Raw genomic sequence first — 57215 nt, forward strand, 5'->3', positions numbered from 1 at the left:
CTGGTGACGATGACCCGTTTTCCCGGCGTGAGGTTTCTGGAAATCGCGCTGGTGCTGCCGCTGGCCTTTCCGGCCTATGTTCTGGCCTATGCCTATACGTTCATTCTGGACCACCCCGGTATCGTCCAAACCACCCTGCGCGACATAACCGGCTGGGGTCCGCGTGATTACTGGTTCCCCGAGATCCGCTCGACCGAGGGTGCAGCGGCAATGCTGATCCTCGTGCTTTATCCTTATGTCTATCTGCTGGCCCGCGCGGCATTTCTGCAGCAAAGCGCCAGCGCCTTTCTGGCTGCGCGCGCGCTGGGCAAAAGCCCGTGGCTGGCTTTCTGGCACGTTTCGTTGCCAATGGCGCGCCCGGCGATTGCCGGGGGTGTATTGCTGGCCATCATGGAGACCATCGCCGATTTCGGCACCGTCGCCTATTTCGGCGTGCAGACCTTTGCCACCGGCATCTACACCAGCTGGTTTTCCATCGGAGATCGTGCTGCCGCCGCGCAACTGGCGTTGTGCCTTCTGGGTTTTGCACTGCTGATGGCCGTGGCTGAACGGATGCAACGCGGCAAAGCGAAATATTACCAGGCGGGCAAAAGCCAAGCATCGCTGCCCTCGGCCCAACTGAAAGGATGGCAGGTGGCGGCGGCGTTTACGCTATGCGCCATTCCGGTACTGTTGGGCTTTTTGCTGCCGGTATTCATTCTGGTTCAGATGGGGATGGAATCAGAGCAGAACCTGCTGTCGCGGCGCTATATCGGCTTCATCCAGAACTCGCTGACTTTGGCGGGGACGGCCGCGGTGATTACAGTGTTTGCTGCGATCTGTGTCGGGTTCTTTCAGCGCCTGCGCCCTGGTCGGGTATCCTCGGGCGCTGGCTATATGGCGCGACTGGGCTATGCAGTGCCGGGCGGAGTTATCGCCGTCGGACTGATCGTGCCCTTTGCCAGTTTCGACAATGCTCTGGATGCGTGGATGCGGCAGACCTTCGATATCTCGACCGGGTTGCTTGTCACCGGCTCGATCTGGCTGCTGGTTGCGGCCTATATGGTCCGGTTCCTGGCCGCTGCGCTCAGCGCTTATGAGGGCGGTCAAAGCACGGTACACGCCAATATGGACGCGGCCTCTCGGTCCTTGGGACAAAGCCCGCTGGGCACGCTGCGCCGCGTGCACCTGCCGATTCTGACACCATCGCTGCTGACCGCGCTGCTGATCGTGTTTGTGGACGTGATGAAAGAGCTGCCAGCGACCCTGATCATGCGCCCGTTCAACTTTGACACACTGGCGGTGCAAGCCTATCGGCTGGCCTCGGACGAACGGCTTGAGGGGGCTGCGGTGCCGTCGCTGGTTATTCTGGCTGTGGGGCTGTTGCCGGTTATTCTGATCTGCCGGCAAGTGGGGCGCAGACGCTAGGTCGCTTCAAAATTACCACACCTTGCGTTGGGTGGGCTTGATTCAGACGCGTTTTCCGGCAAGGCTTAACGCATGAACATGCAGCCTCCTAGCCGGTTCTCTGGCAACTCGGCCCAGATGCCCGTCGCCTTCAACCGCCACGAGATGTCGCATATCCTGTCCGTCTATGGCCGGATGGTCGCCGCCGGAGAGTGGCGGGACTACGGCATTTCCAACCTGCGCGACATGGCAGTGTTTTCCATCTTTCGCCGCACGGCTGAACATCCGATCTATCGGGTCGAAAAGCACCCGCGCCTGCGGCAAAAACAGGGGATGTATTCGGTGGTGGGCATGGATGGCCGTATCCTGAAGCGCGGCCATGATCTGCGCACTGTGCTGCGGGTATTGGAACGCAAGCTGATCCGTTCGGTTGACCTTGATTAGAGCCTTTTATGGCTGGTCACTGGCCCGTCACCCTGATCCTTGATACGCGCGATCGCCTGCGTCATCGGCTCGAACGTCACATCCATGTGGAAGGCGTTGGCATGTAGAAGCATGTCCTCAGCGTAAACCCATGCAACATGGCCTTTCCAGAATAAAAGATCGCCACGTTGGGGCGGTGTACCGTCGGGCAGCGTTCTGCCAACTTCACGCTCTTGATCCCCGCTATCGCCAGGACAGGGCATTCCGCAGGCCAGCATTCCGGCCTGCACCAGGCCCGAGCAATCCAACCCAAACCGGCTGTTGCCACCCCATAAGTACGGTGTGCCCAAAAACAGTTCGGCAACGGCGACCGGATCGGTCAGGGTGACGCTGACAGGTTTGGCGTGAACAGCGGGAATAAACCCAAGACCAGTTTCCAGAAACCCATTTTTCTCGGAACTGGCGGTTATCTTGCTGCCGAAACTCAGCGACGCGGAATCCGGGCTTTTCATGTCCGGCTGCGCGTAGATATGCGTCGCCGGTGCAGTGATCCAATGGGTAGCAGGAACGTGCAGACCAAGCTGGTTCGAGCGGACCCAGCCACGGTATCCATCCTTGTCCGCTTTGATCTGCTTCCATCCATCTGCGGCATCGGTCACCGCGACAGTGTCCCCGTATAAAAGCTGTCGATCCCGAGGGCCATCGGGCGCGCGCATCAAATCGACGACCGGTTTGATGATGCTATGTCGCGTCATAGGTTCAGCATCTCGGGCAAGGCGGCCAGCAGGGCGCGTGGACCTTGTCCCAAACCGCCTTTGCTGCGCCCCGGTTCCTTGCTGCGCTGCCACGAGAAGATATCGAAGTGCATATAACGGTTGTCACCCACAAAGCGGCGCAGGAACAGAGCGGCGGTGATTGACCCGGCAAACCCACCAGCCGGCGCATTGTCCAGATCGGCGATGCCAGGTTCTATCATCCCTTCATACGGCTCGTGAAAAGGCATTCTCCAGACCGGATCGGCTGCTTGACGCGCGCCGCGGGCCAGGGCATCCGCCACGTCGTCATCATTGGTGTAAAACGGCGCAAGATCGGTTCCTACCGCCACGCGTGCTGCGCCGGTCAATGTCGCCATCGAAATCACAAGGTCTGGTTGCCCCTCATCCGCCAGCGCCAGCGCGTCTGCCAGAACAAGACGCCCTTCGGCATCGGTATTATTGATCTCGACCGAAAGGCCCTTGCGCGAAGCCAGGATATCGCCGGGTCGGAATGCATTCCCGGCCACCGAATTCTCAACCGCTGGGATCAGGACACGCAGTTGCAACGGCAGGTTCAGCGCCATGATCATCCGCGCCAGACCCAGCACATTGGCTGCCCCGCCCATGTCCTTTTTCATCAATCCCATTGATGCACCGGGTTTAAGGTTCAACCCGCCGGTATCGAAACAGACACCCTTACCGACCAGAGTCAGTTTCGGCCCCGCGTTACCCCAGTTCATCTCGATCAGACGAGGAGCCTGCGCGGCCGCACGACCCACCGTGTGGATCATGGGAAAATTCTGGTTCAACAGATCATCGCCCACAATTACTGAACAGGATGCGCCGAATTCCTGCGCCAGCGCTTCAGAAGCGGCCTGCAACTGATCCGGCCCCATATCTGATGCAGGTGTGTTGACGAGATCGCGGATCAATGCCTCAGCCTTGGCAACAATCTCCAACCGGGTGGTATCCACGCCGTCCGGGGCGATAAGGCGGGCCTTGGCAGCGGATTGGCTGGCATAGCGGTCAAAACTATACCCTGTCAGCAACCATCCCAGACATTCGGTCTCAACCACGTCGTCTGGCAGGCCCGAAGCGATGTGATACGTGCCCTTGGGCAAAGCTTCGGCAGCGGCGGCCAGCGGGAACCGTTTGCGTGCGCGACCCGCAGGCTTGCCATAGCCCGCCAGCGCCATGGACGGGGCACCGTCTGCATCGGGTATCAACAGCGTTTGACCCAAACCGGCCGTGAACCCGCTGTTTTCCACCCAAGCAGCCATAGATCCCGGCTGATCCGAAAGCCAGCTTTCCAGATCGGGCTGCGCGATCACGTGCAATGGCAGGGACGGGTCAGAGGCGGAGGCAAAGGACAGGGTCATGGGGATCTCAACTGGTTCGGTTTGCGCCCAGCCTATCCGTCCACGATCCGTCCGCAAGCCCCGTCAGACCGAAAGATCCTGCTGGTCCCAAATAACGGTCAGCGATTTCTCACCCACGCGGATCAGGCGCGACAGGGTTGCGCCGGTGGCGACGGCATCGCCGATATCCACGTTATGCGCCACATCGCCCGCCACGCGCGCCAGCGCAGTCATGCCGACCTGTTCGGAAATCGCCACCAGGGAACGCGCACATTTGCGCAAGCTGGTCCAATCACGCCGCCGCCAGTAGCGTTCGCAATTCGACAAGCGCACGGCCAATTCCTCGACTGTGCGGCATAGCACGTCCAGTGCATTCTGATCACCCAGTTGCCCGCAAAGACCATTCAACTGGTCCGGATCCAGACGGACGGATTCCTTGTGTTCAAGTGTGACTATCTTTTCCACCACATTTACCCCAATTCTAAACGCCCCCACGGCGTGGGTTGACTGTTGCGCGGAATTCCTTTGCAAAACCTTGCAGCGCACTGGGATAATGGCTCGAATATTCGGCGAATTCAGGTTACAGCACTCGTCAGACACAAGACTAAGGACATAAAAATGGATCGCGCCAAACCTTTGCCGAACTATCTGGTCAAGCGATATCACGGCTGGAAAGCTACGACGTATTCGGAAAATCAGGTCTGGTACCGGCGTCTTGCCACCGAAGGACAGCGCCCGCGCGCCATGGTCATTTCCTGCTGTGACAGCCGGGTGCACGTGACTTCGATTTTCGGAGCCGATCAGGGTGAGTTTTTTATTCACCGAAACATTGCCAATCTGGTTCCACCCTATGCCCCGGACGGAGACCACCACGGCACCAGCGCAGCAATCGAATACGCTGTAACTGCGCTGAAAGTGGCGCATCTGATCGTTCTGGGCCATTCGCAATGTGGCGGTGTTCAGGGCTGTATCGACATGTGCAAAGGACAGGCCCCGCAGCTTGAAGCGAAAGACAGCTTTGTGGGGCGTTGGATGGATATCCTTAAGCCGAAATATGATCTGGTAGCGGATATCGAGGACAGCACGGACCAGGCGCGCCAATTCGAGCGCCACGCGGTTGTCGCCTCGCTGGAAAACCTGCTGACCTTCCCGTTCATTGCTTCGGCGGTCGAGGACGGATCACTGAGCCTGCACGGGCTGTGGACCGATATCGGAGAGGGCGGGCTGCAATGCTATGACCCACATGAAAAGAAGTTCGTGGTTGTTTGATTTTCGATGAGAACGATACGATTGCAAGGGGCCTTTTCCGGGCCTCTTTTTTGTGAACTTTTTTGATGCACCTTACAGTGTAGGGTGCCATTAGATCTTTTGGTTGCGGTTTTTGATCTGGTCTTAGGCGGTGAAAATGATTGATGAAAATGATCCTTCGGGTGGGATTTCCACGTCTGGATTTCTACGACTTGGAACGACTCAGTTGGCGTAACTCCGATGACGCGGAGGGAATATGAACGGCATTGGTTGGCCGCCCAACCCAAAGATGTTCAAGAAAAATATGACAAGTTGTTTGACGGGACTTACGAGTAAGTCCGTAAAGGAGAGCGGTTGACCGACGCCGAAGTCGGGGATGTCTGGTACTATGGCTCTCAGGATGGCAATCCAACCCCGAGTTTTATGAACGGGGGTGGTCTACCGGTGCTGTCGGATTCGGCCAAAGCGGTTCTGGAAAAGTTCGATCTGGGTGAAACCTATTTCCACTCGATCAGATTGCAGGCTCCGGCGGGTCATGCAACCACGGACGAGCCGTATTACATACTGAATGTGTGCAATAAACGGTCGATGGGGAACCAAGAGGCGTTGGGGCCGTTAGGAGACAGAACAGCTCCTCTAAGTAGCCGTTCTGGAGTAGTTTTCCGTCCTCGAATTGGACGGGAACATGAGCTTGTAGTTGCTCCAGAAGCTTTGGGTGGTCCCGACATCTGGATCGATCCGAAAGTTCCCGAACTCCTGTTCCTCTCCGAAAGTCTCGTATCAGCTTTGAAAGCTGTCGGAGTCGATGACGGTTGGGGTTTAGTCCGCTGCCCTGTTGGGGTTCTGTGACGCAAACGGTGCGTCGAAACAAAAAAACCCCGCTGCATCGACAGCGGGGTTTCTCTGTGGTTGTAGCCTGACCTCAGCCCTTTTTCAGAACCTCACGGCCCAACAGTTCGGCGATCTGCACCGCGTTAAGGGCGGCGCCTTTGCGCAGGTTGTCGGACACGCACCACAGGTTGATGCCGTTCTCGATGGTTGAATCCTGACGGATGCGGCTGATGAAAGTCGCGAAATCGCCCGCGCATTCGATAGGCGAGACGTAGCCACCGGCCTCGCGCTTGTCGATCACCATGATGCCCGGTGCCTCGCGCAGGATGTCGCGGGCTTCGTCTTCGTCCAGGAATTCCTCGAACTCGATATTCACGGCCTCGGAGTGGCCGACAAAGACCGGAACGCGAACGCAGGTTGCAGTGACCTTGATCGACGGATCGACGATCTTTTTGGTCTCGACCACCATCTTCCATTCTTCCTTGGTCGAGCCGTCTTCCATGAAGACGTCGATCTGCGGGATGACGTTGAAGGCGATCTGCTTCTGGAACTTCTTGGGTTCAACCTCGGTTGTGGGGTTATAGACCGCTTTGGTCTGATCCCACAGCTCATCCATGCCCTCTTTGCCCGCGCCCGAGACCGACTGATAGGTCGAGACGACAACGCGCTTGATCTTGGCGCGGTCATGCAGCGGCTTCAGAGCGACAACCATCTGCGCGGTCGAGCAGTTGGGGTTGGCGATGATGTTCTTGTTTTTATAGTCGTGGATCGCCTGCGGGTTACATTCCGGCACGATCAGCGGAATGTCGGGGTCGTAGCGATAGAGCGACGAGTTATCGATCACCACACAACCCGCCGCAGCCGCCTTGGGCGCGTAAACCTTAGTTGCGTCCGAGCCGATGGCAAACAGCGCCATGTCCCAGCCGGTGAAATCAAAGGTGTCGATGTCCTGGGTGGTCAGTGTCTTGTCGCCAAAGCTAACTTCTGTACCCAGCGAACGACGGCTTGCCAGCACGGCAAGTTCATCGACGGGGAACTGGCGTTCTGCCAGAATGTTCAGCATTTCGCGGCCCACGTTACCCGTGGCGCCGGCGACAACGACGCGATAGCCCATTTCATGTCTCCAAAGTTAAGGACGCGCGTTCATAGCTGCGTTGCGGCAAAGAAAAAAGGGTTTTCGGGTCAGATTCCGCCCGATGACACCGATTTGACGCGGCGCATCGCCTCAGGTGTCGGTCAATAGCCGTTCGTAGAGGGCGACAAGGGTCTTTGCTTCGCCGTTGATGTCGAAATTCTGCTCGACATGGGTACGGGCGGCGCGGCCGGATTGCGCTAGGGAATCGCGGTTTTCCAGCATCCGGGCTGCGGCATCGGCCAAGGCCGGGATATTGCCTGGCTCCACCACATGGCCCAATGACGGGTCAGTAACGATCTCAGAGAACGCACCGACATCGGTGGCCACGACGGGTACGCCGCAGGCCATCGCCTCCAACGGGGTCAGGCCGAAGCCTTCCCACCGCTGGGGTGCGATGAAGAGGTCCAGAACCTGATACCATTCGGCGATCTGGTCGACTGTAACCTCGGGCATGAAGAGGATGCGGTTGGACAGGCCCGCCACCGCGACCTTGTCTTTCAATTCGGACAGAAAGGTGGTGTGTTGTTCCGTGGCGCGGCCCATGACGATGCCATGCACATCGTCAAAGCGGCCACACAGGTCGATCATTGCATCCACAAAGGCGTCAGTACCCTTCTGGTGGCGGATGCGGCCATAGCAGCCCAGCAGGAGGCCATCAGGCAGGCCCAACCGGGCGCGAACGGCCGTTTTATCCTCGGGCGGGGTAAAATCCTGCAGGTTGATACCATGCATGATCACCTGTGCATCCCGATCCAGATACCCGGCGGTTTTGCGCGAGGTGGCGACTACAGCGTCCATCTTGTCGATCAGCCATTTGGTATAGCCCGTATGCGCCCGCTGCGACGCGCTGGTGAACAGCAGTTTCAGCCGCAACCGCAGGATGTTGCGCAGGAACAGACCCAACAGCATCTCGGTATTGCGACGCGCGTGCCAGACGCGCAGGGTTTTGCGCGACAGAAAGGGCAGGCGGCCAAGCGGGATATGCGGGATATCGGCAGGCAGGCCCGGACCGGTGGCTGCAATGTCGATCCATTGCACCTGCAACGGCACCAGCCGCGCAATCGTTGCCGTCACGCCCGAAAGCCTGCGTTTGAGATTGGGGGCAATGACGCGCGGGTCAGACATGGGCTCTCCTGACGGGGTTAGCGTCAGTCGACGCTGTCCCGGCTGAATAGATAGATCACGCAGCCAATGGCAAGCGAGATGGCAAAAAAGCCGAATATCGCTGTGTAGGGTGCAGAGGGGCTGATGTCTACCGTGGCCGCGTGGACGCGGCCGGTGACGAATTGGGCAAGGCCGACGCCTCCGATCCCGAACAGGTTCAACAGGGTCACGCCTCGGCCCACTAGGTGTGGAGGAACAAAGGCGCGGCCATGGGCCATGATGACAGGAAAGCTGGCCCCGGTGAACCCGATGACCGAGATTAGAACTACCGACAACCAGACCGCATTGTCGATCCACAGGCACAACAGGGTCAGGGCGACCACGCCCAGCGCGTTACCGCCAAAGATCACCCATTTCCGCGTTCCCAATATCCGGTCAAGCGGGCCATAGGCGAAGGTGCCCGCAATCATCGACGCGCCCATGATCAGAGTGGCGGTTCCGATCTGTGTTGTGCTGAGTGCGAAGATATCGCTTAGATAAGGTCCGGCCCAAAGGCCGCGGGTTGCAGCCGATGGCGCATAGGCCACCAACATCAGCGGCAGGATGGCCCAGAGTGCGGGTTGCTTCAGCAGATCCAGAACCGATCCCTTGTGGTCGGTTTCAACGCGTTTGGGATCATGAACTGTGAACAGGATGCCGATGGCGATCACGCCCGAAAACAGGGCCAAAGTGACCATTGTGGCGCGCCAACCCATCAGCTCAACGGCCAGCGCAGTGGGGTAGGAGGCGACCAAATTTCCGACCGACCCAACACCCAGCATCAGGGCGGCCAGCGTGGCGAAACGGGCCGGGGGGTATTCGCGGGCGAAGATAAAGTAAGACGCCATCAGGATCGGCGAGCATCCCACTCCGATCAGCCCCATGGCCAGGGCGACATGAAAAGGCGTGCTGGCCACGGCAAAGATCAGTGCGCCGCCTGCGCCACCGACCAGCAACAAAACAGTCGAGGTCAGCCGCGGCCCGACCCGATCCAGCGCCCAGCCCACCGGCAGTTGCATGGCGGCAAAGACCAAAAACCAAAGACCCGATGCAAAGGCGAGGTCCTCTGGCGTGGCGCCGATATCCCGGCCTAGATCGACGCTGAGTACGGCTAAAAACGCGCGAAAAAACTGGCTGAGCACATAGCCCAGGCACAACACGACCAAACCTGCTTTCATGAAATGACACTCTCCCCCGCGGCTAACCGGCTATGCTTGGCACGGCAGGACTCCGCACACAAGCATGTGTGTAATGACGATTTCGCGGGACAGGTGCCACAATCGGTCTATGTTCAGGGATAATTTCGACAAGAGGTTATTATGAAGGACGCTCAGGTCGCGTTTTACGACAGCCTGCCCTTGCTGCGGGACTTTACCCGTTTGGCCGACCCTCAGCGGTTTTCGGCCATTCCCAGTGACTGGGTTGTTGGTGTTGCGGACATTGTCGACTCGACCGGGCAGATCGCGCAGGGACGCTACAAAACGGTCAATACCGTCGGGGCAGCGGTTATTTCAGCGATGATCAACGCCATGAGCGGGCGCGAGTTTCCGTATGTCTTCGGTGGTGACGGCGCAGGCTTTGCCGTGCCCGCCAGTGCAGCTGAAGCGGCCCGCGAGGTTCTGGCCGCCATGAGGCGCTGGGCTGAGGAAGAGTTTTCCATTCCGCTGCGCGCAGCATTGGTGACGGTGGCCGAAATCCGCAAGGCGGGCAAAGACCTGCGCGTCGCCCGTTTCGCACCATCGGACGGGGTCGACTATGCGATGTTCTCGGGCGGGGGGCTTGCTTGGGCGGAAACACAGATGAAGGCCGGTCACTTTATGGTGCCCGAGGCCGACCCCGGTGCGCGCCCTGATCTAACCGGTCTTTCATGTCGGTGGTCCAACGTTAGGGCGCAGCATGGGCAGATCGTTTCGCTGGTCGTGGAACCCACGCCGCACGCCACCGAGGCGGATTTTGCCGACCTCGCCCAATCGGTTCTGTCTGCAGCCGAAGGGTTGGAGCGCGCGGGTCACCCGGTACCGGAAAACGGCCCACCGATCGGATGGCCACCACCTGGTCTGAGCATTGATGCCCATGTCTCGCGCGCCGGCGGCAGCCTTGTTGGTCAAACGCTCAAACTGTTGGTACAGAATTTGCTGATCGCATTGCTGTTTCGGTCCGGCAAACGGCTGGGTAACTTTGAGCCGGATCACTATAAACGCATGGTTAGTCGGAATGCGGATTATCGAAAGTTCGACGACGGGCTTAAAATGACGCTGGATTGCGATCCTGCGACGTTGGCGCAAATTCAGATGATGCTGGAACAAGCGCGCGGGCGCGGCAAGGTGCGTTACGGCTTGCACGCACAGGACGAGGCGATGATGACCTGTTTTGTGCCTTCAGCTACCCGCGATGACCACGTGCATTTCGTTGATGGCGCGTCAGGTGGATATGCGCAGGCCGCTGCGGCGATGCAGAGCTGATCGTTACCGGGTCTTCCACTTCGTCGCCAATGCGCGCGCCGCCTGCGTCAGGATCATGACGTCGATTCCAACAGCCAGAAATTGTGCGCCCATCTCAAGGTAGCTTTGTGTCGCCTCTTCATGAGTGCCCAGAATTCCGGGAGCCTTGCCGGCTTTTTTGATTCGGCTGATTGCGTCGGCAATCGTTTCGCGAACCTCCGGCGCCGCGCTGTTGCCCTGGTATCCCATATCCGTCGACAAGTCCGCTGGACCGATAAAAACGCCTTCGACGCCATCGACTTTCAAAATATCATCAAGCGCGGCGATACCGGCACGGTTTTCGACCTGAACCAATAGGCAGACTTGCGCATCTGCTGTCTGGATGTAATCGGAGAAAGATCCATACCCGGTCGCCCGCGCGGCGCCGGCACCGACGCCGCGGACCCCTTTTGGTGGATAGCGACACGCGCGCACCAACTCGCGCGCTTGATCGGCGCTGTTGACCATGGGAACCAAAATTGTTTGGGCACCGGCGTCCAATACCATTTTGATCAGCGCGGTGTCTCCGACGGGCACCCGAACAACCGGATGTGTGGCACTGGCCGACAAGGCCATTAGCTGGTCACGAACTGAGCGGATATCGTTGGGCGCATGCTCTCCGTCGATTACCAGCCAGTCGAAGCCAGCGGTTCCCATGATTTCGGCGGTGACGCTTTCGGCGAAGCTGGTCCAACAACCGATCAAGCGATCCCCATTGGCCAGAGCTTCTTTGAATGTGTTTACAGGGGCTGGCATCACGGAGCCTCCAAGGCGGTGGTGGAAACGCCTGACAGTGATGGCCATTCGGGGGAAAAGGTCAATCAGATTTGGCATTGGGTTCGAAGGTGCTGCGAGCAAATCTGGGCAACAAGGCTCTGAATAAGGGGTTTTCCGCGCTGTTGCAGTCTTATTGGATTTCGGTCAAGATTCCGTATGACCAAAGACCTGCCATCGACATCCCGCTCGTTGCCGATTGCGTTGCTTCGGGCCCGCGAACGGGTCATGGGCCCTATTCGGAAGATGTTGGCAGACGCCGGCGTAACCGAGCAGCAATGGCGTGTGTTGCGTGTTCTGAACGAGGAAGGTCCACAAGAGCCCACGGTGATTGCTGACCGGGCGTGTCTGTTGTTGCCCAGCCTGACACGGATTTTGCAAAAGCTCGAGGTTAAGGGACTGATCCGGCGCAGTGCCCATCCAATCGACAAGCGCCGACAGATTGTCGAGATCATGCCAACGGGTGAGCAGATCATCCGGGACAATATCGACGTCACAGTCCGGCTGGCGGATGAGATAAAGTCGCAATTGGGCCCCAAAAGGCATGAAACGCTGCTGGACCTTCTGAACGATCTTTATGATCTCAAAACCTGAGAGGTTACTCTGCGCCCCGCCAGAGGCGGTGATTGGTGTCCCCTGGCGGGAGAGTCGGACTTAGACTTGTGTTTTGTGTCCGACCGACGCTTCAGAGGACCAGCCAACCTGAAATGAGGCGACATTGCGAAAGTTGCGACCCTTGGGGGGGCGGGCCACGACCGCGGTTCTCTGAAACAGGTGCACCCGGTCTTTTGTGCAATCCGCCCTATCTTGGGGCTTTGGGCGGGCAAGAATGGTCTGGGTGCAATTCAACGTCTGTTTGTTGTCTGCAACCTTTGATTTAGTGCTTCGATCTGTCATTCCAAGATGTAGAGCTACAAAATAACCCGGGTCAGGACGTCGCTTTGGCTTGTTCAGACCGGGTGTATCATTAGGATGCGCCCAGTGCGTTGCAAGAAGGGGCCAAAGATGTCTGATACGTTGTTTTCCTTGCCAGACCCGATCGAGGTACCGATCCACGGGGAGTCGTCCTTTTACCCCGTCGGTCGCATTTTCTGTGTCGGACGCAATTATGCAGCCCATGCCGCGGAAATGGGCCACGAGGTTGACCGCGAAGCGCCGTTCTATTTCACCAAATCGGCAGCCAATGCCGTTCTGTCCGGTGCGACCGTGCCGTTTCCGTCCGGAACCGAGAATTTTCATCATGAGATGGAATTGGCAGTCGCGCTAGGAAAGCCCGTTTTCAAAGCCAAACCTGCCAAGGCCGCAGATGCAGTCTACGCCTATGGCTGTGCTCTGGACATGACCCGTCGGGATTTGCAGATCCGCGAGCGTAACAAGCAACGCCCTTGGGATCTGGGCAAAGACCTTGAAAATGGCACCGTTCTTGCCCCGCTGACGCGCGCCTCGGGCTGGATGCCCGAGGATGACAAACGTATTTTTCTCAGCGTGAATGGCGACGTTCGGCAAGATGCGACCTTGCACGAACTGATCTGGAAGATTGATGAGATCATCAGTCACCTTTCCGGATATTACCATCTGCGACCCGGAGACATAATCCTGACCGGTACACCGGCCGGAGTGGGGGCGCTTGCGCCCGGAGACGTTCTTGAGGGTGGAATAGATGGGCTGCAGCCAATCTCTCTGACGCTGTCAGATCCTGAATAGCCTCTATTTAGGCTCTTTCAGCCAGTCCGTAGAAAACTCCACGCGATCCAGTCCTGCGAACCTGCGGACCCGGTCCAACTCCGAGGTCAAACGACTTGTCCGTGCCGCGGACCATTTGACCGAGCGTTCTGGCCACACCGCACTGACTTGCAGAACGCCCCGATCGCGATGAGCCTTCATGTCGATCCGGCCTATAAGCCGGTCGCCTTCAAGCAGCGGGAAGACATAGTACCCATAGGTACGCTTCGCTTCGGGGACGAAGACTTCGATACGATAGTGAAATCCGAACAATCGCTCGGCCCGGTTTCGATCACGCAGCATAGGGTCAAAGGGGCTGAGCACGCGAATGCGACCCGGCGGGGCAGCCTGGGGCTTGGTGTCCGCCAAGACCGGTTTTGAAACCAATTTGCGGGTCTGCCCATCCGCACATGTGATTTCGACTTCCTCAATTTCTCCCCGTCTTAGAGCCTGCTTTACCCATTCTCGCGCCTCTGTTGCGCTGACGGTGTCCCAGAATGCTGCCAGCTCACCGGACGTGGCGAACCCCAACCTGTCCAGGGCTGCGTTGCAAAGCCAATTCACTGTTTCCGGCGCATCAATATCTGCATCGCCGGGGCAAAGATGCGTGTCGATCACCCGTTCCGTCAGGTCGTATCGTTTTTGGAACCCGCGCCGTCCGACAACCGTCAACGCGCCAGATCGCCAGAGAAATTCAAGCGCGGTTTTTGAAGGGTGCCAGTCCCACCACCCGACCGAGCCCTTCTTTTCGTCCTTCCCGACATCGGACGACGATACAGGGCCATGATCACGAATATGGTTCAGAACGCTTTGGAACTGCTGTTCGAAGCCATCGCGTCGCCAATTCTTCCACCGGGATTTCAGCAGTTCAGCATCGCGTTGAAAGCGCAGATGCCAGTGTCGGTAGAATTCCATCGGAATAACGGCGGCATCATGGGTCCAGTGTTCGAACAGCGCGCGGTCGCGTTCATAAAGGCGCTTTAGGTTTTGCGCGCGATAGCTGGGCCTGCGTGAGAACAGGATCATATCATGGGCGCGCGCAACCGTGTTGATACTGTCCAGTTGAACAAAACCCAGCCGATGGATCAGATCCAGCAGCTCTGCCCCTTTGGCCCCCCCTGAAGGCTGTTCTGCCAATGCATGACGGTCCATGAACAGCAATCGGGCTGTGCGATTGTCCAGCTTTTGAATAGCCACGGCGTCAGCGCCGTTTCAGCGTGTCACCATAGCTGATTTTCGGCGTCAGGGTAACGCGAGACTCTAATTCAGCCTCGGGATCGGCCAGTTGGGCGGCTATGATCTCGGCGGCTTTGCGCCCGATCTCAAGACGACAGGCATCCATCGTGGCCAGCTTGCGCGGTAGGCCCTGCAACAGTTCAACGTTGTTGAACCCGGCAAGACCAATCTGTCCGGGCACGTCTATACCTTGCTCCAGCAGGTACAGCAGCCCTCCGGCACCAATCATATCATTGGAATAATACAGAAAATCCAGATCCGGAGAGCGTTCCAGCATGGCCTGCGTCATCTCACGCCCCTTGGCCAGGGCTGACCCGCCGGAATAGAACTCGCGGTCTTCAATTTCGACCCCGTGTTTGCCCAGCACTTCGGTGAAGCCTTCGAACCGTTTGCGGGCGCGGTGATCCAGCGGCATCTTGGTGCCCATAAACCCGATATGCTCGTACCCCGCCTTCAGGATTGCCTGCGCCATCTCGCGTCCGGCGCGGCGGTGCGAAATGCCAACCATTGCATCCACGGGTTTGCCATCGGTATCCATGATCTCGACCACTGGAATCCCCGAGGAGTCCAGCATGGCACGCGCGGCCTCGGTATGTTCCAGCCCCGCGATGATCACACCTGATGGCCGCCACGAGAGCATCTCGTACAGTACCTTTTCCTCTTTCTCGGGAAGGTAGTCGGTAACGCCGACCACGGGCTGCAATTCGGTATCTTCCAATACTTGGTTGATGCCGGTCAGCACCTCGGGGAAAACCATGTTCGAAAGTGAAGGGATGATCACCGCGACCAGATTCACCCGGCTTGAGGCCAGCGCGCCAGCGATCTTGTTGGGCACATATCCCAGTTCTTTTGCTGCGGCCAAAACGCGGGTGCGGGTGGCGTCCGACACGTCACCCCGGTTGCGCAGGACGCGGCTGACCGTCATCTCGGACACCCCCGAGGCCTCAGAGACATCCCGAAGAGTGAGCGGGCGTTTGGTTTCTGTTGTCACGATGGCACCTGCGTCGTTGTTTTAAGGGATGGTAGCGTGAACAGGACGCATTTTACAACTGCCCATCAAAGGTCATGACAACCTGAAAAATCCAGGGTACAGAGAGCCTTGCGCGGCCCCGTGGCTCAACTGGATAGAGCAGCCCCCTCCTAAGGGGCAGGTTGCAGGTTCGAATCCTGCCGGGGTCGCCAAAAACACCTGAAAAATATGGCTTATTTGCAAGGGGTTCTGCAGAAGCTTGCAGAAACGCCCGTTTCGTTTTCTGCCGAATTCTCCGAAAACGACCGAAATCTCGTACAAAACCTGTACAAAATTCGCGCGTTTGTGCGTATTTCGGTGGCCAATCATGAGCCGCCATAGCTTTGATCCCGAAATCGCCGGGCGTGTGGGTCTCAATGCAGCGGTGATTTTCCAAAACATCACCTTCTGGATCGAGAAGAACCAAGCCAATCGCCGCAACCTTCGAGACGGGCGGTATTGGACTTACAATTCGATCTCGGCCTTTGGTGAGTTGTTCCCCTATCTGAGCGAAAAGCAGATCCGAACAGCGCTCGAAAAGCTGGTCAGCGCAGAGCTGCTAATCAAGGGCAATTTCAGCGATGATCGTTATGATCGGACCTGCTGGTATGCCCTAGGCAACTCCATTTTCCCAAATGGGCAAATGGATCCGACCGAAAGGGAAATTGATGCATTTGCCCCTGAGGGCAAGCCATCTGCCCCAGAGGGCAAATCCTATGAGAACAGATATAAACCATATCAAAAACCAAATCCTTCGCACGCGAAGGCGGCGGTTGAGGATGAGGTTTCTGAAAGGATTTTGTCGGCCTATCCGGAGGATCGCATTCGCGGCAAAGCGGTTTGCCTTTCGCAGATCCGCCAAGCCCTGGCCGACGGTGTGGACGCGAAAGACCTCGAGGACGCCGTGCGGGCATATGCGAGCGAGAGCGAAGGATTCACTCGATCCAAGGTGTGCTTCTCCGACAATTGGTTCAGCACTGGCCGTTGGTTGAAATACCTTCACGACGTTGAGGAGGCGCGGGAAGCGGGCAAGGCAAAAGAGGTGGAATTGCTGAAAGGCTTGGCCGACTGGGTCACGGACCGCCATCCACTGTGCCGCCACATCACACCCGGCCAAGTGACAGCCTTGCTGGCTGCAAAGCTTGTCAGCCCTGCTGAAATCGAAGCGGCGGGGCTCAGAGCATGAGTGCGACCGATCCCCACAAAGAGCAGAGAGCAAGGTTACCCACCGATTACATCGGCGGGACTTGTGAGGGGCGGCAAGCCTCCCCTTCAAACCCCAACCAGACGCGCGCAAGCAACGTCAAAGAGGGCCTTTCCGAGAGCGTGATCTTTCGATGCACCCCGTCGGAAAAGGCAGCGCTTGTGGCCAAAGCGCGCGCCGCTGGCCTGCCCAATGCCACGCTGATGCGAGAGGCCTTGGGGCTGGTCGAGGCACGTCGTCGCAAGCTCGTCCCTCGCGTTGATCCGAAGTTGACCTTTGCGATTGCCCGTGTCGGCGGCAACCTCAATCAACTGTCACGCTGGATCAACGGCGCGGTCAAATCTGGTCGCGCGAGCCAGATCGACACGCTTAAGGTCGCGACGCAGCTGGTGGCCATCGAACGGCAGTTGGCGCAGATCGTGGCGGCACACACAGGCGGTAACTGCGTATGATCATCTCATTCTTCTCTACCGGCACAGGCGGCGGTGCGGCCCCCGTAGACTACCTGACAGCGCGTGAAGTTCTGGCCTATGACGAGAACCGCAATCTGATCCGCGACGACAACGGCCAGCCGCAAACCAAGCTCCGCGACCAGCTGCCCGAGGTGCTGCACGGCAACCCCGACCAAACCCGCGACCTGATCGACGCGAGCCCCAACAGGTGGAGCTACACGGCAGGCGTGATCAGCTTTGCCGATAGCGATGATCCCAGTCCCGACGCCCAGCAAGAGGCCATTGAGCTATTTGAGGCTCTGGCCTTTGCTGGACTGGACAGGGATCAATATGATTGCCTTTGGGTGCGCCACTCGCATGAAGGCAACATCGAGCTGCACTTCTGCACGCCACGCCTTGAGCTCAGCACCGGCAAGGCACTGAACATCGCGCCGCCAGGGCATGAGAACGCATTTTCCAGCCTGCGCGATCTTTTGAACAAGAGGCTCGGTTGGGCAGACCCTTTGGACCCAGAACGCGCCCGCGAAGTGAGGGCAACGAGTGAAGCACCGACGCGCGCGCAGGGTCGCGAAGCGCTGCACGATTGGATCCTCGATCAGATCAGCGTCGGCATTATCACGGATCGCGCCAGCATGATCGATGCTTTGGCCGATGCGGGCTTCGAGATCCCCCGCACCAGCAAAAACTACATCACCGCCAAAGACCCCGACACCGGTGAGCGCTGGCGTTTGAAAGGAGAGATTTTCCATGACGACTGGCAAGCCGAATCGCCTCGCCGAGAAATTGAACGCGGACCTGGAGACGATCCGGCGCGACCACGCCGCCTTGATGGAGTCTCAGCTGGAGAGCTTCAGGAGCGATTTCAGCAGCATTGCGACCAGCGCGCTGCATACAATCGAGACCGATATCAGGTTCTTTCTCAGCGACAGCAAGAGCGAGTTGGAGAGGCGGAGCGAGACGATCCGCCGCTGGTTGACGATCTCCCCCTGGGTGATCGTGGCGATGGCCTCAGTCTGGATCGTGACGGTACTGATCACGAGTTGGTTTTGGACGGGTTTGATCTCGCATTCGGAGATGACGGAACTTGGCCTGACACGGATCGAGCAGGCCGGGCAGACATGGGTGGCGCTGGACCAGAGCCGGACCGATTTAAAAACCTGCACGATCGCGGGGACGCCGATCATCTGCATCAAGATCAAGGAACCTTAGATGACAAAGACCCTGACAGCATTGGAACGCGAATTGCTCACATCCGTCGAACGGTTGGTGACGGCCTGCGAGAGCTCAGCCAAGGAATTGCACGCCTTGGAGAAACGCTCGACCAGCAGGATCGAAAGCAAGGTGAATGGATTGGCGCATTGCGTGGCGCTATTGATGAAATCACATCTCACGTCCGTCACCACATTGGCCGACTTGCTGCGCGAGGAGCAGAATTACGACACGCTTCAGGTGGGATTACAGACCAGCTGGAAACTAGCGAAAGACGCCGAGAAGCGGCTGAACGAGAGCTAGATGCCCGCATTAATCACCGTAGCGGTCACTCGCTTTAATCTTACTGCAAGTGTTAGCGCGTTTAGGAGATCTGTAGCGGCATTCCTAAACGCGTTCTGCAGCATTCAGCGACATGCCTGCAATGTACTCCATGGATGCACATGCGGGAAAACCAGCCATTCAGGCCCTCGGGGTTGTACGACCGTGTTGCGGACAAAGCTGCCGATAAGTCATTTTGTCGGGATGTGTGACAACGGCCCATTGCGGACATTTAGGACGGAATTCAAATGCTGCGGTGGCATACCGGTCTGCGGACATCCGCAACAGTGGCGCAAGCTCTTCATTGTTCACTGATTCCGCCAAGCCACGTTCGTGTCGCTTCAAGCCCCTTGCGCAAGATAGAAAACATCTGCTCAATTTCACTTTCGCTGATGATAAGGGGCGGTGAAAGAACACACATGTTTATAATAGGTCGAACTAATAATCCACGTTTTTGGCATTCTATATCGATCTGGCCGCCAATCTCGTAGTCGCATCCCAGATCACTCCGGGGATCACCATCGACTGAGCATTGTACGCATCCCATCAACCCCATCCCGCGCACATCGGCAACGATATCAATCTGTCGCAAATGCTGCAGCTGATCCTGAAAAACCGGAGCGACCTTTTGAACGTGTTCGAGAAGTTTTTCCCGCTCTATGATCTCAATGCTCTTCAAACCCGCAGCCGCGCTAACCGGATGACCAGAATAGGTGTAGCCATTTGAGAAGGTCGCATCTTTTCCTCCAACGTCTGCGATCAATCGGTCAGAGATAACCGCGGCACCCATCGGCGCATACCCAGATGTCATTCCTTTGGCACAAGTGATTATGTCAGGCTGAATGCCGAAAACAGCATCTGACGAAAACCAATGGCCCAATCGCCCAAATGCCGTCACCACTTCGTCGGAGATATATAGAACATCATACTTCTTGCAGATGTTTAGGCAGCCTTTGTGGTATCCATTCGGCGGCACGATCACGCCGCCAGATGCCAGAACCGGTTCGGCGATAAAAGCGGCAACGTTTTCGGGGCCAAGAGCTACAATGGCGTTTTCAAGATCGGAAATTTTCTCCTTTAGAAAACTCTCGTCGCTTTGACCAGGTGAACGGTAGAGCGGATTCACGTCGGGCAGGAAATGTGCGAGGTCATCCGCCTTGTCTAGCCAAAGCCTGTCACGCTCTTTTCCACTGACGCTGGCCGCCAGATAAGTGCTTCCGTGATAGGCTTTTTGCCTTGAAATGATCTTCTTTTTCTCGGGCCGACCCAAAAGGTTGTTTCGAAAGTGGACAAAGCGGATGGCCGTATCCACCGCAGTCGAACCGCCGGTGGTAAAAAAGACATTGTTCAAGTCGCCCGGCGCACGTTTGGCGATTTCGCGTGCGAACAGCGCGGCAGTTGAGTTGGCGTTGTTGAAGGGAGAGAAATAGGCGAGGTTTCGAGCCTGCTCAGCCATGGCCTCGGCCATCTCCTCTCGCCCATAACCGATCTGAGTGCACCACATCCCGCCTGGTCCGTCGATCAAGCGTTCGCCTATTTCGTTAACCACATGGATGCCGCTGGCACCTTCGATAAAAGTGCGGTCGCTTTTGCCCAAAGTTGCCATTCCTTCCCACGGGTGCAGGAAATGGTCGTTGTCCCAGTGCTTGGCGTTAGAGTTATCCACGGCGGGCCATGCTTTCTGCGCTCATCACAATTGGGAACTCTTCGCGCACCTGAGCGTCTGAGGCGCCGAAGTAGTTGGGGAAATGGCTGTCGAGAATGGAATTGGCCTTGTCACGGGCGCGGTCCAATAGATCAGTTTTGCCTTCGTTTTCCCATGTATCTGTACGCTCACGATCCATGAGCCGCGGGTAGACAAATTCGGTGTTCATATAGTTCAGCGTGTGAGGGTTACCGAGGAAATGACCTGGGTCGATGGCACACTGGTGGATCACATCTACCGCCATGGTTTCATCCGTGACCTCTATCCCGCGCAACGATCGCAGGATCATACCACCCGCTTCGTCATCGATGACCATACTTTCAAAGCTGCATCCCATCAGGCTACCCATCATACCGCCGAACTCGCACAAACGATTGGCACCGGCATGGGCGGCAAGCGTGAAGGTCAGTGCTTTTTCCAACCCGTATTGCGCGTCGGGTATTTTTGCATCGGTCATGCCTGCGCCAACGGATGTGGGAAGGCCGTAGAAATTGCCCATCTGAATGGCTGCCGCCCCGATGAGAGCCTGTTCACCGCTGCCGCCGGTGAACGATCCGCTACGCAGGTCTGTGATGAAGGGCCAGGCGGCAAAGCAGACCGGACAGCCCGGTGTGATGAGGTTTACAATGGCAACACAGGCCAGCGTTTCGGCCACGGTTTGCACCAGTGTTCCCGCAAGCGTCGCGGGGGCTGTGGCCCCGGCCTGAGGAGGCACGGCCAGATCGACAGTTAGACCAAGTTTGGCAGTATCAATCAGGATTTCCATGTTCTCCTTGCCGATCCGCAAGGGGGAAACCATTGGGCAGCCGCCAAATATGACGCTTGGCTTCTTCATGAAAGCCCCTTCACCACCGTGAGCCCAATCAAACATGCGGATGGCATGCGGGATATGGCTGCGGTCGCGAAAGGTCAGACAGGCAGGCTTTTGGCTGCCTGCGAGCATCGCATATATGGTGTTCATGTCGTGAGCGAAATCATCGGTCACGTCGGTGGCCAAAACTGTGTCGCCCAGCATATGGATGTTGTCCAAGCGGTCCACTAGTCGGGTGAAATCATAAACGTCGCGCAGAACCGATGGACGATAGGACTTGGTCTCGGAATCGAAGGTTGTGACGGCGGTGCCAGAGTTGGCGAAATAGACACTCTCGGCCGAGCAATGCATGTCGTCTTTGCCTGCACGCTCACCGCGGGCATAGACATAAAACTCTCTGGCGGCAGCCGCCAGGATGTCTTCCATAAGGGCGCGGGGGAAGCACAGCCTATCGAGGTCATTCAAAACTGCGCCTTTGGGAAGCACCAGATCAAGCAATTCCGGGAAATGGTCGGTAACGCCCGTGTTTTCCACAACGGTTAAGGCCGCTTGATGGATGTTCTCCATATCTGCTTGGGTCAGCGGTTTATAGCGGCCGCCACTTAGGCCTCCACGTACGGCCTCATTGCCCGTGGTAGCCTGTTGAACCTTGATGCGCGCGGCGCGTCCGCCGCCGCCGCGACGGCGTGATTTTGCCTCAGCCATGACCGGACATCCTTTGTTCTGGGTCCGGGCTGATCATGTTGAAATAGAAATCGTAGAAGTCCTGGATCGAGGTTTCCATCTCGCCCAAGGGGCCCGGTTGGAAGTATTGAGAATTTACGCCGGACTGGTTGTGGCGAATGATGCGTTCGTCATCCAAAGATGTGACATGCCAAAGCCAGGTCAGGTCTTCTTTGTCGTAGTCTTCGCCTTCTTCGGCGTCAGCGCGAACCAGCCAGACCACCTGAATGTCGGTTTCCTGTAAGCCTCGTGGAATGAAGCGGTAGCCGACCATGTGATCCGAATAAATCAGGAACCAATTCAACGGACCAATATCAAAGTCAGTTGCGCCACCGTCGAAGCCTTTGAGCGTTCCAAGCAATGGTGCAAGTGCCTCGCCCGATTGGCTGCCGGTTTTGTAGCCTTGGTAAAGCGGATAGCGACGATAGTACCCGCTGGTAAATGGGGTCAGCGCAGCGTCGCCGACAAGAGTCAATTCATTGGGTGACAGCCCGGCTTCTACAGCCCTAGCCTTTAGCGGTTCGACCAAACCAGCCATGTCTTGCGGTGATTTCAAGCTATGGGAGCGAGAATACTCTTTGTGAGCTGGCCCGCAGTGGTAGCATTCAAGGTAGTTCTCAACCGCTAGTTTCCAATTCGCGGGAACAGGAAATGACGCGGTATGCGCTACTTTCAAATCGTTCAGGCCATAGGGTTCGACGAGTGGCTCAAGTTTGCTGAGGACAGGATCAAGTGATGGGGTGTTTGCATCGGCACAGACAAAGATCAGGCCCTTGAAGACACTCACCTGAACGGGAAGAAGCCCAAACTTTGACGGGTCGAATTGTTCCCCCATATTGTGACTTGCACGAAGTTTTCCTGATAGCTCATATGTCCATGCGTGGTAGGGGCAAACAAGAACGCGGGCGTTGCCGGATTGTTCAGTGCAGACGCGAGATCCGCGATGGCGGCAGACATTCAAATGAGCACGAATGTCGCCACCGCGGTCGCGAACAACGATAATGCTCTCCGGGCCATAGTCTAACAGGAAGTAGTCACCGGGGCTTGGGATTTGACTGACGTGACCTGCCCAAAGCCAGTTGCGGTTCCAGACCCGGGCGATGTCATAGTTATAGATGTCTTGGGAGGTATAGAATTCGCGCGGCAGGGCGTGGCCGTACTGGTGCGAGGCTATCAGCGCATCCAACTCAAACGGTCGGCTGTTCATCTCGTTTCCTCCAAATCGATTATCTCGCGGCGAAACCAATCCTGGTCTGCTTCTGCCTTGGGGCGTTCAAAATCACGGGCCGCGCGGTGGCCCGCGAAGACTGCGTCGACGATCAGCCCTGGAGAAGCGGCATCGCCAATAAGTTCGACGGTTTTCAACCTGAGCCCGCGCAAGCTGTCATATAGCGTCGTCTCACGCTGACGTTCAGTGACCAGAATTGTCGAGGCACATGGAATATCCATTTCGCGACCAGTAAAGGCACAACCGATGCGGGCCATGTCACCTTGAACCGCCGTCAGCACCTGATTGCAACGAATGTCGATACCAAGCTCCATCAGACGGGCCTGAATGCGAGGCTGCTCCAAAGTATTGATGGAGTAAGCTGAAACCAAATTCTCCGGCGTGACAAAGACCACCTGGTATCCTGCCGTCGCCAGTTTTTCGGCGATCACTCCTGCCAGATAGATATGATCGTCATCATAGATCATGACCGGGCCATCAGGCGGTAGAACACCATTCATTATGTCATCAGGCGTCAGCACATTGGCGCTTTGCTCGATCTGTGGCACATGGCGCTGGGTGTTACGGCCCATGCCGTCGGTTCGCCAAAGGCTGCCGGTGGCCACAAAGACGTGTTCGACGCCCAGCTCTGCCACTTGATCGCCATCAAGCCTGCTGTCAGTGAAAAGCTGAACGTTGCCGCGTTGCTTTAAATCATGCAGACGATAGTCGACGACGCGGGACCAAGCTGCGAGGCCGGGAAGTTTGCTTTCCTTCGTAACCCGCCCGCCCAATTCGGCTGACGCTTCGGCCAAGGTCACCTGATATCCTCGCCTTGCCAACTGCATGGCGCATTCAAGACCGGCAGGGCCACCGCCAACAACCAAAGTATCCGCGTTGCTCTTTTTCGGCGCGATGATCTCGGGGTGCCAACCGCGTCGCCATTCCTCACCCATCGTAGGGTTTTGAGTGCATCGGATCGGGATACCCAGATTGTCCGACGACACGCAGATATTGCAGCCGATGCATTCGCGGATTTCGTCGATCCTGCCTTCCCCGATCTTTTTTGGTATGAAAGGGTCCGCAATGGATGGCCGCGCGGCACCGATAAGGTCGACAATTCCTTTTTTGACCATCGACAGCATCACGTCGGGGGATGTCAGGCGACCGACACCAACCACAGGTTTTTGGGTGATCTGTTTAACGTGGGACAGAAACGCGTTCTGATATCCGTCCTCTGGCTGAAAACGAGTCGTGGCACTGTCATTGGACCAGTCAGCCACATTCACATCCCATAGGTCAGGAAGATCGGCCAAAAGCTCGACAACGGCGCGGCCTTCTTCTGCTACCTGCATGCCCCCGGCACCCATCATCTCATCAATAGCAAAACGGAACGCCACAGCGCAGCTGTCGCCCACGGTTTCGTGAGTGTCTTCCAGCAGTTCACGTGTCAGACGCACGCGATTTTCGAGCGACCCACCATATTCATCGCTACGCTGGTTCATATGCGGCAGCATGAAATGTTGCGCCAATGTCATGTTGTGCCCGGCATACACATAAATGATGTCAAATCCGGCATCTTTCGCGCGCAAGGCGGCCTCGCGGTGCCAACGGCGAAATTCCCGAATGTCGGCTTTATCCATAGCCCGCGCCTGCTTGGGGTGTGTAGTGTCGACAGACATTTCGGAAGGTGCAAGAACCGGGGCGCGGGTAAGCAGGTTTTGCGCATGATTGCCGTTATGAACCAGCTGGATAGCCGCCAGCGCACCATGTGCATGCACTGCGTCTGTCATCAGCCGCAACGCGGGCACATCGCGCGCGTCCCATAGCCGCCCTTCGGCGTAAGGAGAAAGGTCAGAAGTCGGGTGAATCTCGGTCTCCTGATTGGAAACCACCGCCCACCCGCCTTCGGCCTTCATTCCACGAACGGCAGCATCCGCCCTTGGTCGGAGGTGCCCCAGCCCGGTGCAATGAGGCACCTGATAGAAGCGGTTCCTGGCAGTGACTGGCCCGATCTGAACCGGTTCCAAGAGCATAGCATATGGGTTCGCGTCTGACATGTTCACGCGTTTTCCTGTGTTTGTGTTCCAGGGCTGGTTGGCCCCGGAGATACTGTTGAATCAGAAGCCGGCTTTGATCCGTTCAAACTCCGCCAGCATTTTTGCCTCAAGCTCGGGGTTCACCGCATCAAAGAACAAACTGCCCTCGAAGAAGCTTTTTGGATCGGAGAAACCATAGGCTTCGATGTTGGCCTGATCGGCAACTTCGAACGCTTTTGCGTTCGAATGCGGGTAGCCCCAGTTGTCGATGATGTACTGACCGCTGGCCGGGTCGGTAAGCGCGTTCAACAGATCATAGACCTGATCGACCGGTGTCGTGGATGATTTCAGATGCACGTAGCCGCACGCCCAGGTCGCGATACCCTTGTCGACGTCTCGCATCATCGCGGCAGGCACCTCATTCCAGATCAGGTTTAGTTCTGACTGGTTCCAGGCCCAACCGAATTCGATCTCGCCGCTGGTCATGGCCTGGTCAAACTGACCTGCGTCGGACCAGTAAAAGCGCATGTTCGGGTGGATCGAGCGCAAGAAGTCAGACGCTTCCTTGAACTGCTCATCGCTCAAGTTGGTGTAGTCGTCAGCATTTCCAGTAGCCAGCGCCGCTAACGCATAAGCAGATGATGCGGCATCCGGGATAGCGATCTTACCGGCATAGGCCGGGTCGGCCAGCAATTGCAGTGAGATATCGTCCCCCGAGATCTTGTCGGTGCGATAGATAAGGCCCGTGTTCCCCCATTCGAACGGCAACATGTAAAGCTGGCCGTCCAGAACGATGGCGTCGACCTCCTTGATCTCGGGCAGCACATCCGCCCAATTGGTCAGCTTGCTTTCGTCCAGCGGCTGAATCAGATCGGCTGCGACCCATTTTCTGACCGCGTCGGAACAAGGATGCGCTAAATCAGCTGTAAATCCGGAGCTTAGCTTGGTAAAGGCTTCTTCCTGGCTACCGAAATAGGAATAGCTCGGTGCTTCATTCCCGTATTTTTCCATGTAGCTGGCAAAGAATCCCGGGTCTTCATATCCCGACCAGTCAAATACCGTCAGATCAGCTCCACCGGCGCTGGCGCTTCCTGTACTTATTGCCGTCGCACATGCGAAGGCCGCAATTCCCTGAAGTTTCAATTTTTTTCCTCCCATTGTCTTATTCTGTGTCAGTGCCAAGATCGATCACGCTGGCGCTTTGGACTCCCAGCCAAACTGCGTCGCCGCGATTGAAATCAACCGTGTGAAAGTAGTTCGGAACCGAGACCGAGATCGGCTTGTCGGTTTCCGCAACCTGAATGTGGTAGTGAATGTTCTCGCCATAGAAGGCGACGTTGCTGACTTTGCCCTGAACAGTTGATGGATAGTCTTCGGGTTTTTCAGAGGTGATTTCCAATTGTTCGGGTCGAATACCGATGTTCATATCTCGGGCGCTGGTTGCGACGTTGGGGTTTTTTTCAATCTCCATTTGGCCAAAGGCCTTCGCGTCGATTGAAAGCGTATCGCCATTTTCCTCAAGCAACTGGGCAGGCAAAATGTTCATCTCACCGATGAAACTGGCAACCTGCTGATCGCAGGGCCGGGCGTAAAGCGTTGTTGGCGTATCCACCTGCTTTAGCCGCCCATTGAACATCACGCCAATACGGTCAGACATTGTCATCGCCTCGTATTGGTCGTGTGTGACCATCACAAAGGTGATACCCAGCGATTGCTGCAGATTACGCATTTCAAATTGCATCTGCTCGCGCAGCTTCTTGTCCAAGGCCGACAAGGGCTCATCCAGCAACAATACTTTGGGTCGCATGATCAGCGCACGGGCGAGCGCCACCCTTTGCCGCTGCCCGCCTGACAGCTCACTTGCGCCGCGATCCTCAAGACCGCCCAGCTCGACCATTTCCAAGGCTTCGGCCACACGCTGGTCGATTTCGGCCTTGGGGGCCTTGCCACGTAATCCATAAGCCACGTTGTTTCCAACATTCAGGTGCGGGAAGATGGCGTAGCTCTGAAAAACCATGTTCGTCGGGCGGTTGTTGGCAGGCACACCATCCATATCCTGACCGTCGATCAGTACGGTGCCTTTGGTCGGCTCTTGGAAACCAGCGATCATCCGCAATACCGTGGTTTTGCCGCATCCCGATGGGCCGAGGAGTGAGAAAAACTCGCCTTCCTTGAGATCGAGGTCGATCCCGCTAGCCGCAAGAAAAGTGCCATAGCGTTTCTCGACGCCCCTGAGTTCGATGATGTTTTTTTCTGTCATTGGACCCCTGATGCGGATGAGCGGCGCCGGAAATACTCGGCCAGCACCAAAAGTAGAACCGATGAAAGCAGCAGGATAGAGCCTAAGGCCAAAACGTTTGGAAGCTTGGCGGGGAAACGAATCTGGCTCCAGATGTAGACTGGCAAGGTTGGTTGGTTGCCGGACAGGAAAAAGGCGAGCACGAACTCGTCGAAGCTGACTGTGAAAGTGACCAGCAAACTTGCGACGATACCCGGGGAAACGACCGGAAGCGTCACGCGGCGGAAGGTGTCGAACACGCCGACACCTAGATCGTATGATGCTTCCTCCAGCGACGCATCGAAGTCATCAAACGCAGACTTCAGGATCGAGACGGAAAACGGCAGCGCAAGAAATGTATGACCCAGAACGACGGTCAGCAAAGACGGCTTAAGACCGATAAACAAAAACAGAACCAGCATTGAAGAAGCGACGATAATGCCCGGTATAACCAAAGGCAGCATCACCAGGCCTTCGGCAGCACGCTGACCCCGAAAACGGTACCGAACAAAGGCGCGGGCGGCGAACAATCCCATAGCGGTAGAAAGAAGTGCCACGACGGTGCCGACGCCAAGCGAATTCCAAAGGGCCTGGATCAAGGTATCCTGTTCGCCCAGCTTCCGATACCAGTCCAGCGTCCAGCCCTTGATGGGAAAGGCAACGATTGTGCCGCTGTTGAATGAAAACAAGGGCAGAAAAAGGACCGGCAGGTAAAGAAAAACCAAATACAGAAAGGCGTAGGCTGTCAGGGTCGAAGGGCGTCTCATCTTATCCGCCTCCCTAGCCGGGTGGCGGTAATTACAAACACTATAGCGACAAAGCCAACCGATAGCATCGCGATCAGTGAAAGGGTGGCGCCGAGTGGCCAGTTGTTGGCGGCCCCGAACTGCACCTGAATAAGGTTGGCGATCATCTTTCCATCCGACCCGCCAACCAGTGCCGGGGTCACATAGTCACCTACCGTGGGAATAAATATGATCAGACAAGCAGCAATGATCCCCGGGATGGTTAGTGGCAGCGTCACCCGCATGAAGCGTTGAAAAGGGCTGTTACCGAGGTCGGTGGCGGCTTCTAGTAAGCTCGGATCGATCTTCTGCAATGAGACATAGATCGGCAGGATCGCAAATGGCGCCCAAGCATGGGCAAGCGTCAGCACGACTGCAAATTCATTGTAGAGAAGGAAGTCGAGCGGTTCGTCGATCAGACCAAGCATCAGCAGTGCAGAATTCATTACGCCGTTGAACCCCAGGATGAGTTTCCACGCAAATACACGCAGGAGGTAGCTAGACCAGAATGGAATGGTGATGAGCAGAAGCCAGATGGTCTTTTTTCGGGCCTTCATCGCGATGAAATAAGCGATGGGATATGCCAGTGCGACAGTAACTGCTGTAACTGCTCCGGCAATCCAGATCGACCTTAGCATTAAGTGTCTAACCAGAGGATCAGCAAACGCGTCGCTATAGTTTTTTAGTGTCGGCGTCTTGTCGAGCGTTACGTAGGTTTGCGTCCAGAACGAATAGGCGATCAGGATCAACAACGGAGCCGCCACCAGAAAGCCCACATAAGCCGTGGCTGGTGCGCTGAGGGTATAGCCCCGGGATGCTTCGCTACGAAAGATTACCCAAACTCCCATCCGGATTTTCACGAGTCACTAATGGACGATCGTCCATTAAATGTTGCGCCAGAACGGTCTTTCGTGTCAATCTTCCTGTGAGAAAGACTTGAGTGATGCTATCAAGGAAATGGAATTATTGAATAAAGTAGAAAACGTTAGAGGAAGAAAACGTGGCTCGAAACGTGATCCAGATGCCAGTAAGCAACTTCTGATCAAGGCGACTCTGGACTCTATCGCGGATATTGGAGTCACCGAGACGACGGTCAGCTGCATCTGCGAGCGTTCTGGTTTGTCACGCGGAATGATCCATTTGCATTTCGGCGGGAAGGACAATTTGCTGACGGCAGCAGCCCAGCATTTCAGTGCCCAATATTATTCCGAGATGGACAAAATGACCGATCTGGGCTCGGATGCATCGCCCGAAGACCGAGTGATGGCTGTGATCGAGGCGGATCTGTCCGAAGCACTGCTCAATCCAAGAAGTACAAAAATCTGGCATGCATTTCGCGGCATCGCGAGCTCACACCCAGGCATTGCCCGCTACAGCAGCACTCAGGATCAAAAACTTGTCGAGACATTGCGGCTTGCGTTTAAGGAGATAGCTCAAAAAAACGAGCGTGACCCAAACTTGGTGGACGATGCCACTGCCGGAACGCTGGCTTTGCTGGAAGGTATGTGGGTCAATTACCTAACAGATATGCAGGGTTTTTCACGACGACGCTCTGTTGATCTTATCAGACGTTTCTTGTGCGGACTTTTCCCCGAAAAATTTTAATTGTGAGATTTCGGGACGCTCAGATTTGAGACAGAAAAACAGCATGTTCTTGGAAAGCCGACTGCTGGTATTGGCGAATTCCCTGGCGTCTAAATGCAACACCCCCGTGCATTGGACGAAATCCAACGCCCGCTTTCCCCCGAAGAAAGGTTTCCATTGCACGTGCAGCGAAAGACCGCTTTCCGCCCAAAACGACAAATGCTGCGCCCGTAGCCTAAGTCGCCTTTGGGCTCTTTCCCGGCATTCTCTGCAATCGACCTAAAGGTCCGCTTTGGCGCCCACAAATATGGAAAACCCGATGCATCGAATAGAGTGGGGCCTCTGCGACCTAACAATTGCGGCGTTCCCTGGATCCACATACGTGTTGTTGCAGGAACTCGGCCTGCCGCTCAATATGATCTACCTTTCATAAAGCGTAAATATGATCTGCGGATCATACGGCATGAAAGGCAGCCGCCCGACGTCGCACGCCGGCAACAATGGCTTCCGCCAATGGTTGTGGAAACTCATCCGGCAGGTCGGCTAGTGTTTTGTCCAGGGCGGGTTCAAGCTCTGTCGCGACGTTCGACAAGACCTCTTCCGCCAGCGCCACACCAAAACCTGCCGCCTTCGCAGCCTGCAGGAAATGACGCGGCACGACCTCGTTCATCCGGTAGTGCCCGTCGACCGCCATCGCGAGGCGCATCCGGTTCTGGCGAATTTGACCGTCATCCACGGCTTTCTGGGCGCTCAGCACATCATAAAGCGGGGTCATGCGGAAACCTCCGGGGCGCAATGCGATGCTGAAATTCTTCGCATGCCCGTCCGTCGCTCCCAGGAGCCAAAACAGCACCTGCGCACGGAAGAACGCGCGTTGATCCGCCTCGGGGTTATCACTGCCGTTTAACAGCCCGATCCCTTCAGTGATCCCTGGCCCGCCATCCATTTGATATTTCTGGCTAGGTGGAACTGTGAGCGCCTGACAAAAATCCTCCTGCGGCAGGCGGATCAATCGGCCATCCTTGGTCCAGCGCCGATCAAACCGCGTCACGACAAGGCTTCGCACGTCTTCGAAGTCGGCAATCTCGACCTCCGCCACATCCATGCCCATGGCGCGGCAAAAGCTCATGCAGAAATACTCGTTCTCGACGCTGTCGGACAAGTCGATCCCCGCTGGCAGGACGCCAAGCTGGGTCTTGAGGATATGGGTCGTTGGGGTGAGCCCCGATGGACGGAACCACGCGCCCTCGTGGCGTAGCAGCGCCGTTTTCTCCTGCGCCCCTGCGATAGAAATGCGGAAGTCGTCTTCCTCGTCTAAGCCAAGGGGGGCACTTGCGAGATTGCGCAGCATATCGGCAATCTGTCGCTCGGAAACGGGCTCTCCCTCGAGTGTGCCGTCCTCGGGGATCTCTCCCGAAACGAACTGCAAGGCCCCTACGCAATCGCGCCCGATCTTCTCCAGCATGTGCCATGCTTCTGTGCCTCCAGCACGCACCCTAGCGGCGACACGTTCACGTATCGCCTGATTGTCCGGCAGCAGGTTTTCCAGGTAGGCAATCACAGGGCCGCCTTGGTGCGCCTCTTCGCGCAAAGGCAGGGACAGCGAGATGGGCATGGCGTGCTCCCACGCCAACCAGTCCGGATCATAGGTAAAGCCGATCGCGCCCGAACCCGCGAGACGCAAGGCTCCCACCAGTCTTCCATTCAGAAGCACTTGCATCGTGCCGCTACGCCCGCGTTTGGCCATCAGAAGATATCCTCGATCTCAAGCGAGCCACCGCGCTCCACCAATCGGAACTCAAGCCCAAGTGCCGCCATAACAGCGAGCACTGTGGCGAGCTTGGTTCCTGCGTCGCCATTCTCGAGCGACGAAATCGTCGCGACGCGCAAATTCGTGCGCGCGCTGATATCGCTTTGGGTCCAGCCGCGCGCTTTGCGCGTCCGGCGGAGTGCCTCGCCGATCTGCTCGGCCGTTCGTGCTGTGAGGTCCATGATGTGGCTCCTTTTACGGCGTAGCGTAAATCAAAGCAACTTACGCTGCAACGTAAATATCTACTTTTTACGCCATGGCGTAACAATCGAGTCGCACTTATGCCTGCAGCCCCGCAGCGCGCACCTGCTCAGGCGTCACCAGCTTTGACGCGATCAAATCCTCGATCTGCCGATTGGTGATATGGCGGCACAGGGGATGGCGCTCGTAGATCCACTCGGCGAGGCTCGCGCGACCTTTGGCTTCGGCTTCTCGCGCCTTCTCGCGGTCGGCCTGGATCTGGGCCAGTCCCTTCTCCCACCGGCGCATCTTGAACCAGTTGTCCGAGAAACAGACCTTGCTGCGCGTATAGCCCTCGCTTTCCTTGGCATAGGCTTTGACCGCCTGCAGCAGATCATCGGGCTCTACCCCGGCCTTCACGGCCGCTGCGATCAAACGCAGACTGGTCCGCCGGTCTCGGATCCTGTCTTCGGGATAGGCCGCCAAGATCTTCTCAGATTCCAGATCTTCAACCTCCTCCGCCGCCTCGCGCCTGCGCGTAGGTGGTTTATGGATGGTTTTAGGATGGTTTGGGGTCCACTGTGAACCCCGTACCCCGTTCACCGTGGACCCCGTACCGGGTCCAGGCTGGACGGGGTTCACAGTGACCCCCGTCTCAATGTCGGGCTCAGCCGTGGGTTCAAGCGCGGCCACGCGTTCCAGAACGATGCGGTAAATGACGGTGTAGCCGTTCTTGCACTGCCGCTGCCCCGTCTCGATCAGAATGCCTTCCCGCAGAAAGTCGATGATGGTGCGCTTTACCGTGCTCTCGCTAAGCTCTGTGTGGCGCTGGATCGTTCCCTTTGAGCACCAGATGCCCGAGCCGTCATCGCTCGCTTTGTCGGCCAGGAACATGATGATCTGCTTGCGCGCGGCGCTGCCGAAGCGACGCTCTGCGCATTCGTTTGCAACCGCCCAACTCATCAAATTATCCCAAGGTTAGAAACGATTTTGTGAGCATTCTGAATCGCAAAGAGCGTTGAAACTTTCGCTTTTTGTTCACTTTTTGTCAGGGGGTGTTTTGCACCCATAAGCCGTTGTTTTCGCTGCCTGTCTTTATGGATTGCAAATCCGTGTACACCGGTTCGATTCCGGTACTCGCCTCCATTTAATTTCAGGTACTTAGCCGAATTCCAGAAGCTATACGCGAATTTCAAACACGGATATTTGAAACAACAGCGCTGAGCCACCCCTGTGGCTAGTATCCTCAACGCAAGCGCGTTGGCGAAAAAATCGAGGCGACTGCCTTATCTTGAGAGGACAATCAAGAAACCAAGACACAGACTTCTTAAGCAGTTTCTCAGCATCGCTGCCGTTGAGCGAGAGACAGTCTAATGTCAGGTATGCAGGACTTTCCTGACCTTCGCGGCGCATCGTACCAAGGTCAGCTTCCAAGAGATAGAGCTGTTTTTGGACCCTCTGTGTGCAGCCTCCGCTGCCATGATTGCGAATATCAATACGCCAACTCGACGGATGGCGAAACTGAGCTTTCAAGCTACAAAGTCGGGTGTCCGCCGCCTGCTGCCAATTATCTTACCCAAGAACCGGTTCCCGCTTTTTTTCGAGCGGGTCCGTATATGTAAGGGGGGGATCAAGACGCACGACACGTGACGGACACGGCGCATAGCCGAGAGTATCCGGAACACGAAGGCGCCGGTTTTGCGTGGCCTGCAGCCCTTACCACTCCGAGATTCGGACGTTCCGATATGATACCGAGACGTTGTCGGTGTCAGGGATATTCTTGGCACCGAAGAGGCCATATCTGAACTGAATCTCGCCGCCCTCGGCCATATTGGGTCTGCCAGATGAGTCGGCAATAACCTTTCCATCACATTCGACCACAAACACACCGGGCGTTTTATCCTTGAGGGATTTGCGCGGCGTAGAATCGTATTGGATGCGCACAGAGACCTTGTGCCAGTCACCGAAATCGTCCGCAGAGATGCAGTCGCGTGCTCGGAAGGTGTAGCCATCATTATTCAGTTCGAAACCATAAAGCATATCGGCGCCCGTTTCGAATTGGCCGACGGTCAAACGTGCGTTGAGTGCATTGTAGCTGAAATCCTCCGGAATGAAGATCTCCCACTCGTACATACGCCGGTCTCCGGCGCCAGATGACGATGTTTCGAAGTACTCGATCCTGTTTCGGGAGCGGCCACAATCTGAGGTGTTGCGTTGTAACTCGTCAGAAAAATATTCACGATCGCTGCACTCGCCAGGAAGAAGCCGGAAACTCTCACTTCCGTCCGCATGGCGAACAGGGGCATCTGCACGAGGTGTGGTCAAATCGAAACTCTCGGCAACAGCCGAGTTGGCGAGAAGCAATGCAATTGAAATTGCAAGAATGCGCGGCGGCAGGCCCGCACGTGCAGTTCGCATTAGAAGATGGTTCGCTGTTTTCGTCACACGTTTCATCAAGTATCCTCGTTCGTGGGAGCGGAAGATGCTCCTCCCCGTTGCCGAAGGGCCACTGTCGAAAAAGTCGAGACAGTGGGCATTGGCGATGGTCGAATTGGAGGACCAGCCGGTGCGATTTACCAAACGAAAAACCTTGAAATCTTCCGAAATCCGCCTGGGAACCGTGATTGTCGAGCGGACAACCGGCCGGGTCTACGACTTGGCCGGAAACGAAATAGAGCTGAGGCATCAATCCCGCGAAGTCCTTGTGGCATTGGCAAAAAAAGCCGACCAGACAGTAACACGCGAAGCGCTGATCGACGAGATCTGGTCAGGCCGCGCCGTTGCAGCCGACAGCGTCGCGCAATGCATCGCGGAAATCCGGCGCGTGGTGGGCGATACCGAAAAACGCATTATCGAAACTGTTCCGCGTGAGGGCTACAGGCTGGTCCTGCCCGCCCCGGAAACCCACTCCACGACTTCGAAGAAACGGCTTGGCGCCTATTCGATGGTGGCCGCCCTCGCGGTTTTCGCCCTGATCACCGCCTATGTTCTGACGCGCCCTGACAACGACATCGATGCACCGGTGGTCGCCGTCCTGCCGTTTGAGGATTTCTCTGTCGAGCCGCACAAGGGCTTCTTGAGCGACGCGATCAGTGAAAACATCATAACCGCCCTGGCACGGTTTCCACAGATGGCGGTCATTTCGCGCCGCTCCAGCTTTCAGTTTCGCGACTCGCCTCAAGGGATTAGTGAGATCGCCAAGGCGCTTGGGGCCGATTTGGTTCTTGAAGGCAGCCAGCAATATGACGGCTCGCGGCTGAAGATCACCGCCCAGTTGATCGACGGCGCAACAGAAGCCCATATCTGGGCGGATGAGTTCGACGTGCCGCTGAGTGCGATGCTTGAGGCAAACAGCGAAATCAGCCGAATAATCGCCAAGGCTGTGGGCACAAACGTGATTGATACCGCGGATGCCAGCATGTCCGCTGGCGATGTCAGCGCCTTGATGATCTCGAATGCAGCGCAAAGCCGGATCATGCGCAACTTCACCCGCGAAAACCTGCTGATCAATATCGAGGAACAGGAACAGTCCATGAAGGACTACCCGGACTCCGCCTGGGGCTTTTTGGGGCAGGCCCTGTCGTTGCGTATCGGGCTCCACAATGGCTGGATCGAAGGCGACGAAGTGGCCCTGCGCAAACGGATGAACGATCTCGCCCGCCGGGGCGTCGAGCTCGATCCCAACAATTTCCTGGCCTACCATGCGCTCGGGCGGGCCTTGATGTTCGACGGCAATGTCGAAGACGCGGCACGCGCATTCCAGCGCGGGATCGAATTGAATCCTTCGTCCACCATCGTTGGCAACGGGCTCGCGGTATCGCAGATATATCAGGGCAAGACGGATGAGGCCCTGGCGACACTTGGTCAGCTGGAGCGCATTGACCCGCTCAAACACTTTGACCTGCAATGGAACAAGGCGTGGGCGTTGTGGCAGAAAGGGGACTGTGACACCGCTCTGGACTCGTTCAAATCAGCGCCCTCGATGCCGGTCGCGGCAAACAAACTCCTTGCGGCCATTCACCATTGCCTTGGCGACAAAGACAATGCGGCAAAAGCCATGAGCGACTATCTTGCGGAGAACCCTGACTGGACCGTTTCGCGGGTGAAGGGCATAGAATCCCGGATGTGGACCGCCCCCGGGGCACTGGATCGCTGGCTTGTCGCGATGGAGGCTTCCGGAATGCCTCAGCATTGATGGCGTCCCGCAATCACGGCATTGCAGACAATCATTCATCGCGCGGAAAAACGCACTCAGGGCTCGGACCGGTCATTCGTCGCTCGGCAGCGCTCGCTGACCAGCTTAGCGACTGCTCTGCGGGACTAATCCTGCCGCTCGTTGCAAGAAAGTTGACGTCTGCTTTGAACAATTTGCTTCAAAAGCTAACGGTTCCTAAACCGCTTCCGCTGCGGTTACCACGGCAGGTATCGGCACGTCCCATTTGGGTCCTGAACCATGTCTTTCTAAGACTTGGGATACGACCGCTTTCCTGATCGCCGCCGCATTTTCCGGCGGTTGAGGGCGTAATAAGGCACCGCCCCTCGCTGTGCCCTCCAAGAAGAAATCATACGGTGCACCTGGGTCGTCAACCACCCACTCTGATGCGACAATAGATTGGTGAAACTTGGTGAACCCCACTTTCAAAAGCGCTGGATAGGCGTGTTCCGGATCAGCATAATCATTAGCTCCGGGTCCTGGCGGTAATACAATGTCCGGCGCTCCGTATTTGCCGATTGCACCAAAGACATATCCAAGGGCGGTATCCACTTCTGGACCGCACCAAACCGAAAACGCGAGGCGTCCGCCCGGACGAAGCACGCGGCGAGCTTCGGCAAATACTCTTGGCGGATCAGGGACGTGCGGTATCCCAAACCCAATTGTGACGGTGTCGAAAGTGCCATCATCGAAGTCTAACGCCATCGCGTCTCCTTCGACGAACTTGGCTTCGGGAACGGCCGACCGGGCCATCTCCAGCATACTAGGTGAGAAATCCAGTCCCGTGACACGCGCACCAGATTTGATGAGACCTGCGGTTACATTCCCGTGACCACAGCACAGATCAAGCGCTTCGGTACCAGAACCAGCTTCAACCGCCTTTACCAAAGCCGGCACGACCATATCTGCAGCTTTTGCAAATACTTGCGCATAGGACTTCGCCAAATTTGCTTTAGCCCACTCACGCTTCTCCAATGCAGCGAAGCTGTCGGTTTGTTCAGGTTTTCGCATTCCACTCCCCTGCAAGTTTTGGAGGTAGTGAACACCCCAGTTCAGCTAATCGTCAACGATTTCATCCTTGACGGCGACATTCGCCGCTACGCAGCAACTCGGTAGGTTTGGGCTCTTTGCTGTCATCAGAAGATGATTGCTGCATGGCTGCTTACGGAAGGCGAACGGCTTGTACCGCTCGCCTAAAGTTCAAATGTCGATCTTCTCAGCAATGCTTAGGGCATCTTCGACTTCGACGCCCAAGTACCTAACAGTGCTATCGATCTTTGTGTGGCCAAGAAGCAGTTGTACTGCTCGTAAGTTCCCAGTCTTACGGTAAATTTCAGCGGCCTTCGTCCTGTGCATCGAGTGCGTGCCGTAGCCACTTGGTTCTAAGCCAATTGCTGCGACCCAATCCCTGACAAGTCGGCCGTATTGGCGTGTTGAAATGTGGGGATGGTCGTGGAACCGACTTGGAAACATGAAGCTGCCTCTCAACATTTCTGGACTTTTGACCCAGTTGGCAACGGAATCACGCGTGTTTTCAGTCAGTTCAAACTGAACTGGCCGCTTTGTTTTGCTTTGCACCACCGAAACACGTTCGCGCACTTGATCAGCGTTTACGAGGTCGCTCACCTTGAGACATACCAACTCGCATCCACGCAACTTGCTATCGATCGCGACATTAAAGAGCGCCAGATCTCGCAAATTGTTTGCCAGTTCGAGACGCGCTCGGATGGCCCAGACCTGTTTGGGTCGCAACGGGCGCTTTTGCCCGATGATGCGACCTTTGTTCCAAGCTCGTTGTTTGGGGGTGATTGCTGGAAGCTGTACTCTAGGCATATTTTGCCCTCCATACCGCCCTCCAAACCCAAGCGTCGGCATCGCGCTGACGATGGATAATAGCATAATTTCTATAACTGCTTTGGACTTGTCATGTAGGTGTACCATGCCGCGTATGCATCAGACAGCTCCGAGCCCAATCTGCCCTATGCTGCGGAAAAGCCGAAAATCCGCTTTTATCCCAGGCGACCATCACGACACGCGCCATCGCAATGACCTTAAGCAAGAGTGGAATAAACCTCGGCAACTCGCTGAATGGTCCAAAAGCAGGCGATTGCCGCACATCCTCCCGCTAAGACGACTCGTACGGACATCCACAGACTGGAGTTCACGCGCCGACACATTGCCAAGGCAGGCCAGAGTGCAAGAATAATGGCAACTTGGCCAAGCTCGACGCCAAGATTGAAAGCAAGCAGGCTTTGCCAGATGTTTGGAGACGTGACCTGCAAGATCTTGTGCAACACAAAGCTAAACCCAAGCCCGTGCAAGAGGCCAATCAGCGTTGTCAGAAGCACCATCGTGACTTCAGAGCGCGCATTGTCCTTAAAACTCATAAACGCTGCGACGGCTGCAAATATGATAGAAAGCGCGATCCCAGTTTCGACGGCAGGAACAAACCACGCACCCGTTGGCACAAACCCGAAAAACCCCAGCGACAGGGTCACGCTATGCCCAACGGTAAAACCGGTTGCACGCAGCAATAGCGCCCTGAGGGTCTGCGCTCCAATGACCAAACACACAACAAACAAAACATGATCCAACCCTTCGAGGATATGTCGTATGCCTTCCCAGACGAAACTGAGGAATCCTCCATACCCCTTCTTTTGAATCACCAATGGTTCAGTCATCAGACCCCGAGATCGGAAAATCTGAGGTGTGTCTGACGCGTAGTCGAGAATGAGGTTGGCCGTTTGGTCCTGATCCGGCAAGCCGGGGTCCAGCACGTTGGCAATGCTGTACGATTGCACTGGGCCGATTGTTTCATAATACAGGACGAGATCAACAATTGTGTCACCTACATAAAGCGGTGGCGCTAAGGCCGTCTCGGTGTCTACTGCCTGTTGAGCCTCGGCCAAAGTTGCAAATCCGGGCTCATTTCCTACGCGATGCAAGCGAACGGACTTAACTGTTCCTCTTAAGCGCCGATTGTCGACCAGCAGATGTAATCCACCTTCGGCGAGTTGCCCAAGCCCACTGGGATCGCTCATGGCAGCCTGCAAGTCGACAAAGTGGACCAACTGACCGTCGCTCATAGCATTGGTCGTGAATGGTGCAGCTTCCGGCAAGGCATCTCCATCCCGATCACCGACCTTGTCTGCAACCAGATAGGGCATGGGCGTGCGCATGTAGACACGTAGACCGTCTTCGGAATGCTCGACATGCGAAATTCGAACGTTGAGGTTAAGCAAAAAATGCGCCGAGGCTGATAGCGTCAGTGACAAAAGCACACCGGCAAACAGAGCGCCGAAAGCAAAAACCTTTGATCTTAAACACTTATGCACTTGGATCGCGAGCCTCGATTACAGTTAATCCATCCAGCTTCCATTGCCCTGACTCAGGTACGACCTCGGCCAGCACCCGAAACGTAACGGCGCGTATGTGGGCGTGCCCCCAATGACCGCCTTGTGCTTTCACTGTCCATTTGGTCAGCGCACTAAACCCTCCAGGCTTGAGGGTTGGGTTAATGCGCTCCAACTTCAGGTCGCTGATATCAGTAACCGTTGCAAGACTGCCTCCTGGCGTTCGGATCGCAAGACCACGTTCAACCTCTGTTGCGATGTCACCCAGAGACGCTTCCGTCACAATATGTGCCAACTCTGACTTTCTTGCGGCCGGCGAAACTTCCAGAGTCAACGTGCTCAAGTTCTCGACCATTGAGCGCAGTATTTCTTCCGCAACCTGCGGTTCAGGGGGCTCGGGCTTATTCCACGGTAACTCCGGCAAATATCCCGAAAATGCCAGGGTTGCCGATATTGCGACAATCATGGTTACGCAACTGACGCGCTTTGTAACTTTGCCCTTGCACAACATGAAAAAACCAAGTGAGGCGGCACTGATCATTCCGGAGATCAAAGCCAATGCCGGGTTCTGCCGTGTCGGCTGCTCAACTGGAATCTGAGTAACAGATGCTCTTTCGTATTTGAGCAAGTGGTTCTGCCAATGAAACTGAGGGTCTGCTGGTGTCACAGCTCCAAAGAATGGCCCGGCAATATCGTTTGAAATGGTCGCAACGCGGGAGATTTTCTCGTCAAACATATCCCATGTGACCGTCACCTGATCGGGAAGTTCTGCCGATGAGAAAGACAGGATAGCTCCGATAAACGCATTGTTCACGGACACTTGCTTTCCGGGCTCGACAACCTGAAAACCCTGCGATGTGAGCTCCAGTAGTTTTGCTGTAGCGTTTGACGGTTGCACTAATTTGCCATCAATTGACACCGGGTTACGAGAAGCCAAAAAGGACGCCGCCCGGTTTACGATCAAGGCGCTACGCTGTGGTGAAAGTGTGTGACCGACTTCGGTAGTTTCATCAATCCAAGGCGCCAGTTCACGCAAGCGGATCAGCGTCTCATGCCGAACTTCACGAGGTTCGATGTAAAGAAAGGTGGATGTCCCGTCCTGAGCTTTTCGATTCAGCCTTTCAGCAGAAAAGCGGCTATCCCACGGATCAGGCCAGTGAATCTTTAACTCTTCCGGCTTTGACAAGAAGCTGAAATCCGTGACCGGAACCTCACGGTCAAAAACCTGCATCCCGATAGTCGCCAGTGGTTCACCATCCCGCGATGGAGGCACTATAGTCAGCTCCTTGGGAACTGAGTTTTGAAACGCAAAGAACAGTTCGACGAACAAAACACGCGGATCTGTTGGCGGGCTGGGAACAATTTGACCCGAGAATGGATCGCGCTGACCTGCAAGCGGCGAGGCCCGGTTTATGCGCGTTCGGTATTCCACCTTTCTGATATCAGCGTTTAGGGCCCGTTCGTCGCTTCCAACAATCGACAGCGCCCGGCCTTCGGCTTGCGCATAACCTTGATTGGTATCTTGTTCAGCCTCCGGCTCACCTCCGACGAAATCTGATGACCATCCTATTGGCAACATATCTGCAAACAACGGAATATCTTCGACATAGATTTCAAGGTCGACGTAGACCCCATCATCTTCGACATGAATGACAGCAATGTTGGGGGCGACTTCTGAACCGTTTGTCAGAACGACATCCGCCGAAACGGCCTGTGCACCTGAGGTCATCAGGCTCAGCATCAGGAATAGTCGGTGCAGGTACTGCCAAATCGGAATTTTGTTCACCCCTGAACGTTAATTATCCGGCATTGGCGGTGGCGTGTAACCCTCCCATTTTCCCGCGTTGACTTTGTCGGACGGCTCTTTTTCTTTTGACCGTGGGGCATTGATGTACTCGTCGCTCACAGCGGGTGGCAACGCATAGTCATCAACACTCGCTTCCCGAACAACGATCTGGTCCTTGGTCACATTGATCACCTGTAGATCTCGCGCGAGCGTTAGAGGCCCATCGTAAGTCGAACGGACGCCTTCCAAAATCGCCTGATAATTTTCGGGTGAAAGAACAGAGTGATATCCGAGGGCCATACGCGGTTCGACCGCAGACATCACTTTGCCAAAGGCCGCAGGTTCGGTATGAACGCGCGTCGCTACATAGGTCGCCTGTTTCATGTCCCAGCCAAAATACGGGGCCAAAGCATCAGGTGGAAGAAACGCCTCGTGAGAAGCAATGTCTGCCCCTTTGGCATATTCTACATACCATTTGTTCGGGTAGGTATCTCCGCCAAAGACGTATTTCAGTCCATTCCATTCCAGAGAATAACTTACCGAGCCATCTAAGCTGTGGATAGCAGGCCAAGACCGGATCGTGACGTCGTTCTCCTGATAAACGATCTCGTTTTCTTGCATGTAATCGAATTCAGTGACTTCAAGCTTGGCGCCGTCATCCGGCAGCGCGCCCGTTCGCGTGGCCAAGTCCCATGCGTAAGCTTTGGACATGCCATCAACATAGGCTTTAGTGCCCAGTTCATCTTCTGATCCGGACGGGCCGAAGATGCGGAGCGGAGTATATCTGCCTGAAAGCCACCCCCCAACGTGGAGACCCATGAAATCTCCAACGTGGTCGACATGCAAATGGCTGAAGAAGACCTTGTCGATTTTTGCAAAATCCGGTCGCAGCGAGAACAGGTTTCCTGTTGCGCCAGTTCCTACGTCAAACAGAAAGACGTCCCCATTCCCAAGTTCCACATAAAACGAAATCGAAACGGCTGCCTTGGTTTGGTTTGGCATCCCCGTACCCAATGCCGTGATACGCATCTCATCCTCGCCGAGGATTTCAGTGTTGGGAAAGTAAGACGCGGGATATACACCGTTTTCGATTTCAGTGGCACTCCGACCCGTCGGCAGGGCGTTTTGGGCCGTGGCAGTGCCAGCCAGTGTCACGCCTAATGCCATCAATGTACCGGCTGCGGTTTTCATTAAGTTATTCATTGATCCCCCTTCAAAGCGAAGCCTCGTAAGAGAACACGAAACCGTGAGCCTCTCGTTCACCATAGACACCTCTACGGTAAGTCCATAGACTGCTCTATGTCAAATAAAGAATGCTATAATCTGAATGTCAGAATCTATTACTCGAAACTCACCAAAAAACGCCGCGACCAAAGAAGACTGGATATTGCTGGCCTACAAAGTACTCAATGAGGGCGGCGTTTCCGCAATAAAGGTCGTGCCAATGGCAAAGCGACTGAACCTGACAAGCGGCAGCTTTTACTGGCATTTCAAGAACGTCCGTGAGCTTTTGGATGAGGTTCTCAGATATTGGGAGCAGGAACTGACTGACAAAGTGATCGCACAGGCAAAGACATTTGGCGGCCCCCCGGAAGACCGCATTCTTCTTCTTATGAAAAAGGTCATAGAAGAGGACGCCGCCTTGCCGGATCACGCTGTCTCAGTGTGGGCGAATACCGATGACAAGGTGAAAGAATCGTATCAAAGAACCATCGGCAAACGGTTCCAATTCGCCGCCTGGATGTTTGAACAGGCCGGGTTTTCGAAAGAAGAAGCGAGAGCGCGAGGAAGACTGATGGTCACTTCGCTGATGGGAGACTCTGCGACCGGTCTGAAAGCGCAAGGCGATTGGAAAAAGACCATAGAACGGGAACATGCAATTCTTGTCGGAAAAAAGAAGATAGAATGAGAATATTGCCCGCCATTGCAAGTTTGCTCGAAAGGGACCACCAGTTTTTAATTGCTCTGTAGGAAGATCACACGCAACAATGCCAGAAGCCGACGTTCAGTCTGTGACCATCAAGGTCCGCTTCGTCCGCAATCTGTGAATTCGACCTTTGATCCTTGCTGCGCTCTGCACGAATGGCTGGTTTTCCCACTGCGCGGCAGCACCTAATCTTACGCTGATGCAGCATTTTCCACGCTGCGAGCGCACGCAGCAGGAAAGCCGAATTTACAGAATGGGCTGATGTCGTTGAAAAACTCTTACTTGATCTGGAACCAACTCGCTGATTCACTTCTGTTATTGAAGGAGGTGGATTGCGATGATGGGACCAAGGCAGGAAGCTCAGGCGGCGCTGTTCTACGAGTTCTCGCTGGAGGATCATGTCCCGCAAGACCATCTGCTGCGGTCGATTGACCGGCATCTCGATCTGAGCAGCATCCGCGGCCATCTTGCAGATTTCTACAGCCACACGGGCCGTCCGTCGGTCGATCCCGAACTGATGATCCGCATGCTTCTTGCGGGTTATTGTTTTGGCATCCGGTCCGAGCGACGGTTGTGCGAAGAGGTGCATCTGAACCTGGCGTATCGGTGGTTTTGCCGCCTCGATCTGGGTGACCGCATTCCAGATCATTCCACTTTTTCAAAGAACCGCCATGGCCGTTTCCGCGAGAGTGACCTGCTGCGTCATGTTTTTGAGATGACCGTTGCGCGCTGTATTGAAGAGGGCCTTGTTGGTGGTGAAGGCTTCGCCGTCGACGCCAGTTTGATCTTCGCTGATGTCCAGAAGCAGAACTCCAGCAACCCTAAAGACTGGGAGGATCGCGCGGTCAAAGCAGCAGATGCGCCAAGGGCGGTGCGTGAATACCTCGACGTTCTTGACGACGCAGCCTTTGGTTCGGCTAGCGAGGTGAAGCCTAAGTTCACCGCGCATGCTGACCCCGCCAGTCAATGGACTGCAGCTCGCAAAGGGCCTGCATTCTTTGCGTATTCAGACAATTACCTGATCGATACAGATCACGGGATCATCATGGATGTGGATGCCAGCAGGTCGATCCGGCAGGCAGAGGTCGGTGCCATGCGCAAGATGATCGACCGCACCGAAGAGCGCTTTGGTTTGAAGCCTGATTGGGTGGCGGCGGATACGGCTTACGGTTCGTCTGACAATCTCGTTTGGTTGACGCTCAAACGGAAGATCCTCCCGTTCATCCCGGTCTTTGACCACTCAAAGCGCAAGGATGGTACTTGGTCGCGGTCCGACTTCACCTGGGACGAAGACAATGATCGATACATTTGCCCGGAAGGAAAAGAGCTTCGTCATACCCGGCGAAACTACTCCGACCCCGTAATAGGGCACACCGAAACTTGGCCAGATATGTGCTGGATTCACCGTTTTGATCTCACATGATTCGACTGGCCCCAACCGCAAGGCCATGTCTTTGTCGAATGAACTCTGTTCCGAGTTCACCAACGACACGTGAAAAAGCAACAATCCGTTTTCTTCAGCAACGCCCAAGTTTAACAAGACGAGGCGCCCGTCGTTGATTTCCTCTGCAAACCGGGTTGCGTTGCGTTCGGCGATCTGGGGGTTGGCTTCGATTGCGACCACACGAAACCCCTTAGCAAGATAGAATTCAGTATCGCTTCCCGAATGCATCCCAAAATCGTAGATCAGATCATCCTGACGCTGTGTGAGATGGCTTTCGGGAAATTCAGCGACTTCGCGAACGACACGCTGCAAAGCTGTTGTGACCAGCTTTGACGTGGCTTCTTCGAAACTGAAATTCCAAATTTCTCCGGATCCGCAGACTTTACCAACCTTGGACAAATCGACAGGAATCTCAACTGAATCGGTGATATCGTCACCCGATAGCTTGAGGCCCTCTGGGGTGCGTTGCAATTGGATCGTAGTACTGTCTTTGCTTTTGAACTTGATCGAATTGATCAATTTCACCCAGTTCCCGCCGTCTTGTTGCTGCGAAACAGAAAGCTTGTCGTTCTCAACTCTTATCGTGGCGGCGGCAGTTTCGTTTTTTCGCTGAAAAGTAATGAACGTACCGTCGTTCTTCATGGAAAGCGAGAAAGTGGTGTTGAGTTGGATTTCTCAACTTTCTAGCCACAGTTCTCTCCAACCTGAAAAAGCGCTATTTATACCAGAATCCTGAATTCGAAATGTTCTTCTATGTATCCGCCACACAGCGTTTGGTATTGTGGGTATTGCAGTACAGTCCGTCGGTCCACTGGATATTTGCGGGCACCGTCAAAAGCCTTCTCTCGTGTGGAAGCTCGTGTTTTTCAAGATTCTACTTCGCTTTTTTGTTTTTCTGTTTCGTGCGTTTTGAATTGTTGATCGAATAGGCTGCGGAAGCTGCCGTTCTTTTCCATCAACTGTTCAAGACTTCCTTGTTCGATCACCGCTCCATCCTGAATAACCATGATTTTGTCCGCCTCAAGAATCGTAGAGAGCCGGTGTGCGATCACAATAACGGTCACGTCTTCGGTCAGCGAATCCAAAGCGGCTTTAACCAATGACTCGGATTCTGCATCCAGTGCGCTTGTTGCTTCATCCAAAAGCAGAATCTCGGCTTTGCGCAGTATTGCGCGAGCAATCGCGATACGCTGCTTTTGACCTCCGGACAAGAAGGTCCCGTTTTCCCCAACCTGCGTATCATACCCGTCAGGCAATTCGGCAATAAACCCGTGTGCATGGGCGGCTTTGGCTGCAGCAATCACCTCTTCATCGGTCGCCTCGGGTGACGAACATCGCAGATTTTCCATTACCGTTGCGGAAAACAGGAAAGTATCCTGACCTACATACGAAATCTTGCGTCGCAGCGAAGCATAACTGACATGGCGTAAGTCCTGGCCGTCTATTTCAATGCTGCCATCTTCGGGATCATAGAACCGCATGATCAGGCCGAACATTGTTGACTTCCCACCCCCGGATTGCCCGACCAATGCTGTTGTCTTTTTGGCCTCGAAATTGATGTTCATATCTTCGATCACCGGCATGGCACCGCTGTAGCCAAAAGTTACATTCCGCAAGGAAATCTCTCCAGGACCATCCAAAAGGTCATGAGCGTTCGGGCTTTCCTTCATTGTATCTTCTTGGTCTAGCAATCCGAACAACAGACCGACGCCCACCATGCAAGTTTCAATCTGGACGCGCATCTTGGATAGGCGTTTGGCGGGTTCGTATGCCATCAACAAAGCCGTAATGAATGACATCAGCTGCCCGGCCGTAGGCGTTTCGCTGCCGGCAATCCCCATTGTGCTGACCACCAGAACACCTGCGACAGCAAGACCGGCCAAGAACTCCATCAGTGGGCTGGCGATAGACTGCAGCCTTGCGATATCGTTGGCTCGTTGCTCTACACTGCGAATTGCTGTGTCCATCCGCGTGATCATTCGATCCTCAAGAGCGAATACCTTGATTACCTTGATGCCGGTGGACGTTTCCTGAAGGACGCGTATGATCTCGGCCAGCGATTTGAATTCCGCCTGCATGATCGCACGAACACTTTTAAGAAGGTACCGCACCCCAAAAAGTGCCACCGGGCCGACAACGAAGAACATGATCGACAGAACGGGTTGTTGATACACCATAACAATGACCAAACCGACGAGAGTAAGTGCGTCGCGTACAAAGCCGGTAACTATTACGTCGATCAGCTTCCTGGCCGCCTGAGCGCCGTGAGTCGTGCGCATCAACAAATCCGAAGATTCATGTGCCGCAAAGAAAGAGACTCCGTGCCGAAGGAGTTTGCGATAGACGCGGTCCTGTTGAGTGGCGACGATCCTGTTGCCGGCTCGGGCCAGGAAAATGGATTGGATATAGGAGGCAACGGCTTTCGTTAGAAATAGCGCGATGACGCCCAATGCGATTAAATGCACCCAGCTGCGCATTTCAGGGTTTGTCATGGCATCCACGATGTATTCCATCATGTAGGCCGACCCGGCAGTCGTAGCGGCGACCGCGATCATCGCGACTATAGCTACAGCGTACAATCCGCCCTGTGCGAAGAAGCTTTCGCTGATGAGGCGACCCATATAGCCAGCTCGCCAATTGTCCCAGGCACGCTTAATCATTGCGTTCTCCAGATCGTAAAACCATGCGCTCGCTCAGATAACCTATATTCTGTCCTGTCAAAAGGGCGGACTGTGAGGCGTGACAACTTGATAGAGGGTAGGTGTGTCGAGAAAGCCGTCGCCGCATAGTAATGGTTTGGCTGATCGGCAAGTGAATGGCGGAAAACGTCCAATTTGGGCGTGATGTTGCGCAAATAGAACACGCTTTGATCGGGATCAGTTTAAAAGTGTTAATATTGTGATACAGTTATGTGTTAGTAAGCACAAACCGGTATTGAGGCGCGTTGCTCACAATTCGCGTAAAGAGTGCTGTGGTAGGCGGATATTTGCCAGAGGCTGGCTGTTCTGATCCTTCTGCCGAATCTGCTACTTTAAGTAGTTGTTGTTACAGCTTGCGGCCACTAACAATGCCGCGCATTTGAGTGGAAAAGAACCGTGTCTATAAGAGCTGTTGTTCTCAGTTTGCCGAAAGAGGTTCAACGTAGACGCTTCTGCGAAGCGGAGCTTGCGAAGTTTGGCGTCACGTTTGAGTTTTCAGATGCTATCCCCGGACATAAGCTCGATACGCCAAATCTGCATCAGATTTACGACACGAATGAAAATCGTACAAAATTCAAGCGCCCGCTCAGCTTGAACGAAGTTGCCTGCACGCTGGGCCACCGTCAGATCTGGCAAAAACTGGTAGATTCTGGTGACCCTGTTTGGCTGGTGCTCGAAGATGACGCGACATTTGTGAAAGATCCTAGATCGTTTCTGGATGCGATGCACGATTGTTCTGAGTGCTTCGAAAGCGTGATGATAAAACTGGACGGAGTTCCGGGGAAGAACGTGCAAGTCCTTAAGGAATTTGCGGACCAAGATCTGGTCCTATCAGATCGCCTGCCACCTCGAACAACGGGGTATATCATCGGTCGCAGAGCCGCGGCGCAGCTGCTTGAAATTGATGCTCCGATTGCCCGGCCTGTTGATATCGATCTGAAGTTCTACTGGGAACACCGGGTACCGATACTTACGCTGGCCGCTCCGATGATCTCTGAGCGCGAAGCACTCGGTAGTTCGATCGACCATGGCCGTAAAGAAATGAAACCGGGATCGCCTCTGCTCAGGTTCGCGCGCAACCTCGTTTATCAGGCCAAATATACTCACGGCAGGCTAAGCCACCCTTTGAATCCTGACAGAATCGAAGGGTTAGGCCCATTGTTGCGCGCCGGGAATAAGGTCCGAAGCCACGTATGAAGAAAAGCCTCGTCGTTGTCCGCGCGGGCAGCAAGTCATTGCACCACCGTTGGTGCGAAATCCCCTATGAAGATCGCGACTATGACCTGATCGTCAGTTTCTTTTCCGACGAAGCCTATCACAGCTTTGTCGCAGAGGACGGGGTTGAAGCTATCTTGCTGAAAGGCGGCAAGTGGGACGGTTTGTACCAAACACTTATTGACCGGAACCTTGAGGGTTACGACTATTTCTGGTTGCCTGATGACGATCTGGACATCAGTGCGCAGGACGTCAATGCCATGTTCGCGTCGATGCGGCATTATGGTCTTCGCATTGCTCAGCCATCGTTGAGTTCAGAAAGCTATTTTTCGCATTTCGTATTCAGCCAGTGCCCGGGCTTTGTTCTGAGATACACAAACTACATCGAGATTATGGCCCCTTGTATGCACCGCGATGTGCTGCAGAAGGCTCTGCCCCTGTTTCAGAGCACCATGAGCGGCTACGGGCTGGACTATATCTGGTGTCGTTGGGCCGAGGCCGGTGCATTCAGGACAGCCATTCTGGACGAGATCGCAATGCATCACACCCGCCCCGTCGGGAAAAACCTGAAGGCGGCTATGGCGGCTTCTGGTAATCTCAGTTCAGAAGAAGAAGAGGCCGTTCTGAAAGAGATGTTCGATTTGTCACGACGTACGGTTCCGATCGTGTTTGCGGGTATCTTGCAGGGCGGACAACCCATCTCGGGGCGGTTGAAGTTGGGTTGGCGGATGTGCCGTGGCTGGATGTCCGTGTTGAACGCCTTTCGCAGCAAGGCCGAGGCACGGTCAGGCATACTCAAAATCGCTAGGCGACAGTTGATCAAGCCGCTCGACATGAGCACGATTTCACCGAAGCACGAAGGTAAATAGATGAACAAAGGTCGATTTCTGATGGTAGGGGCCGGGCTTTCTGGCGCGGTGATTGGACGTGAACTTGCCGAACAAGGGCATGAAATCACAATCATCGACAGTCGCGACCACATAGGGGGCAACTGCCACACCGAGCGCGATGCGGATACAGGCGTGATGGTACACGTCTACGGCCCGCACATCTTTCACACTGACGACGAAGAAGTGTGGAACTACGTCAACAGCTACGCCAATTTCCTGCCCTACAAGAACCGGGTCAAGACGACCTCGAAGGGTCAGGTGTTTTCGCTGCCGGTGAACCTGCATACGATCAACCAGTTCTTTGGCAAGACGATGCGCCCGGACGAAGCACATAAGTTCATTACCGAAGAACAGGCGGACACTTCGATCACCGACCCTCAGAGCTTTGAAGAACAGGCGATGCGGTTTGTTGGCCAGGACCTCTATGAGGCGTTCTTCAAGGGCTACACCATCAAGCAGTGGGGCTGTCACCCGTCCGAACTGCCCGCATCGATCCTGAAACGCTTGCCTGTTCGCTTCAACTACGACGACAACTACTTTTTCCACAAGTTCCAGGGCATGCCGGAAAACGGATACACCGATATGATTGCGGGTATTCTGGATCATCCCTCGATCACTGTGAAGCTGGGCACGACATTCGACCGCAGTATGGGCGATGACTTTGACCACGTTTTCTATTCGGGGCCGCTGGACGGGTATTTCGACTATGAGCTGGGCCGGCTGGGGTATCGTACGCTGGATTTCGAACGCTTCACGTATGATGGTGACTACCAGGGGTGTGCTGTCATGAACTACGGCGAGGAAGAGGTCCCATATACCCGTATTACCGAGCACAAGCATTTCGCGCCGTGGGAAACGCATGACGGTTCCGTGTGTTACCGCGAATTCTCGCGTGCGGCCGAACCGGACGACATCCCCTATTATCCTATCCGTCAGGTCAAGGAAAAGGCGCTGCTGGGTGATTATGTCGAGCTGGCCAACAAGGCGGAAAATGTCACGTTTGTCGGTCGCCTCGGCACCTATCGCTATCTGGATATGGACGTCACTATCCGCGAGTCTCTGGATACAGCCAAATCGGCGTTGTCCGCGATTGCGGCAGGAGAGAAACTAAAGCCGTTCTTTGTGACGGTTCTCTGAGTTCAGGACGGTGTAAGTTCGGGGAACCGGGAGCGGGTTCTGTTCGCGAAGGCAACAAGCGACAGCATCACTGGGACCTCGACTAAAACGCCAACAACGGTCGCAAGCGCCGCCCCTGAATTCAGGCCAAACAGGCTGATGGCGACGGCGACTGCCAGTTCGAAGAAATTGGATGTGCCGATCATGGCGCACGGGGCGGCTATACGATGCGGAACCTTCAGCGCGTAAGCTGCGCCATAGGCCAGGGCGAATATGCCATAGCTCTGGATCAGGATCGGTACTGCAATCAGGACAATCACAAGCGGCTTGGCCAGGATCGTCTGTCCTTGCAGGCCGAACAGGATGACGACTGTGGCAATCAACCCCAGGATGGACCACGGCTTAACGCGGGCCGAGAACGCCTCAATCGCTTGTTTAGAGCCTAGTCTGCGTCGTGTGATCAACCCTGCGATCAAGGGCAAAACAACATAGAGCACCGTCGCCAGAACCAGTGTTTGCCAGGGAACCGCGATATCAGTGACACCCAACAGAAACGCCACAATAGGGGCAAACGCCACCACCATGATCAGGTCGTTGACCGAGACCTGCACCAGCGTATAGGTCGCGTCCCCTTTGGTCAGTTGCGACCAGACAAACACCATCGCCGTACAGGGCGCTGCACCCAGCAGGATCAGACCGGCGGTGTATTGTGCGGCGTCCTCGGAGCGTATCCACGGGGCGAAAACGTAGTCAAAAAACAGTACAGCCAACACGGCCATGGTGAAGGGTTTGATCAACCAGTTCACCACGAGGGTCACGATCAGTCCCTTGGGTTGGCGGGCAACGCCGGCTACGGCTCCGAAGTCGACTCCGACCATCATTGGGTAGACCATGGCCCAAATCAGCACCGCGACGACCAGATTGACGCTTGCCACCTCGGCCGAGGCGACCAGGCCCACCAGCCCGGGCGCGGCGAGTCCGATCAAGACGCCGCCGATCATCGCCAGCGCAACCCAGATGGTCAGGTATCTTTCAAAAACGCTCATGCATGTGCCTCGTGGGTTTGGTCGGTCAGCTTGCCCGATGTCAACGCGGCAAGCGCGACCATTGCCGCGGCTGTGCCCAGGACCAAAGGCAAGCCTCCGACTTGGTAGGTAAGGCCGGACAGAACGGTGCCCACAAGGCGTCCTGTGGCATTGGCCATATAATAAAAGCCGACGTCCATGGTGACCCGCTCGGATTTGGTGAAGGCCAGAATCAAGTAGGAATGCAGGGACGAGTTCACTGCAAAGATCGCTCCAAAAACCAAAAGACCCAAAACCAGTGTCACGGTCAGCCATGTTTGCGGCCCGTCCGAGATCAGTACCGCTACCGTCAGCGTCGCAGGAATGCAGAACAGGACAGCAGCCCAGGTGCGGGCGGCTTTTATCAAGTCGCCCTCGGTACGGTCCGCGGCCCGCAGGATTTTCGGCGCGCTGGCTTGGACCGCGCCGTACAGTATGACCCAGACGGCCATGAACGTACCGATCATGAAAAAGGCCGCGCGGTTGCCTTCTTCCGTGCCATCCGACAGGACGGCGTAAAAGTATATCGGTATGCCGACCACAAACCACACATCGCGTGCGCCAAACAGAAAAACCCGCGCCGCCGATAGCCAGTTCACGTTGGGCGATTTTGAGAAGACCTCGGAGAACTTGGCTCCTTTGCGTCCTTTGGGTAGGCCGGGCGGCATAAAGCGAATGACGGCGAACAGGATCACGGCCAGAACAGCGGCCATGACAAAGATCGCTGTCATAAAGCCCATTGTGACCAGCATGATCGCGCCAAGCAAAAAGCCCACCCCTTTGACCGCGTTTTTGGATCCGGTGAGAATAGCAACCCAGCGAAACAACCCTCCGCCTGTCGTGGGGGCCAGTAGTTTGACGGCGGATTTCGAAGACATTTTGGCCAGATCCTTGGCCACGCCGCTGGCACCCTGTACAGCCATCACGAAGGCGACCGAGGTGGCGACGCTCCAATGCGGGTCCAGAAACGTCATTGTCAGCAATGCTGCAATCTGTATCCCCAGACCGGCATAAAGCGTCGAGGTCAGCCCGAACCGCGCAGCGATCCAACCCGCTGACAGATTGGTCACCATCCCGGCGACTTCATACAGAACAAACAGATAAGCCAACTGAACCGGCGAGAACCCTATGGTATGAAAGTGCAACAGCACCAACATCCGCAGGGCTCCGTCGGTCAGCATAAAGGCCCAATAGGCCGCCGTGACCGCGATATAGGCCGACAGTCCCTCGGGCCGGTCGCTCACAGCGCGTTCCCCACCATCAGCGCCACATCCACCAGACGGTGCGCATAGCCCATTTCGTTGTCATACCACGCATAGATCTTTAACTGCGTCCCGTTCACCACCATGGTCGAAGGCGCATCGACAATCGAAGATCGTTCGTCATTGGTGTAATCCGTCGAAACCAATGGCCGGGTCTCATAGCCCAGAATACCTTTCAGCTCACCCTCGGCGGCGGCTTTGAAGAAGGCGTTGACCTCTTCGACGGTGGTTTCACGTTCCACCTCGAACACGCAATCGGTCAGCGAGGCGTTCAGCAGGGGCACCCGCACCGCGTGGCCGTTCAGGCGGCCTTTCAATTCGGGGTAAATCAGCGTGATCGCCGTGGCCGAGCCAGTCGTGGTCGGGATCAGCGAGTTCAATGCCGACCGCGCACGCCGCAGGTCTTTGGCGGCGCGGTCCACGATGGTTTGCGTGTTGGTCACATCGTGGATCGTGGTCATCGAGCCATGACGGATACCCAGATTCTCATGAATGACCTTAACCACCGGGGCCAGACAATTGGTGGTGCAAGACGCCGCGGTCACGATGTGATGGGCCGCGGGGTCATAAGTGCCTTCATTCACGCCCATCACGATATTGGCCGTGGGGCCGTCCTTGAGCGGGGCCGAGACGACAACCTTCTTCACCCCCGCCTCGAAATACGGTGCCAGCTTAGCCTCGGTCTTGAACACGCCAGTGCAGTCGATAACCACATCCACGCCGTCCAGAGGCAGGTCGGACAGGTCTTTGGTGCCAACGAACGGCAGGCGCGTGCCATCGATCGTTACGCTGTCGGCATCATGGGTAAACTCCGCATCCCAGCGGCCATGGACCGTGTCGAATTCCAGCAGGTGCGCGTGCATCTCGAGGTCGCCGACGCCATCATTGATCCAAGCGATCTTGGCGCCCTTCTCGATCAGAGGTTTCAGGGCCAGTTTGCCCATCCGGCCAAGGCCGTTTACCGCGTAAGTGGTCATTTCATATCCTCAACGGGGGTTCTGCCGATATCATCGACGGCGGTTTGCAAAGCGATCCGGTCCAGGCTTTCGACCGGCAATGACGTAAACGCCTCGATCCGTCGTTTCAGCGCGCCATAGGCGTTCTGGAAGGCCAGGCTTTTCTCGGCGTCCGTGCCTGTGGCTTTGACCGGGTCGACCATGCCCCAATGACCGCTGATTGGCTGGCCTTCCCAAGCGGGACACTCCTCATTGGCGGCCTGATTGCAGACGGTGAAGACAAAATCCATCTCGGGCGCGCCATCGGCTGCAAATTCGGACATATGCTTGGACCGCAGCACTGAGGTGTCGTGCCCTTTGTCGCTAAGTACCTGAACGGCAAATGGGTTGAGCTGCGATGTGGGCTGCGTTCCGGCCGAGTAGACGTTGAAGCGATCCTCTCCCAACGTGCGCAGAATGGATTCGGCAAAGATCGAACGGGCGGAATTGCCCACGCATAAAAACAAAACGTTGTATTTGCGATCCGGCATAGTCTCGGGTCCTTGTGAAAACGGCATACAGATATCGGGCCGGCCCCTGCAGCAATCGTTCAGCAAGAAGTCCAGCATGTGCTGCACATTCGTCATCTCGATCGAATAGAGCAGCGACGTCCCTGACCGTTCCTGCCGCACCAGCCCCGCGCGTTGCAGCGCGTTCAGGTAATTCGACAGGGTGCTGGGTTTGATATCCAGCTCGGATGCAAGCTCACCCGCTGGAACAGTGTCAGGATATCGTCGCATGAGCATGCGAAACACCATCAAGCGTTGCGGGTGACCCAGGGTGGCCAGTTTGTCGGTTGTCTCGTTTATCATATTTCATGAAATATCGAAGTAATAGAAAAACGGCAACCGGCGATCAGCAGTGTCGTAAAAATTTCACAAAACAGACCGGGGTTTTGGGCGCTGTAAGCACGGCTAAAAGCCTTGCCGAACAAGTCTTGAACGTCAGGGCGAGACGGTTTAAACGGTCCCCCGCTGCCTCAATAGCTCAGCTGGTAGAGCAGGTCCTTCGTAAGGACAAGGTCGGGGGTTCGAGTCCCTCTTGAGGCACCAAATATCATTGTAATGTATTAATTTTTAAAATTTTAATGATCAGCTTGATATTCATCCCCTGAATTGTCCCCCGAATTTTTGTTGATGCCTGATGATCCTGGGCTGGTTTCAATTCCATGCCCATCGCCCACTTCCCACTGTAAGAATGGCCATACTATTTAGCACGTCCGCTTTGGCTCAGGAGCGGACCGTCGCCAAACCTGACTGAGCGTACGCTTAGCGGACAAGCCAGCATTCAGTTCGGCCGGGTTTCGCGCCGATGGAGCTTCTTGAGTTACATCAAATCTGCGAACGCGATGCATTGCTAAGTTCGAACACCGAATCAGCAGATCCCGACATGCGGCACCCGTTTTCAAACTTGGCGGGTTGGCCAATTGCTTTCTGCACGGGGAGAATTGTTTGGGAGGAAGAAATGTTTGGACTCATAATGGTTCCGGTCGATTTGGAGCATGAAGAGAGCCTTGGGCTGGCCCTGTCTTGTGCCGCTGACCTGGCACGCATTCACAATTCGAAAGTCTGCTACGTCGGGGCGACCATGTCAGCTCCCACCACATTGGGTCACACGCCGGCCGAATATGAGAAAAAGTTGGTTGATTTCACGGAGGGACAGGCAAACCAATATGGGCATGCCGTGTCTCACAAGATGATGATTGCCCATGATCCCACGACCGACATCGACGACGTTCTGCTCAAGGCCGTGAAAGAGACCGGCGCGGATCTTGTAGTGATGGCGACGCACAAACCGGGTGTCGCGGACTATATCTGGCCATCTAATGGTGGACGAGTTGCTTCTCACGCCGACGCATCGGTCTTCTTGGTCCGCAGCTAAACCTGGCCGTATCGAGCAAAGTCCGTGGTCTGAAAAAACCGAACGCTTGGGTCGATTTCACGTCAGCAGCGGGCTCAACGCAGTCGCTCGCTGCGCTTTGCACGAATGACCGCTTTTCGGTGAAAGCAGCCATCAACGGATTGCATCGTCAATGTCCGCTTTGCGGATAAAACGGCCTTTCGCAACAACACTCTTAAGGTACAAGCAGGCCGAGGTAACTCCGTTCCTTCCAGTATGAAAGTATCGTGCAAGTTTACGCAAAGATCGTTTCGACGGATGCAGCTAAACGAACTAAAACTTCAAGATTTTTGCGCGACAATATAGCGGCTCTGAAGCATTGAGGCTTGATCAGAAGTATAAAGCACGTCGAAGCCTGCGGACGCGATTTTCCTTTCAAGCACTGATCCAGACACAAAATGCACAAACGGGGCTTTCCCAAGAGCCTGCATGATTGGGATGGCGATCCGACTGATCATCGCATACTTGAAACCACCGCTCTCAGGTGCGCAGACGGTTTTGGATATGAAAAGCCCACCGGGTTTTGTAAGCGCCGAAATGTGCTCGAGCCCTTGGTCCAAATCAGGCAGAAGATGAAGCAAATTATGCGCCAAGATCGCATCGTAAGAACCTTCATCTAAACCGTGCTCAAGAACTTCAGCCACCTTGAAAGTGACGTTCTCCAATCCTTCTTTAGCACGCTTCTCATCGGCAATCTTGATCATGCCCGGAGCGAGATCCGTGGCAGTGACATGGGCGACATGCGGTGCAAGCAGCAGCGCGGTTGAACCCGTCCCGCACCCGATTTCCAGTACGTTGTCCTCCGCTTTCAGGTACGACTTAGTGAGCTCGAGTGTTTTCAGATACCCTTCCATGTTGCGGATTGGGTCTGCCGCATACTTTTGCGAGATATTGCTCCAGAACGCGGCATCCTTGGACAAAGCAGTCATTTCATTACTCTTAAAAAAGGTTGTCGCCGTATCCTTTACTTCCAAACAATCATTTATGGAATTGCCGCAATTTGCAGAAGTGTTATGCATAAATGCATGAACTGGAATGCAATCAATTTCGACTGGAACCAGGTACGGTCCTTTCTTGCGACAGCCGAAGAAGGCTCGTTTTCCGCAGCGGCACGCGTTCTTGAGCAAACTCAACCCACTGTTGGCCGTCAAGTTGCTGCGCTGGAAACGGCCCTTGGCATCACTCTGTTTGAAAGAGTCGGCAAGTCGCTCAATTTGACGACTGCTGGCGCCGAGCTTTTGTTGCATGTCAGAGAAATGGCGGATGTGGCGAACAGGATTTCTCTTACTGCGACAAGCCAGTCGCAAGCTGTTGAAGGGCAAGTCAGGATTACTGCGTCCGATGTGATGTCTGCCTATCAGCTGCCACCTATACTGAAAAAGATCCGACTTGCGGCACCGCGACTAGAGATCGACATCGTTGCTGCAAATGACATACGAGACATACAGCGACGTGAGGCTGATATCGCCATCCGACATGTGCGTCCAACTCAGCCGGATCTGACAGCAAAGCTCGTCGCCGAGGCCACGGCCCATTTTTACGCA

General features: G+C 55.6%; 51 protein-coding genes, 2 tRNA genes and 1 pseudogene (2 of these 54 running past the window's edge). 21 read left to right on the forward strand and 33 right to left on the reverse strand.

The annotated features are described in order from the left end of the window. A protein-coding gene (locus AC2FF7_RS14255; RefSeq protein ID WP_496905815.1) for an ABC transporter permease crosses the window boundary here: on the forward strand, nt 1–1407 show its 3' portion. 261 nt of this gene lie to the left of the window's left edge; only the last 1407 of its 1668 coding nucleotides appear in the window; its start codon lies off the left edge, out of view; its stop codon occupies nt 1405–1407. A 72-nt stretch (nt 1408–1479) separates the two neighbouring features. Further along, nucleotides 1480–1830, forward strand: coding sequence for a DUF2794 domain-containing protein (locus AC2FF7_RS14260; protein ID WP_209195876.1), 351 nt, complete (start codon nt 1480–1482; stop codon nt 1828–1830). Here AC2FF7_RS14260 and AC2FF7_RS14265 read toward each other — a convergent pair. From AC2FF7_RS14265 to AC2FF7_RS14275, 3 genes are all read right to left on the reverse strand, one after another. Further along, a complete protein-coding gene (locus tag AC2FF7_RS14265; protein ID WP_480868992.1) occupies nt 1827–2564 on the reverse strand; it encodes a C40 family peptidase in 738 nt (245 codons plus the stop codon). The two genes, AC2FF7_RS14260 and AC2FF7_RS14265, sit on opposite strands and share 4 nt — an antisense overlap. Next, nucleotides 2561–3943 (reverse strand): leucyl aminopeptidase family protein, encoded by a 1383-nt coding sequence (locus tag AC2FF7_RS14270; protein WP_480868993.1) that lies wholly within the window; start codon nt 3941–3943, stop codon nt 2561–2563. Before AC2FF7_RS14270 ends, AC2FF7_RS14265 begins: the two co-directional genes overlap by 4 nt. A gap of 63 nt (nt 3944–4006) precedes the next feature. Then, nucleotides 4007–4387 carry a hypothetical protein gene (locus AC2FF7_RS14275; RefSeq protein ID WP_480868995.1) on the reverse strand — a complete coding sequence of 127 codons (381 nt, stop codon included), beginning with the start codon at nt 4385–4387 and terminating at the stop codon, nt 4007–4009. Between the two features lie 153 nt (nt 4388–4540). On the opposite strand from AC2FF7_RS14275, the gene AC2FF7_RS14280 reads away from it, so the two are divergent. Continuing rightward, nucleotides 4541–5191: a carbonic anhydrase gene (locus AC2FF7_RS14280; protein WP_170355681.1), complete on the forward strand. Its 651-nt coding sequence runs from the start codon at nt 4541–4543 to the stop codon at nt 5189–5191. A 333-nt stretch (nt 5192–5524) separates the two neighbouring features. Further along, entirely contained in the window at nt 5525–6019 is a 495-nt protein-coding gene (locus AC2FF7_RS14285) for an imm11 family protein (RefSeq protein ID WP_496905816.1), read from the forward strand. Nucleotides 6020–6092: 73 nt separating this feature from the next. Here AC2FF7_RS14285 and AC2FF7_RS14290 read toward each other — a convergent pair whose 3' ends face one another. The 3 genes from AC2FF7_RS14290 to AC2FF7_RS14300 form a co-directional block, all read right to left on the reverse strand. Then, nucleotides 6093–7115: an aspartate-semialdehyde dehydrogenase gene (locus AC2FF7_RS14290; protein ID WP_480868998.1), complete on the reverse strand. Its 1023-nt coding sequence runs from the start codon at nt 7113–7115 to the stop codon at nt 6093–6095. Between the two features lie 111 nt (nt 7116–7226). Beyond that, nucleotides 7227–8261, reverse strand: a complete 1035-nt coding sequence (locus tag AC2FF7_RS14295; RefSeq protein ID WP_496905817.1) for a glycosyltransferase family 4 protein — start codon at nt 8259–8261, stop codon at nt 7227–7229. A 23-nt stretch (nt 8262–8284) separates the two neighbouring features. Next, nucleotides 8285–9457: an MFS transporter gene (locus AC2FF7_RS14300; protein WP_170724650.1), complete on the reverse strand. Its 1173-nt coding sequence runs from the start codon at nt 9455–9457 to the stop codon at nt 8285–8287. A 141-nt stretch (nt 9458–9598) separates the two neighbouring features. Between AC2FF7_RS14300 and AC2FF7_RS14305 the strand changes: the two genes are divergently transcribed. Next, entirely contained in the window at nt 9599–10741 is a 1143-nt protein-coding gene (locus AC2FF7_RS14305) for a DUF3095 domain-containing protein (RefSeq protein ID WP_353392593.1), read from the forward strand. Between the two features lie 3 nt (nt 10742–10744). Here the strand turns inward: AC2FF7_RS14305 and AC2FF7_RS14310 are convergent, their stop codons facing one another. Beyond that, a complete protein-coding gene (locus tag AC2FF7_RS14310; protein ID WP_496905818.1) occupies nt 10745–11515 on the reverse strand; it encodes an HpcH/HpaI aldolase family protein in 771 nt (256 codons plus the stop codon). A 177-nt stretch (nt 11516–11692) separates the two neighbouring features. On the opposite strand from AC2FF7_RS14310, the gene hpaR reads away from it, so the two are divergent. Together hpaR and AC2FF7_RS14320 are read left to right on the forward strand one after the other, a co-directional pair. Continuing rightward, on the forward strand, nt 11693–12127 hold the full coding sequence (hpaR, locus tag AC2FF7_RS14315) for a homoprotocatechuate degradation operon regulator HpaR (RefSeq protein WP_170355688.1): 435 nt from the start codon (nt 11693–11695) through the stop codon (nt 12125–12127). Between the two features lie 411 nt (nt 12128–12538). After that, a complete protein-coding gene (locus AC2FF7_RS14320) occupies nt 12539–13237 on the forward strand; it encodes a fumarylacetoacetate hydrolase family protein (RefSeq protein ID WP_480869002.1) in 699 nt (232 codons plus the stop codon). Between the two features lie 3 nt (nt 13238–13240). Here the strand turns inward: AC2FF7_RS14320 and AC2FF7_RS14325 are convergent, their stop codons facing one another. After that, a complete protein-coding gene (locus AC2FF7_RS14325; protein WP_496905819.1) occupies nt 13241–14452 on the reverse strand; it encodes a winged helix-turn-helix domain-containing protein in 1212 nt (403 codons plus the stop codon). A gap of 4 nt (nt 14453–14456) precedes the next feature. Further along, entirely contained in the window at nt 14457–15482 is a 1026-nt protein-coding gene (locus AC2FF7_RS14330; protein ID WP_170755452.1) for a LacI family DNA-binding transcriptional regulator, read from the reverse strand. Nucleotides 15483–15596: 114 nt separating this feature from the next. Between AC2FF7_RS14330 and AC2FF7_RS14335 the strand changes: the two genes are divergently transcribed. The 4 genes from AC2FF7_RS14335 (at nt 15597) to AC2FF7_RS14350 (ending at nt 18706) form a co-directional block, all read left to right on the forward strand. After that, nucleotides 15597–15673: transfer RNA gene (locus AC2FF7_RS14335), tRNA-Arg, on the forward strand. Nucleotides 15674–15828: 155 nt separating this feature from the next. After that, nucleotides 15829–16686, forward strand: coding sequence for a hypothetical protein (locus AC2FF7_RS14340; RefSeq protein WP_496706905.1), 858 nt, complete (start codon nt 15829–15831; stop codon nt 16684–16686). Beyond that, the gene (locus AC2FF7_RS14345; RefSeq protein ID WP_496706903.1) at nt 16683–17156 is read left to right on the forward strand and encodes a plasmid mobilization protein; all 474 of its coding nucleotides are present in this window, start codon (nt 16683–16685) and stop codon (nt 17154–17156) included. The genes AC2FF7_RS14340 and AC2FF7_RS14345 overlap by 4 nt, the downstream gene beginning before the upstream one ends. After that, nucleotides 17153–18706: a relaxase family protein gene (locus tag AC2FF7_RS14350; protein ID WP_496905820.1), complete on the forward strand. Its 1554-nt coding sequence runs from the start codon at nt 17153–17155 to the stop codon at nt 18704–18706. The genes AC2FF7_RS14345 and AC2FF7_RS14350 overlap by 4 nt, the downstream gene beginning before the upstream one ends. 281 nt (nt 18707–18987) lie before the next feature. Here the strand turns inward: AC2FF7_RS14350 and AC2FF7_RS14355 are convergent, their stop codons facing one another. The 8 genes from AC2FF7_RS14355 to AC2FF7_RS14390 are packed head-to-tail and all read right to left on the reverse strand — an operon-like array spanning nt 18988 to nt 29082. After that, nucleotides 18988–20292 carry an aminotransferase class III-fold pyridoxal phosphate-dependent enzyme gene (locus tag AC2FF7_RS14355; RefSeq protein ID WP_234899391.1) on the reverse strand — a complete coding sequence of 435 codons (1305 nt, stop codon included), beginning with the start codon at nt 20290–20292 and terminating at the stop codon, nt 18988–18990. 52 nt (nt 20293–20344) lie between these two features. Next, nucleotides 20345–21907, reverse strand: coding sequence for a trimethylamine methyltransferase family protein (locus tag AC2FF7_RS14360; protein ID WP_496905821.1), 1563 nt, complete (start codon nt 21905–21907; stop codon nt 20345–20347). Beyond that, entirely contained in the window at nt 21900–23132 is a 1233-nt protein-coding gene (locus AC2FF7_RS14365) for an aromatic ring-hydroxylating oxygenase subunit alpha (protein ID WP_496905822.1), read from the reverse strand. Before AC2FF7_RS14365 ends, AC2FF7_RS14360 begins: the two co-directional genes overlap by 8 nt. Then, nucleotides 23129–25192, reverse strand: a complete 2064-nt coding sequence (locus AC2FF7_RS14370; RefSeq protein WP_496905823.1) for an oxidoreductase — start codon at nt 25190–25192, stop codon at nt 23129–23131. The genes AC2FF7_RS14365 and AC2FF7_RS14370 overlap by 4 nt, the downstream gene beginning before the upstream one ends. A 60-nt stretch (nt 25193–25252) precedes the next feature. Then, the gene (locus AC2FF7_RS14375; RefSeq protein WP_234899375.1) at nt 25253–26314 is read right to left on the reverse strand and encodes an extracellular solute-binding protein; all 1062 of its coding nucleotides are present in this window, start codon (nt 26312–26314) and stop codon (nt 25253–25255) included. 19 nt (nt 26315–26333) lie between these two features. Continuing rightward, nucleotides 26334–27431: an ABC transporter ATP-binding protein gene (locus AC2FF7_RS14380; RefSeq protein ID WP_170752059.1), complete on the reverse strand. Its 1098-nt coding sequence runs from the start codon at nt 27429–27431 to the stop codon at nt 26334–26336. Then, nucleotides 27428–28216 carry an ABC transporter permease gene (locus AC2FF7_RS14385; RefSeq protein WP_170752062.1) on the reverse strand — a complete coding sequence of 263 codons (789 nt, stop codon included), beginning with the start codon at nt 28214–28216 and terminating at the stop codon, nt 27428–27430. The genes AC2FF7_RS14380 and AC2FF7_RS14385 overlap by 4 nt, the downstream gene beginning before the upstream one ends. Further along, nucleotides 28213–29082, reverse strand: a complete 870-nt coding sequence (locus AC2FF7_RS14390; protein ID WP_170549885.1) for an ABC transporter permease — start codon at nt 29080–29082, stop codon at nt 28213–28215. Before AC2FF7_RS14390 ends, AC2FF7_RS14385 begins: the two co-directional genes overlap by 4 nt. A gap of 88 nt (nt 29083–29170) precedes the next feature. Between AC2FF7_RS14390 and AC2FF7_RS14395 the strand changes: the two genes are divergently transcribed. After that, nucleotides 29171–29839: a TetR family transcriptional regulator C-terminal domain-containing protein gene (locus AC2FF7_RS14395; protein ID WP_496905824.1), complete on the forward strand. Its 669-nt coding sequence runs from the start codon at nt 29171–29173 to the stop codon at nt 29837–29839. Nucleotides 29840–30272: 433 nt separating this feature from the next. Here the strand turns inward: AC2FF7_RS14395 and AC2FF7_RS14400 are convergent, their stop codons facing one another. From AC2FF7_RS14400 to AC2FF7_RS14415, 4 genes are all read right to left on the reverse strand, one after another. Then, a complete protein-coding gene (locus AC2FF7_RS14400) occupies nt 30273–31565 on the reverse strand; it encodes a type II toxin-antitoxin system HipA family toxin (protein ID WP_496905825.1) in 1293 nt (430 codons plus the stop codon). Further along, a complete protein-coding gene (locus AC2FF7_RS14405) occupies nt 31565–31810 on the reverse strand; it encodes a helix-turn-helix domain-containing protein (RefSeq protein WP_036560649.1) in 246 nt (81 codons plus the stop codon). The genes AC2FF7_RS14400 and AC2FF7_RS14405 overlap by 1 nt, the downstream gene beginning before the upstream one ends. Before the next feature lie 97 nt (nt 31811–31907). Next, complete coding sequence (locus tag AC2FF7_RS14410) at nt 31908–32771, reverse strand: hypothetical protein (RefSeq protein WP_496905826.1); 864 nt, start codon at nt 32769–32771, stop codon at nt 31908–31910. Between the two features lie 753 nt (nt 32772–33524). Next, nucleotides 33525–34262, reverse strand: coding sequence for a polysaccharide lyase family protein (locus AC2FF7_RS14415; protein WP_010443840.1), 738 nt, complete (start codon nt 34260–34262; stop codon nt 33525–33527). A 28-nt stretch (nt 34263–34290) separates the two neighbouring features. Between AC2FF7_RS14415 and AC2FF7_RS14420 the strand changes: the two genes are divergently transcribed. Next, nucleotides 34291–36003 carry a winged helix-turn-helix domain-containing tetratricopeptide repeat protein gene (locus tag AC2FF7_RS14420; protein WP_010443842.1) on the forward strand — a complete coding sequence of 571 codons (1713 nt, stop codon included), beginning with the start codon at nt 34291–34293 and terminating at the stop codon, nt 36001–36003. A 195-nt stretch (nt 36004–36198) separates the two neighbouring features. Here the strand turns inward: AC2FF7_RS14420 and AC2FF7_RS14425 are convergent, their stop codons facing one another. The 5 genes from AC2FF7_RS14425 to gntH form a co-directional block, all read right to left on the reverse strand. Further along, nucleotides 36199–37032, reverse strand: a complete 834-nt coding sequence (locus AC2FF7_RS14425) for a class I SAM-dependent methyltransferase (protein ID WP_496905827.1) — start codon at nt 37030–37032, stop codon at nt 36199–36201. 189 nt (nt 37033–37221) lie between these two features. Further along, nucleotides 37222–37854: a tyrosine-type recombinase/integrase gene (locus AC2FF7_RS14430; RefSeq protein WP_496905844.1), complete on the reverse strand. Its 633-nt coding sequence runs from the start codon at nt 37852–37854 to the stop codon at nt 37222–37224. A gap of 218 nt (nt 37855–38072) precedes the next feature. Then, nucleotides 38073–39263 carry a HupE/UreJ family protein gene (locus AC2FF7_RS14435; RefSeq protein ID WP_496905828.1) on the reverse strand — a complete coding sequence of 397 codons (1191 nt, stop codon included), beginning with the start codon at nt 39261–39263 and terminating at the stop codon, nt 38073–38075. Nucleotides 39264–39348: 85 nt separating this feature from the next. Beyond that, on the reverse strand, nt 39349–41115 hold the full coding sequence (locus tag AC2FF7_RS14440) for a hypothetical protein (protein ID WP_496905829.1): 1767 nt from the start codon (nt 41113–41115) through the stop codon (nt 39349–39351). Between the two features lie 54 nt (nt 41116–41169). Continuing rightward, nucleotides 41170–42363, reverse strand: coding sequence for a guanitoxin biosynthesis MBL fold metallo-hydrolase GntH (gene gntH / locus AC2FF7_RS14445; protein ID WP_496905830.1), 1194 nt, complete (start codon nt 42361–42363; stop codon nt 41170–41172). A gap of 124 nt (nt 42364–42487) precedes the next feature. Between gntH and AC2FF7_RS14450 the strand changes: the two genes are divergently transcribed. Both AC2FF7_RS14450 and AC2FF7_RS14455 read left to right on the forward strand, forming a co-directional pair. After that, a complete protein-coding gene (locus tag AC2FF7_RS14450) occupies nt 42488–43069 on the forward strand; it encodes a TetR/AcrR family transcriptional regulator (RefSeq protein ID WP_496905831.1) in 582 nt (193 codons plus the stop codon). 355 nt (nt 43070–43424) lie between these two features. Next, a pseudogene (locus AC2FF7_RS14455) lies at nt 43425–44447 on the forward strand (transposase); the annotation flags it as partial. Here AC2FF7_RS14455 and AC2FF7_RS14460 read toward each other — a convergent pair. Both AC2FF7_RS14460 and AC2FF7_RS14465 read right to left on the reverse strand, forming a co-directional pair. After that, nucleotides 44328–45173, reverse strand: coding sequence for a class I SAM-dependent methyltransferase (locus AC2FF7_RS14460; RefSeq protein ID WP_496905832.1), 846 nt, complete (start codon nt 45171–45173; stop codon nt 44328–44330). The pseudogene AC2FF7_RS14455 and the gene AC2FF7_RS14460 sit on opposite strands and share 120 nt — an antisense overlap. 224 nt (nt 45174–45397) lie before the next feature. Continuing rightward, nucleotides 45398–47191, reverse strand: a complete 1794-nt coding sequence (locus AC2FF7_RS14465) for an ABC transporter ATP-binding protein (RefSeq protein WP_480869012.1) — start codon at nt 47189–47191, stop codon at nt 45398–45400. Nucleotides 47192–47653: 462 nt separating this feature from the next. Here AC2FF7_RS14465 and AC2FF7_RS14470 point away from each other — a divergent pair, with 462 nt between their 5' ends. The 3 genes from AC2FF7_RS14470 to glf are packed head-to-tail and all read left to right on the forward strand — an operon-like array spanning nt 47654 to nt 50472. After that, nucleotides 47654–48427, forward strand: coding sequence for a glycosyltransferase family 25 protein (locus tag AC2FF7_RS14470; RefSeq protein WP_170755443.1), 774 nt, complete (start codon nt 47654–47656; stop codon nt 48425–48427). Beyond that, nucleotides 48424–49314 (forward strand): hypothetical protein, encoded by an 891-nt coding sequence (locus AC2FF7_RS14475; RefSeq protein WP_496905833.1) that lies wholly within the window; start codon nt 48424–48426, stop codon nt 49312–49314. Before AC2FF7_RS14470 ends, AC2FF7_RS14475 begins: the two co-directional genes overlap by 4 nt. Then, complete coding sequence (gene glf / locus AC2FF7_RS14480) at nt 49315–50472, forward strand: UDP-galactopyranose mutase (protein ID WP_480869016.1); 1158 nt, start codon at nt 49315–49317, stop codon at nt 50470–50472. A gap of 2 nt (nt 50473–50474) precedes the next feature. Here glf and arsB read toward each other — a convergent pair whose 3' ends face one another. The 4 genes from arsB to AC2FF7_RS14500 are packed head-to-tail and all read right to left on the reverse strand — an operon-like array spanning nt 50475 to nt 54584. Next, nucleotides 50475–51497, reverse strand: a complete 1023-nt coding sequence (arsB, locus tag AC2FF7_RS14485) for an ACR3 family arsenite efflux transporter (protein ID WP_480869018.1) — start codon at nt 51495–51497, stop codon at nt 50475–50477. Further along, nucleotides 51494–52759, reverse strand: coding sequence for an organoarsenical effux MFS transporter ArsJ (gene arsJ / locus AC2FF7_RS14490; RefSeq protein WP_170755440.1), 1266 nt, complete (start codon nt 52757–52759; stop codon nt 51494–51496). Before arsJ ends, arsB begins: the two co-directional genes overlap by 4 nt. Further along, nucleotides 52756–53754 (reverse strand): ArsJ-associated glyceraldehyde-3-phosphate dehydrogenase, encoded by a 999-nt coding sequence (locus AC2FF7_RS14495; protein WP_496905834.1) that lies wholly within the window; start codon nt 53752–53754, stop codon nt 52756–52758. Before AC2FF7_RS14495 ends, arsJ begins: the two co-directional genes overlap by 4 nt. After that, nucleotides 53751–54584 carry an arsenate reductase/protein-tyrosine-phosphatase family protein gene (locus AC2FF7_RS14500; protein ID WP_170355706.1) on the reverse strand — a complete coding sequence of 278 codons (834 nt, stop codon included), beginning with the start codon at nt 54582–54584 and terminating at the stop codon, nt 53751–53753. The genes AC2FF7_RS14495 and AC2FF7_RS14500 overlap by 4 nt, the downstream gene beginning before the upstream one ends. 164 nt (nt 54585–54748) lie before the next feature. Here AC2FF7_RS14500 and AC2FF7_RS14505 point away from each other — a divergent pair. Together AC2FF7_RS14505 and AC2FF7_RS14510 are read left to right on the forward strand one after the other, a co-directional pair. Beyond that, a tRNA-Thr gene (locus AC2FF7_RS14505) sits at nt 54749–54824 on the forward strand. Nucleotides 54825–55236: 412 nt separating this feature from the next. Continuing rightward, nucleotides 55237–55653 carry a universal stress protein gene (locus AC2FF7_RS14510; RefSeq protein ID WP_480869022.1) on the forward strand — a complete coding sequence of 139 codons (417 nt, stop codon included), beginning with the start codon at nt 55237–55239 and terminating at the stop codon, nt 55651–55653. Between the two features lie 299 nt (nt 55654–55952). On the opposite strand, the gene AC2FF7_RS14515 is transcribed toward AC2FF7_RS14510, so the two are convergent. Continuing rightward, nucleotides 55953–56600, reverse strand: a complete 648-nt coding sequence (locus tag AC2FF7_RS14515; RefSeq protein WP_496905835.1) for a class I SAM-dependent methyltransferase — start codon at nt 56598–56600, stop codon at nt 55953–55955. 96 nt (nt 56601–56696) lie between these two features. Between AC2FF7_RS14515 and AC2FF7_RS14520 the strand changes: the two genes are divergently transcribed. Then, nucleotides 56697–57215: the 5' portion of a LysR family transcriptional regulator gene (locus AC2FF7_RS14520; RefSeq protein ID WP_353392617.1), read on the forward strand. The gene runs 381 nt beyond the window's last position; the window shows 519 of its 900 coding nt (coding positions 1–519); its start codon is at nt 56697–56699; its stop codon lies off the right edge, out of view.

It is taken from the genome of Ruegeria sp. YTSC325 (assembly GCF_059609525.1).

Excerpts from the sequence above, each read along its gene's own strand:
- AC2FF7_RS14510 (WP_480869022.1), top strand. The coding sequence starts at position 55,237 with ATGTTTGGACTCATAATGGTTCCGGTCGATTTGGAGCATGAAGAGAGC.
- AC2FF7_RS14460 (WP_496905832.1), bottom strand. The coding sequence starts at position 45,173 with ATGAAGAACGACGGTACGTTCATTACTTTTCAGCGAAAAAACGAAACT.
- AC2FF7_RS14290 (WP_480868998.1), bottom strand. The coding sequence starts at position 7,115 with ATGGGCTATCGCGTCGTTGTCGCCGGCGCCACGGGTAACGTGGGCCGC.
- AC2FF7_RS14390 (WP_170549885.1), bottom strand. The coding sequence starts at position 29,082 with ATGGGAGTTTGGGTAATCTTTCGTAGCGAAGCATCCCGGGGCTATACC.
- hpaR (WP_170355688.1), top strand. The coding sequence starts at position 11,693 with ATGACCAAAGACCTGCCATCGACATCCCGCTCGTTGCCGATTGCGTTG.
- arsB (WP_480869018.1), bottom strand. The coding sequence starts at position 51,497 with ATGAGCGTTTTTGAAAGATACCTGACCATCTGGGTTGCGCTGGCGATG.
- AC2FF7_RS14300 (WP_170724650.1), bottom strand. The coding sequence starts at position 9,457 with ATGAAAGCAGGTTTGGTCGTGTTGTGCCTGGGCTATGTGCTCAGCCAG.
- AC2FF7_RS14380 (WP_170752059.1), bottom strand. The coding sequence starts at position 27,431 with ATGACAGAAAAAAACATCATCGAACTCAGGGGCGTCGAGAAACGCTAT.
- AC2FF7_RS14310 (WP_496905818.1), bottom strand. The coding sequence starts at position 11,515 with ATGCCAGCCCCTGTAAACACATTCAAAGAAGCTCTGGCCAATGGGGAT.
- AC2FF7_RS14345 (WP_496706903.1), top strand. The coding sequence starts at position 16,683 with ATGAGTGCGACCGATCCCCACAAAGAGCAGAGAGCAAGGTTACCCACC.
- AC2FF7_RS14420 (WP_010443842.1), top strand. The coding sequence starts at position 34,291 with ATGCTCCTCCCCGTTGCCGAAGGGCCACTGTCGAAAAAGTCGAGACAG.
- AC2FF7_RS14500 (WP_170355706.1), bottom strand. The coding sequence starts at position 54,584 with ATGATAAACGAGACAACCGACAAACTGGCCACCCTGGGTCACCCGCAA.
- AC2FF7_RS14465 (WP_480869012.1), bottom strand. The coding sequence starts at position 47,191 with ATGATTAAGCGTGCCTGGGACAATTGGCGAGCTGGCTATATGGGTCGC.
- AC2FF7_RS14405 (WP_036560649.1), bottom strand. The coding sequence starts at position 31,810 with ATGGACCTCACAGCACGAACGGCCGAGCAGATCGGCGAGGCACTCCGC.
- AC2FF7_RS14410 (WP_496905826.1), bottom strand. The coding sequence starts at position 32,771 with ATGAGTTGGGCGGTTGCAAACGAATGCGCAGAGCGTCGCTTCGGCAGC.
- AC2FF7_RS14350 (WP_496905820.1), top strand. The coding sequence starts at position 17,153 with ATGATCATCTCATTCTTCTCTACCGGCACAGGCGGCGGTGCGGCCCCC.
- AC2FF7_RS14320 (WP_480869002.1), top strand. The coding sequence starts at position 12,539 with ATGTCTGATACGTTGTTTTCCTTGCCAGACCCGATCGAGGTACCGATC.
- AC2FF7_RS14415 (WP_010443840.1), bottom strand. The coding sequence starts at position 34,262 with ATGAAACGTGTGACGAAAACAGCGAACCATCTTCTAATGCGAACTGCA.
- AC2FF7_RS14365 (WP_496905822.1), bottom strand. The coding sequence starts at position 23,132 with ATGAACAGCCGACCGTTTGAGTTGGATGCGCTGATAGCCTCGCACCAG.
- AC2FF7_RS14295 (WP_496905817.1), bottom strand. The coding sequence starts at position 8,261 with ATGTCTGACCCGCGCGTCATTGCCCCCAATCTCAAACGCAGGCTTTCG.
- AC2FF7_RS14265 (WP_480868992.1), bottom strand. The coding sequence starts at position 2,564 with ATGACGCGACATAGCATCATCAAACCGGTCGTCGATTTGATGCGCGCG.
- AC2FF7_RS14430 (WP_496905844.1), bottom strand. The coding sequence starts at position 37,854 with ATGCCTAGAGTACAGCTTCCAGCAATCACCCCCAAACAACGAGCTTGG.
- AC2FF7_RS14360 (WP_496905821.1), bottom strand. The coding sequence starts at position 21,907 with ATGGCTGAGGCAAAATCACGCCGTCGCGGCGGCGGCGGACGCGCCGCG.
- AC2FF7_RS14260 (WP_209195876.1), top strand. The coding sequence starts at position 1,480 with ATGAACATGCAGCCTCCTAGCCGGTTCTCTGGCAACTCGGCCCAGATG.
- AC2FF7_RS14475 (WP_496905833.1), top strand. The coding sequence starts at position 48,424 with ATGAAGAAAAGCCTCGTCGTTGTCCGCGCGGGCAGCAAGTCATTGCAC.
- AC2FF7_RS14425 (WP_496905827.1), bottom strand. The coding sequence starts at position 37,032 with ATGCGAAAACCTGAACAAACCGACAGCTTCGCTGCATTGGAGAAGCGT.
- AC2FF7_RS14280 (WP_170355681.1), top strand. The coding sequence starts at position 4,541 with ATGGATCGCGCCAAACCTTTGCCGAACTATCTGGTCAAGCGATATCAC.
- gntH (WP_496905830.1), bottom strand. The coding sequence starts at position 42,363 with ATGAATAACTTAATGAAAACCGCAGCCGGTACATTGATGGCATTAGGC.
- AC2FF7_RS14355 (WP_234899391.1), bottom strand. The coding sequence starts at position 20,292 with ATGGCAACTTTGGGCAAAAGCGACCGCACTTTTATCGAAGGTGCCAGC.
- AC2FF7_RS14400 (WP_496905825.1), bottom strand. The coding sequence starts at position 31,565 with ATGGCCAAACGCGGGCGTAGCGGCACGATGCAAGTGCTTCTGAATGGA.
- AC2FF7_RS14440 (WP_496905829.1), bottom strand. The coding sequence starts at position 41,115 with ATGCTGAGCCTGATGACCTCAGGTGCACAGGCCGTTTCGGCGGATGTC.
- glf (WP_480869016.1), top strand. The coding sequence starts at position 49,315 with ATGAACAAAGGTCGATTTCTGATGGTAGGGGCCGGGCTTTCTGGCGCG.
- AC2FF7_RS14515 (WP_496905835.1), bottom strand. The coding sequence starts at position 56,600 with ATGACTGCTTTGTCCAAGGATGCCGCGTTCTGGAGCAATATCTCGCAA.
- AC2FF7_RS14370 (WP_496905823.1), bottom strand. The coding sequence starts at position 25,192 with ATGTCAGACGCGAACCCATATGCTATGCTCTTGGAACCGGTTCAGATC.
- AC2FF7_RS14270 (WP_480868993.1), bottom strand. The coding sequence starts at position 3,943 with ATGACCCTGTCCTTTGCCTCCGCCTCTGACCCGTCCCTGCCATTGCAC.
- AC2FF7_RS14305 (WP_353392593.1), top strand. The coding sequence starts at position 9,599 with ATGAAGGACGCTCAGGTCGCGTTTTACGACAGCCTGCCCTTGCTGCGG.
- AC2FF7_RS14495 (WP_496905834.1), bottom strand. The coding sequence starts at position 53,754 with ATGACCACTTACGCGGTAAACGGCCTTGGCCGGATGGGCAAACTGGCC.
- AC2FF7_RS14450 (WP_496905831.1), top strand. The coding sequence starts at position 42,488 with ATGTCAGAATCTATTACTCGAAACTCACCAAAAAACGCCGCGACCAAA.
- AC2FF7_RS14385 (WP_170752062.1), bottom strand. The coding sequence starts at position 28,216 with ATGAGACGCCCTTCGACCCTGACAGCCTACGCCTTTCTGTATTTGGTT.
- AC2FF7_RS14340 (WP_496706905.1), top strand. The coding sequence starts at position 15,829 with ATGAGCCGCCATAGCTTTGATCCCGAAATCGCCGGGCGTGTGGGTCTC.